We start from the raw sequence: 57,671 nt of genomic DNA, 5'->3' as shown, positions 1-57,671 counted from the left end.
GAGTTGGAGATTGAACCGACTGACGATCAATGGGAAAGACTCCGTTATTATGTGTATGATCAAGAAGATCAGATGAGTTTCTATTGCGGAGGTTGGGATGTGATCAAGTGTGACAAGAAGTCACACTGATTTTCCCCTTTTTTTGCTTGAGACCCCCTTTTTAAATATGGCACATCAATTTTATTTTTCAACGCAATTTTTTTCTCCCTTCAGTCATCATAAAGAAACAATCATCGAGTATGCATTAATGTATGCGTTTTCATAGAGGGGGAGTCTTGATGAAAAAATGGATGGCAGCGGTTTTTGTGATGATGCTGATGCTGTGTTTTGGCGGGAATGAGAGTGTGAAGGCAGCGGAGCCGAAGGTGTATCAGTTTGACTTTGGAAGCGGTTCGGTGGAGCCTGATTATATTGGTGTCAGGGCGTCTGATCGGTATGACCGATCAAAGGGCTACGGTTTTCAAACACCGGAGAATATGAGGGATGTGGCGGCATCCGGGACTGGTGTGAAGAGTGATGCGGTTCAGTTTTTAGCGTATGGGACGAAAAGCAATAACACGTTTAATGTGGATCTCCCGAATGGGCTTTATGAGGTGAAGGTGACGCTTGGCAATACGGCAAGGGCCAGTGTGGCGGCGGAGGGCGTGTTTCAGGTCATCAATATGACAGGGGATGGCGCGGAGGATACGTTCCAAATTCCTGTCACCGACGGGCAGCTGAATCTACTGGTGACAGAGGGGAAAGCCGGCACCGCTTTTACGCTTAGCGCCTTGAAAATAAAGAAATTGTCTGATCAGCCGGTGACGAACCGAACCATTTATGTCGGCGGCGACTCGACGGTGTGCAATTATTATCCGCTCAACAGCAGCAAGCAGGCGGGCTGGGGGCAGATGCTGCCTCACTATATCGATAAACACACCTTTCAAGTGAGAAACATGGCGTCCGGCGGGCAGATCGCGAGAGGGTTCAGAAATGATGGACAGCTTGAGGCGATCCTGAAGTATATTAAACCGGGAGATTATTTTATATTGCAGCTTGGCATTAATGACACAAATCCGAAGCATAATGAATCTGAAGCGGAGTTTAAAGAGATGATGCGTGATATGATTCGTCAGGTAAAAGCGAAAGGAGCGGACGTCATCCTATCAACGCCTCAGGGCCGGGCAACCGATTTTACTTCTGAAGGCATCCATTCGTCTGTAAACAGATGGTACAGGGCCTCTATTTTAGCTTTGGCCGAAGAGGAAAAAACATATCTCATTGACTTAAATGTCCTCAGCTCGGCATACTTTACATCGATCGGTCCGGAAAGAACACTCGGGCTTTATATGGATGGAGATACGCTGCACCCGAATCGCGCGGGGGCCGACGCACTGGCGCGATTGGCTGTTCAGGAGCTAAAACGCCAGGGAATCGCTGGCTTTTAATACATCATTTTTCGACAAAACACATATGCCTTGGTCAATTAGAGTATAATGAGAACATCTGCAAGAGACAGGAGTTTATACATGAGTCATTTTAAAAACTATCAAATCAGTCATGACATTTTACGAGCATTGGAAGGACTGGGATATACAGAACCGACCAAGGTGCAGCAGAGTGTGATCCCCGCTGCCCTTGAACGAAAGGATCTTGTCGTCAAATCACAGACAGGAAGCGGGAAAACGGCTTCGTTCGGGATTCCTCTCTGTGAGCTGGCGAATTGGGATGAAAACAAGCCGCAGGCGCTTATTTTAACACCGACCCGTGAGCTTGCGGTGCAAGTAAAGGAAGATATCACGAACATCGGACGATTTAAACGGATCAAAGCGACAGCCGTATTTGGAAAATCCTCCTTTGATAAACAAAAAGCTGAGCTTAAGCAAAAAAGCCACATTGTTGTCGGCACGCCGGGACGTGTTCTGGATCATATCGAAAAAGGCACGCTGCCGTTGGATCGTCTCTCTTATTTGGTCATTGATGAAGCGGATGAGATGCTGAATATGGGCTTCATTGAGCAGGTGGAGGCGATTATCAAGCATCTGCCGACTGAGCGTACGACGATGCTGTTTTCGGCGACGCTTCCGCAGGATATCGAGAAGCTGAGCCGTCAATATATGCAAAACCCCGAGCATATCGAAATCAAAGCGGCCGGGCTTACCACAAGAAATATTGAACATGCGGTGATTCAAGTAAGAGAAGAGCATAAATTTTCATTGCTGAAAGATGTGCTGATGACGGAGAATCCCGACAGCTGCATCATTTTCTGCCGAACGAAGGAGCACGTCAATCAGCTGACCGATGAATTGGATGACTTAGGATATCCATGCGATAAAATTCACGGCGGAATGATTCAGGAAGACCGATTCGACGTCATGAATGAATTTAAACGTGGCGAGTACCGTTACTTAGTGGCGACGGATGTCGCCGCGCGCGGGATTGATATTGAAAATATCTCCCTTGTTATCAACTATGATCTGCCGGTTGAAAAGGAAAGCTATGTCCACCGCACGGGCCGAACGGGACGCGCAGGGAACAAAGGAAAGGCCATTTCGTTTGTCACGGCCTTCGAAAAACGGTTTTTAGCCGACATTGAAGAATATATCGGATTTGAAATCCAAAAAATAGAAGCACCTTCTCAAGAGGAAGTGGCAAGGAAGAAACCAGAATTTCTAGCTAAACTGAATGACCGTCCGGAAAGCAAAAAGGACAAAAGTGAAGAGCTGAATAAAGACATTATGAAGCTGTATTTTAACGGCGGAAAGAAAAAGAAAATCAGAGCCGTTGATTTTGTAGGAACGATTGCCAAAATTGACGGTGTGTCAGCTGACGACATCGGCATCATTACGATCATGGATAACGCCTCATACGTTGAGATTTTAAATGGTAAAGGCCCTCATGTTCTCAAAGTGATGAAGAACACAACCGTCAAAGGGAAACAGCTGAAGGTGAATAAAGCGAATAAATGATGAATGACCTGCTCCCAGTTAAAGGGGCAGGTCATTTTGCTGCTGGCTGACATCGGCGCTGGTCTCCTCCGGAACAAAGGCCAGAATCACAATACCAATTACAAACAAAATGATCAGACTGAACACCGCAGTTGAGGATTTCCCGGTCAGCTGGGCGGTCACGGCAATGAGCAGCGGCCCCATAATTGAGGCGAATTTTCCAAAAATGTTGTAGAAGCCAAAGAATTCATTGGCGTAGCGCTTTGGCACAAGCTTGGCGAAATAGGAACGGCTGAGGGCTTGAATGCCGCCCTGCGAGGTGGCGACAAGCATAGCCAGTATCCAGAAATCAAGTGTTGTCTTCATAAAATAGGCATACACGCAAACGATCATATAAATGACGATCCCGACGTACAGCATGGTCTTCCCCGTGAAGCGTTCTGCCAGTTTTCCGTATATAATCGAAAACGGTGCAGCGACCACCTGAGTGACAAATAGGATGATCAGAAGGCTTGAGGAACCGATCCCTAAATCTGATCCATAGGATGTCGACATCGTAATAATCGTGCCGACTCCGTCGATATAAAAGAAATAAGCGAGCAAAAAGAGGAAAAGTGCCCGGTATTGCCTGATCCGTTTCATCGTCTGGCCGAGCCGCTTAAAGCTGTTGATGACAATATGAGGTTCTCTCTTGATGTAATAGCGTTGATGAACATGTTTAATCATTGGGATGGTGAACAGCCCCCACCAGGCAGCCGTTATGAAGAAGGACAGCTGGCTTGCGGCCGATACAGACACTGGAATCGTCTCTGCTTGTGCGAGCAGGATGACAGCAATACTGATGATAAATGGAATCGTGCTGCCAATGTATCCTAAGCCAAAACCCCGTGCCGAGACGAGATTCATCCGCTTCTCAGGCGTGACGTCCACGAGAAAGGCATCATAAAACACATTGGCGCCGGAAAAACCGATAGCCGATATCGTATAAAACAGCAGCAGTAGCAGCCAATGCTCACTTGGGATAAAGGCGAGCATCGCGGTGCTGGCGACACCGGCTGACACAAAGAAACCGAAGAACTTTTTCTTGCACCCTTCATAGTCGGCGATTGTGCCTAAAATAGGACCGAGCATCGCAAGAATAAACGTTGAAATCGCAATGGTATAGCCCAGATAGGCAGTCGATTGAGCGGCGCTGACACCGCTTTCCGCAGCAGCTGATTTATAAAATAACGGAAATACCGCGGTGGTCACGACAATTGAGTAAGCAGAATTTGCCCAGTCATATAATACCCAGCTGTTTTCTTGTTTCGTAAAACGTTTCATCATCAGAGCCCCCTCTCCGGTAACGATACTTCTATTGTACGAGAATTGGGCCTGAAAAGAATGGAATGCACGTCAATTTTTACAAAATATTTATGCTTTTGCGCTTCAAATCATACTTTTGATTTATTGCTGGGGTTAGGTGAATCTGGTACCATTTAACTATATTTTATGGTATTTTCCAGAAGGGATTCAGCAGAGAGGAGACAGAGCATGAGGCGAATAGGCTTGTGTATAAGCCTGCTGGTCACAGTTCTTGTGATGAGCGCATGCGAAAGTGAAGGTGAGGCTCAGATGTTCGCAGACTGTGATCAAAAGACAGTAAAACAAACCGAAGCCAAACCGATGAGCAGTAAGAAAAAGCAGGATTTCCAAGCCCTCGCAAGCGACAGGCAGCTGGCCATTGTGTTCAGTTCCATGATACAAGTGAGCGAAGCATTTGATTATGGAATCGGCAATCCAGAATACTTCGTGCGAAGCAGCATGACTGAAGAAGAAGCAGACATTGCGAAGGAGAATCTCGAATCGATTAAGCTTGAGAACAAATCGCTCAAAAAACAAAACAGCGAGGCGGTCGCCTTGCTACAAAAAACGCGTAATCAAGACATGAGCCGGATCGAAATTCAGCAGCTGACAGAAAATAGAGCCGCTTTTTTTGAGACCGCAGACAGTATGATCAAACTCATCGGCCAAGTCACACCGAAAAACGCGAAGAAGACAAGACAGCAGCTGGATCAGCTGAAAAAACAATATACACAATACAGCGCCGAAAGCGTCAAAATCATGAACAGCATTGTCAGAAAGCAGAAAGCTGACAAGGCATCATTTGAACGCCATCTGGAGGCGCTGCTTCAAAAACAGCCCGGACAGCAGGTACGGAGTGAATTGTACTGATCAGCTTCCGTCTTTCCCTGATGATATTGACCTAGTACAAAAAGAATGTACAATCAAGATATAGTCTGTTCTTAGTTGATTGGAGGGACATGTCATGAAAATTGCGAAGGTGATCAACAATAATGTGATCAGCGTGGTCAATGAACAGGGAAAAGAATTGGTCGTCATGGGCAGGGGGCTCGCGTTTCAGAAAAAGTCCGGCGATGATGTCGATGAAGCCCGCATTGAGAAAGTGTTCACGCTCGATAACAAGGATGTATCAGAAAAGTTCAAAACCCTTTTGTATGATATACCGATCGAGTGTATGGAAGTATCCGAAGAGATTATCAGCTACGCAAAATTACAGCTCGGCAAAAAGCTCAACGACAGCATCTATGTGTCGCTGACCGACCATATTAACTTTGCCATCCAGCGCAACCAGAAAGGGCTTGATATCAAAAACGCCTTGCTGTGGGAAACAAAACGGCTGTACAAAGACGAATTTGCGATCGGCAAAGAAGCGTTGGTTATGGTAAAAAACAAGACAGGTGTTTCTCTGCCAGAGGATGAAGCAGGCTTTATTGCTCTGCATATTGTAAATGCCGAGCTGAATGAAGAGATGCCCAATATTATCAACATTACAAAAGTCATGCAAGAGATTTTGAGTATTGTAAAATACCATTTTAAGATTGAATTCAACGAAGAATCGCTTCACTATTATCGGTTCGTCACCCACTTAAAATTTTTCGCGCAGCGTCTTTTTAACGGCACTCACATGGAAAGCCAGGACGATTTTTTGCTGGATACAGTGAAAGAAAAGTATCATCGCGCGTATGAATGCACGAAGAAAATCCAAACCTACATTGAGCGGGAGTATGAGCACAAGCTCACAAGTGACGAGCTGCTGTATTTAACCATTCACATAGAAAGGGTAGTTAAACAAGCATAATGAGAGCGCTGACATTTTTATTTTCGTGTGTTCGTTTTTTCTTACATTCACATATGAAAATGGCAGGATTGTTACTGATAAAGCAGGCAAAACCTAAATTACAATGAGTGCGGATCATCTCTGTCTGTGCTGATGGTAATTTAGGTTTTTATTTTTTTCAGGGGGAAGATGAAGATAGTTACAGGATTCAAGTAAGTAAGATTCGGTATTATCATTATTTTGACCGATGTTCCCTTTTAAAAGAATCATGTAAGATCAACATAGAAAACGCTTTCAATGAAAGGGGAATGCCAATATGCCTTATCTGAAACGAGTGTTGCTGCTTCTTGTCACTGGATTGTTTATGAGTTTGTTTGCAGTCACTTCTACTGCCTCAGCTCAAACAGGTGGATCGTTTTTTGACCCTTTTAACGGCTATAACTCCGGTTTTTGGCAAAAAGCAGATGGTTATTCGAATGGAAATATGTTCAACTGCACGTGGCGGGCTAATAACGTATCAGTGACGTCATTGGGTGAAATGCGTTTAGCGCTAACAAGCCCATCTTATAACAAGTTTGACTGCGGGGAAAACCGTTCTGTTCAAACATATGGCTATGGACTTTATGAAGTCAGAATGAAACCAGCTAAAAACACAGGGATCGTTTCATCGTTCTTCACTTACACAGGTCCAACAGATGGAACTCCTTGGGATGAGATTGATATCGAATTTTTAGGAAAAGACACAACGAAGGTTCAATTTAACTATTATACAAATGGTGCAGGAAACCATGAGAAGATTGTTGATCTCGGGTTTGATGCAGCCAATGCCTATCATACGTATGCATTCGATTGGCAGCCAAACTCTATTAAATGGTATGTCGACGGGCAATTAAAACATACTGCAACAAACCAAATTCCGACAACACCTGGAAAGATCATGATGAACTTGTGGAATGGCACGGGTGTCGATGAATGGCTTGGCTCCTACAATGGTGTAAATCCGCTATACGCTCATTATGACTGGGTGCGCTATACAAAAAAATAATGCCAAATGTGAAAGAGCCTGCTGCAATATAGCAGGCTCTTATGATTGTAATGAGAAGTTGTTGGCATGAATCTTCTATTCACTCATAATATCCTATTTGATCTTCTCCCCTCTGTACTCAATGCTACGATCAAGCTCATACATTTAGAAAGAAATAATCCCAATCAAAAGTGCGGCAATCGTCATCACAATCGTTGTTCCCACGGCCCATTTAATAGTGAATTTTTGATGGTCGCCAAAGCTGACGCCTGCCATTCCAACCAATAGATAGGTGGAAGGCACAAGCGGGCTGAGCAGATGCACAGGCTGCCCCAGCAAGGAGGCCCTTCCGATTTCAGCGGCGTCTATTCCGTAAGCGGAAGCGGCTTCGGCGATGATGGGAAGGACACCGAAGTAAAAGGCGTCATTCGACATGAAAAAGGTGAATGGCATGCTGACGATCGCAGTGATCAACGGCAGGTGCGGGCCCATGGCATCAGGGATGAGTGAAACGAGAGAATGCGCCATGGCATCGACCATTTTTGTGCCGGAGAGAATGCCTGTGAATATGCCCGCAGCAAACACCATTGAGACAACGTTTAACGCATTACCCGCATGCGCCGAGATTCGTTTCTGCTGCTCTTTGACATTTGGATAGTTGACCATCAAGGCGACGGCGAACGCAGTCATAAAAAGAACAGGGAGCGGCAGCAGGCTGGTGATCAGTGCGGCCATCAGAGCGACAGTCAGCAGCAGGTTAAACCATTGAAGAGCGGGACGCTTGAGCGGTGCGGCCTCCGGATCGGAAGACGGTGCGTGATCAATCGAAATGACGCCGAGCCGCTTCCGCTCTTTCTTTCCGAGGATATAAGCAACGGCGATCACCCAGAGAATGCCGGCGATCATAGCGGGAATCAGCGGTGTAAAGACCTCTGACGTGTCCAATTTTAAGGAAGCCAAAACCCTCGCAGTCGGCCCACCCCACGGGATAATATTCATAACCCCCGAACCAAGCATCGCTATTCCCGCTAACACCAAACGGTTCATGCCGAGCCGTTTGTAGAGAGGCAGCATCGCTGCAATGGTAATCATATAGGTTGTTGTCCCATCTCCGTCCAGCGAAATGGTCATGGTCAGAACCGCTGTGCCTACGGCGATTTTTAACGGATCTCCTTTGACAAACGATAAGATTTTGGCAATGAGAGGATCAAACAGGCCTGAGTCAATCATAATGCCGAAATACAGGATGGCGAATAACAGCATGATACCGGTAGGGGCGAGGTCTGTAACGCCCTGAATCATCATCTCGCCGAGATCTTTGCCAAATCCGCTGATCAGGGCAAACACAATAGGAACGACAATCAAAGCAATAAGAGCGGAAAGCCGGTTAGACATAATAAGGTACATAAAGACAATCATCATCACAAAACCGAGTATGGCAAGCATGATATGACCTCCCCTATTCAACAGCTTTTTTGGTAAGCGCTTCCATCCTTTCTTTCTGTGAAGAAGGCTTATTTCAAATGTGTATGACCGCATATTTATATGTAGACCAAAAATCCTAATGAGCGGATTAGCAGTTTATATGAAGAACGCCACGGGTAAATGTGCTGTAGAATGTTTCGTTTTAAAAAGGGGGAGCAGACATGAGTGATGACCAAAACAAACGTGTAAATGAACACTCAAAGGACGAGCAGCTTGAGCAGTACAGGACCGATAACAGCGGGAAGAAAATGACGACAAACCAAGGTTTGCGAGTATCAGAGGATGAGCATTCGTTAAAAGCCGGGGTTCGCGGCCCGACGCTGATGGAGGATTTTCACTTTCGGGAGAAAATGACGCACTTTGACCATGAGAGGATTCCGGAGCGCGTTGTGCATGCACGCGGGTATGGCGTGCATGGCTTTTTTCAGGTTTACGAACCAATGACGGAATATACACGGGCCAAATTTCTTCAGGACCCTTCGGTGAAGACACCGGTATTTGTCCGTTTCTCTACGGTTGCGGGTTCTAAAGGCTCCGCAGACACGGTGCGGGATGCCAGAGGCTTTGCGACAAAATTTTATACTGAAGAAGGAAACTATGACCTTGTGGGAAATAACATTCCGGTGTTTTTCATTCAAGACGCAATCAAATTTCCGGATTTGGTTCATGCGTTTAAGCCTGAACCTCACAATGAAATGCCTCAGGCAGCGACTGCTCACGATACGTTTTGGGATTTTGTCGCCAATAACCCTGAGTCGGCTCACATGGTGATGTGGACGATGTCAGACAGAGGCATCCCGCGCAGCTACAGAATGATGGAAGGCTTCGGCGTTCACACGTTCCGTTTTGTCAATGAACAAGGAAAGGCACGTTTCGTGAAATTTCACTGGAAGCCGGTGCTCGGCGTGCATTCTCTCGTATGGGATGAAGCGCAGAAAATTGCCGGGAAAGATCCGGATTTCCATCGCCGTGACCTGTGGGAAACAATTGAAAACGGCGGCAAGGTTGAATACGAGCTCGGCGTGCAGATGATTGATGAGGAAGATGAATTCAAGTTTGATTTTGATATTCTTGATCCGACTAAGTTGTGGCCGGAAGAGCTTGTGCCGGTGAAGATCATTGGGAAAATGACGCTGAACCGCAACCAGGATAATGTGTTTGCGGAAACAGAACAAGTCGCATTCCACCCGGGAAATGTCGTGCCGGGCATCGATTTTACAAATGACCCGCTATTGCAGGGGCGACTTTTCTCTTATACGGATACACAGCTGATTCGTCTTGGCGGTCCGAACTTCCATGAGCTTCCGATTAACCGGCCGGTATGTCCATTCCATAACAATCAATACGACGGTTATCACCGGATGACGATCAATAAGGGACCTGTCGCTTATCATAAAAACTCTCTGCAAAACAATGATCCGTCGCCAGCGACAGCTGAAGAAGGCGGCTACGTCCACTATCAGGAAAAAGTCGAGGGCAAAAAAATCCGCCAGCGAAGCGACAGCTTCAACGATTATTACTCACAGGCGAAGCTTTTCTGGAACAGCATGTCTCCTGTGGAGAAACAGCATATCATTTCTGCTTTCTGCTTCGAGGTCGGGAAGGTCAAAAGCAAAGACGTACAGCGGCAGGTCGTTGATGTCTTCAGCAATGTCGATGCAGATTTAGCAGAAGAAATCGCCAAAGGAGTAGGCGTGGCGGCGCCCGCGAAGAGTAAAGCATCTAAAGAAATTCTTACTTCGCCTGCGTTAAGCCAAGCCCGTACAGTGAAAACCGCGTCAACAAGAAAAGTCGCTGTACTCGCCGGAAACGGATTTCATGAAAAAGAGCTGCAAACAGTGCTGGAAGCCTTAAAGCAAGAAGGAATCACAGTAGATATCATCAGTCAAAATCTGGGGTATATGACAAGCGGCAGCGGACAGCAGCTTGAGGCCAACGGCACGTTCCTGACGGTTGATTCTGTTCTGTATGATGCCGTCTATGCCGCAGGAGGACTGGAGTTAAAAGACAACAAACAAGCGATGGCGTTTATCAGAGAAGCTTACAATCACTACAAGGCAATCGGTGCGGCAAATGAAGGAATTGACCTTCTTCAATCCTCTGTCGGGACAACAGAGGGGCCAGGCATCGTAACGGCTAAAGATGAACCTGACTACACCGCTTTCAGCAAGGCATTTATCGATGCGGTTGCTGCTCATCGCCATTGGGATAGACAGATATAATTTATTAAAAAGAGTATCTTTTATAAGGTACTCTTTTTGTTTTTTCTAAAATCATATTAAGTAGAATATTTATAATGAATATGATAGTCTAAATATGTAAAGTTTTGAATGTTTTCTTTTTAATTCCATAGTTATTATATAAATAGATTGTTGAGGTGGGCAAAAAGGATGATAATTGGAACTTTTATTAATGGGTATAAATCTTATGCAAAATCAATTTTTGCTCCTATTGCAAATAATAATGATCAAAAATACGCTGTCTATATTGGAGCAAACGGAGTTGGGAAAAGTGGTATTTTAGAAGCATTAGATGTTTTTTTCAATGGGCGTGAGTGGAATGCTACAAGAGGTTCTACTCGCGAAGATCGATATATCACCCCGATCTTTTTTATTGAGAAGAAAAGATTTCTAACGTTTTTATTTAACAGTCATCGTTACAGTAAGTCAGATATTGATGTTAATAGGAAACTTTTAAATGATTTAAATAATATAAGTTCTCAATTTTGGAATGGCATACAAGATTCGCTTAAAGGAGCTGCAAGAAGAGAGTATATTAACACATTTTATACATTTCTGTCCACTTTAACTAAGGATACCGACCAAGAAGAATATCTAATATTACCTTCAGGTACAAAATTTAATGGAAAACCTACTTTGGCTCCCTTCGATAGTCATTTTAAAAATTTATTAGGTGACAAAGAGTATGAAAAGAAAATTGACAGGTTAAGAAAATTGCTTAGAGATTATTATGCATATGTCTACATTCCTGTTGAACAAAGTGCTGATGAAATTCTAAAGATAGAGGATAGGCAAATGCAAACTTTAATGAATAAAGACGTCCTAAATGAAATTGATAATGTATTAACTACTAAGTATGAAATAGAAGGGAGAAATAAAAGTTTTTTGTCGTTTATAAATGATTATTTAAATACGTTTATGGAAAATATAAATGAATCCATACAACTGATTGATAAACAATATAATTATAGTCCTGAAGCGAATAGTAAAAGAAACTTAACTGTAACAGATATAAGAGAAAAAGTTTTAGAAGCCTATTTTTCTAAAAGACCTTTAAGGTATAAAAATCGTGAAGTAAATAAACTAAGTTCTGGTGAACAAAGAAAGGCGTTAATTGATATATCATATGCATTCTTATCAAATGTAAAAGAAATGGATAGGGAAATTATATTAGCTATTGATGAACCTGAAGTTTCTATGAATGTAATTAACTGTTTTCCACAGTTTGAAAGACTTGAACAGTTATCAAAGGTTTATAATAGACAAGTGCTTATTACTACTCATTGGTACGGGTCTTTACCTATAACGAATAGCGGTCACCTATTTCATCTACATAAAGAAATTGAAGGCGATGTATGTATTTCTAATTTTAGTTTTTTTGATTATTTAGACGAACAAAGAAGATTTCCTAATGATATTGGACTTAAAAGCATGTTTGATTTGGCAACTAGTATAATAAGTTATTCAAAATCTGCTAATAATACTAACTGGATTATTTGTGAAGGGAGTACAGATAAATTATATCTTGAAGAGATCCTTAGGGATAATGGAAACTTCAAGGTATTACCGGTAGGGGGTTGTGCAAATGTTATAAAATTATATGGTCTCCTAAGTTATCCATTAGCAGATAAAACTACGGCTAATGCTATGAATGGAAAAATACTATGTTTAATTGATACGGATTCAAAAAGAATGGAAATAACAAAAGCACCGGAGGGTAATGGAAGAATTGATATAAGAAGATTACAAACGTTAACAAGTAATAATATTCAATCAGTTAGACTGTTAGAGCCTTGGAAACAAGGACAATATTATGAGAAGACTGTTATAGAAGACTGCTTAAATCCGAAAGTTTACTACAATGTCATTAAAGAAATAATTAATTCCGATGCAAATATGACTATTCAACAACTTTTTAGCATGTATCGGTTTAATGAAAATACAAGATTTTCGAGAGTTTTAGACGAATCCTCATCTTTTTTAATTCCTATGAATATAGAGGCAGCTCAGAATAAAATAAAAATAGCAGAATTTTTAGCTGATAAAAAAATCAAAACAAAAGTTGCTTTATTATACAATGAAAAGTGCAAAGAAATGCAATCATCAGATAATCTATTATCCGATGCGATTTGCAAGTATTTCAATATTACTGATAGAATTAATGAAGAAGTATTAACTTAATATTTATTTAACTATATTGCAGGAGTATATAACTATGAACGAAAAACAGCTCGCTGAAGCTTACGAACGCGATGAAAATATGATGATTTTGGTGTTTGCCCAGTGGTGCGTGAACCATGATCTTGATCCGATGGAGCTGTACGCCAAAGCGTATCCGCAGCAAAAGCTGAATGAAAGCTTGAAAAAAACCATGGACGATCTGGTCGTGCCAAAACACGAAGCAGAGCACATTCCGGACCAGACTGTCATTGCGGTATTAGAGATGTTCGGAAATACAGATTTGGCACAGGCCGTTCATGAAGCGATTTCTGGGCGCAAACAGTAAAAAAAGAGACATCCTGTGTCTCTTTTTTTATTGGAAAAATCATGCTGTTAGACCTAGAAACTTCTTTCAATTTAATCAGTCTATAAAAGTGTGTATTGCTTAAATAAGGGAATGTTAAACAACGACATCAAAGGAGGAGATCGTATGAAATGGAATAACATGCTGAAAGCAGCGGGGATTGCAGTCTTGCTTTTTTCCATAGTTGCATATGCGGCCCCATCTCTAAAAGCAGTTCAAACGAAAACACCGACTGTCAGCACCCATACGTACAAAAAGATCAAGGAGTTAACGTATCCACAAGTGCATCACGTCGGGAATGCCGCGTTTGAAAAGAAAATCAATCAAGAGTTGAAAGCCTACATTGAACAATCGTATCAGGAATACCTGAAAAACAAAAAAGCAGGCGAACAGCAGGGCTTTAAAACGGAATATCAAACATCCTTCAGCGTCAAATACAATGCGGCAGGCAAGCTCAGCATTCAAACACTCAATTATATCTATTCAGGGGGCGCCCACGGTCTAACGTCTGTCCAGTCCTTCAACTATGACTTGAAAGCACAAAAGCGGGTGACGCTGGATCAGATTCTGAACACCAAAACAAAAGTCAGCAAAACGAGAGATTATCTATATAGCTATATCAAAAAACACGATGAGCTGTTTTTCCCTGATGTTAAGAAAGAGGATATAACCCTAAACAAAGACACAATGTTTTACTTTACGGCAAACGGGATCGCCATCGTCTTTGGCCAGTATGACTTGGGGCCTTATGCAGCGGGAATCCGGAATGTGCAGGTGCCAGCCTCTATTTATCAATAATGAAAAGAGCCATATCCGAAAAGGGATATGGCTCAATGTTTCTACCACACAAACAGGCCGACAATCGCAGCACTTAATAAAGATACCGCAATTCCGCTGACGAGCAGCTTCCACACGTTTCTCCCGATGACCGTTGATTTTTCTCCGTCAAGGATCGAATTGTACGTGCCGTAAATCATGCCGACAGTACTGAAGTTTGCAAAGGACGTCAGGAATGTCGTCGCCACCGCAACGGTGTGAGGCGGAAGGGATTTGAGATTGTTTTTCAAGTCAAGCATCGCAACAAACTCGTTTGTTGCTAATTTCATGCCCATCAGCTGAGCAACATACATCGCATCGTGCACTGGCAGTCCAAGCAGGAATGCGAACGGACTGAACAGATAAGCAAAAATCGTCTGGATGGTCAGGCCGTGTACGAAAACGCCAAGAATGCCATTAACTGCTGACGTTAATGCGACATATCCGATCACCATTGCCAAAATAACGATAACCATGTTCATGCCGACAAGCATACTGTTAGAAATCGTAGAGAAAAAGTCTTTCTTCTCTTCTTTAGGCGGTGTATAGATGATATCTTCATCCTCCGGCACGTGAACAGGATTCAGCAGGTTTGCGATAATCAGCGCGTTTAAGCAGTTCAAAGGAATGGCTGTAAACACGTATGTCGCAGGCACCATTGAAAGATAAGATCCGATAATGGAGCCGCTGATGCTGCTCATGCTCATTAAGCCGAATGTGAGCAGGCGGTTGTTGCTTAAAACCGTTAGCTGCTGGCGGATAACCGCAAGTGCTTCGGTATTTCCAAGAAACATCATTTGAATAGAGAAAAAGCTTTCTAATTTCGGCAAGCGGGAAGCCTTTGAAATCACCCATCCGATTTTATCAATCAGCCAAGGCAAAATGCCGAAATACGTTAAAATATCAAAGAATGTGACGATAAAGATAATTGGAAGAAGCGCACTAAAGAAAAAGTCTACTGTTTCATTCGCCATCACTGACGGAAAGGCAAACGCGATACCGTCACTGGCGCAAGCAATCAGCCAAGTGAAGAAATCACCGATTTTACCGATGGCCCAGCTTCCGACTTTTGTTCCCAGCATAAACCAAGTAATCAGCAATTCCAGAACAATTAACGTAATGATCGGGCGCCACTTGATTTTCTTTTTCTGCGGAGAACATAGGAATACAACTGCCATAATCACAATGAGACCGACAAGGTTTAGTAAAAAGTACATGATAGCAACTCCTATGAGGGTTATTATGGAAACAAAAAAAGCTCTTATCCTTCACAAATTCTGGAAGTGCAGAAAGTGTGAAAAATAAGAGCAAACAGAAAAGAACTTGTCCTTTTCAACTCGTTCAAATTTATTCAAACTTTCTTGTAGTCTAGTTTTTTACGGTTACTAGGTAGAAACAATCAGACCATATTACTGATCATATACAAGAATGTCTTTTTCTAAGATGATAGCAGTATTTTATCCTTTCACTTTTTGAAAATCAACCTTTTTAACTATTTTCACAATAATAAAATTTATATTCTAAAATGAGAAAATAAAGGAAAAACATGCTGGATTGCTATGCTGATATGATGTTGGCGGGATACCAGCATGTCAGTACTGATTTTTCTTCACTATTAGGTTCCAGCTCCTGGATATTTGTTGTATGATGGAAACGGGGAAACCCATACAGCAGAAAGGGAGTTTTTTTCATGATTATCCAATTCATTCGTTATAGATAATGACAGGTGTAGACAAACTGCCAGACCTGGCCAATTTTTGAGATAGGCCTAGGTTTATTTGTCTATGCCTTTTTCATTTATCCAAAAATGAATGAATGAGGTGTTTTTATCATGAAGCGAACAGTTGATTTCAGCATGTTTCGATGCCCGCTCTGCGTTTCTTCTATGGATGCGGCATCAGGGAAAAGCTTGATTTGTACAGAACGAGGACATACATTTGATCTATCTCGGCACGGCTACGTGAACTTTCTGACGAAGCCGGTCAAAACCAGTTACGGTGCTGAGCTTTTTGAAGCGAGGAGCAGGCTGATTGGAGAATGTGGTTTTTTTGACCCGCTCCATGATGCGATTGCAGAACTCATCAGTCATCCCACATCTGGTCATGAGGCATTCACCATCCTGGACAGCGGTTGCGGTGAGGGTTCTCATTTGAATGCGCTTTGCGGGTTTGATTATGCAGGGAAAGCAGCGATAGGAACCGGCATAGATCTTTCGAAAGATGGGATCTTAAAAGCTTCTAAGGCATTCAAAGATCAGATGTGGGCGGTTGCCGATGTGGCGCGTGCTCCTTTTCATGATCGCCAATTTGATGTTGTTCTGTCTATTTTTTCGCCGTCCAATTATGCAGAGTTTCATAGACTGCTGAAGAATGATGGCATGCTCGTAAAAGTAGTGCCGCGAAGCGACTATTTAATAGAATTAAGGCAATTTTTATATACTGATTCACCAAGGCGCACGTATTCCAATGTGGCAGCTGTTGAGCGTTTTGCAGCAAATGCAGCACACAGCCGTCCTGTCAGGCTGCGCTATGTTAAAACGCTTGACCAGCAGGCGATCCACTGGCTTCTCAAGATGACGCCGCTTGCCTGGTCGGCGCCGAAAGATCGAGTCAGCCTCCTGAAAGAGATGAAATCAGCCGATATTACGGTTGATGTTGATATCCTAATAGGAATGAAATGAATGGCAGAGGAAAGCTCCGAAAAAAGGAGCTTTCCTTTTTTAATCGGAATAGTTGGCCCACGCTTCTCGTACATATGGAAAGGGGACGGAAACAGCCGATGCGGACAGGTTTATGTAAACGCTTTCTAGTTCGCGGAAACGGGGGATGTGTGTGTGGAACTGATCATCATTCTATTGGCGTTAGGTTTGCTGATGTTTACGGCGTATCGGGGATTTTCTGTCATATTGTTTGCGCCGATTTGCGCGTTATTCGCGGTGCTGCTGACAGATCCAAGCCATGTGCTTCCTTTTTTTTCATCAATTTTTATGGAGAAGATGGCGGGTTTTATTAAGCTGTATTTCCCAGTGTTTTTGCTCGGTGCCATTTTTGGAAAGGTCGTTGAAATGGCCGGGCTTGCGGCATCAATCGCGAAAACAATTGTCCGGCTTGTCGGGGCAAAAAGAGCGATACTTGCCATTGTGCTGATGGGTGCTGTCTTGACGTACAGCGGTGTCAGCCTGTTTGTTGTCGTATTTGCCGTATATCCTTTTGCGAAAAACATGTTCCAAGAAGCAAATATACCGAAACGCCTCATCCCGGGAACGATTGCTTTAGGGGCTTTTACGTTTACGATGGACGCACTTCCGGGAACGCCGCAAATCCAAAATGTCATTCCGACGTCGTTTTTCAAAACAGACATTTATGCCGCCCCTTGGCTGGGCTTGATGGGCGCAGTGATTGTGCTGGCAGCTGGGATGCTCTATTTGGAATCAAGGCGGAAAAAAGCGCAGGCATCTGGCGAAGGCTATGGCGGTTTTGATTCGCAGAATGCTCCTGCTCCTGAATCGATTGAGTCCGCGGCTGAACCGGACAAAAGCCCGATTCGGCACGCGCTTGCCTTTGTCCCGCTTATTCTCGTCGGTGCAGTGAATAAATATTTCACCATTTACCTGCCAAAGTGGTATCCGAATGGATTTGATTTTTCTTCCATAGGATTAAAGGAGTTCGGCAGGCTTGATATTTCTTCAGCGGCTGCTATTTGGTCGGTGGAGATTGCTTTAGTGATTGGCATCATCACAACGATTTTATTTGATTGGAGAAGTGTGTTTGCCCAAATGAAGGAAGGGCTGAATGAAGGGATCGGCGGCGCCTTGCTGGCATCTATGAATACGGGTGCCGAGTACGGGTTCGGCGGCATTATCGCCGCGCTGCCGGGGTTTCATAAGCTGAGCAGCGGAATTTCACATACTTTTACCGATCCGCTTGTCAATGGCGCCGTTACAACAACTGCGCTGGCGGGAATCACCGGCTCGGCTTCAGGAGGAATGGGCATTGCGTTAAGCGCGATGTCAGAACAATACTTACATGCGATTCAGGCTTACAATATTCCGCCAGAGGTGATGCATCGGGTCATTTCAATGGCATCAGGCGGGATGGATACACTGCCGCATAATGGCGCCGTTATCACGCTTCTGGCCGTGACGGGTTTGACCCACCGGCAATCCTATCGCGATATTTTTGCGATCACGCTCATTAAAACGGCTGCCGTATTTGCTGTGATCGCGATTTACAGCCTGACTGGTCTAGTGTAGAAGAAAACGAAAGGGGCATCAATATGGGAAAAGTGCTGTCATCAAGCAAGGAAGCTGCGAAACTGATTCATGATGGGGATACGCTGATCGCGGGAGGGTTTGGGCTGTGCGGCATCCCTGAACAGCTCATTTTGTCTATAAGAGATCGGGGAGTAAAGGATTTGACCGTTGTCAGCAATAACTGCGGAGTCGATGACTGGGGGCTTGGTTTGCTTCTGGCTAACAAGCAAATCAAGAAAATGATCGCTTCCTATGTTGGTGAAAATAAAATTTTTGAGCGGCAGTTTTTAAGCGGAGAGCTTGAGGTCGAGCTTGTTCCCCAAGGAACGCTCGCTGAGAGAATTCGTGCAGGCGGTGCAGGCATACCGGGATTTTATACGGCGACAGGCGTCGGCACCTCCATAGCCGAGGGAAAGGAACATAAAACATTCGGCGGCCGGACTTATGTGCTGGAGCGAGGCATTACCGGCGATGTGGCGATCGTCAAAGCGTGGAAAGCGGACACCATGGGCAATTTGGTTTTTAGGAAAACGGCGAGAAATTTCAATCCCATTGCCGCCATGGCAGGCAAGATCACGATTGCCGAGGCGGAAGAAATCGTGGAAGCAGGAGAGCTCGATCCAGATCACATCCATACGCCGGGAATTTACGTACAGCATGTCGTGCTTGGCGCGAGCCAAGAAAAACGGATAGAAAAACGAACAGTTCAGCAAGCATCGGGAAAGGGTGAGGCCAAGTGAAGAAAGCGAGAAAACGAATGGTCAAACGGGCTGTACAAGAAATCAAGGACGGCATGAATGTGAATCTCGGGATTGGCATGCCGACGCTTGTCGCAAATGAGATACCCGACGGCGTTCACGTCATGCTTCAGTCGGAAAACGGCTTGCTCGGAATTGGCCCCTATCCTCTGGAAGGAACGGAAGACGCGGATTTGATCAATGCGGGAAAGGAAACGATCACTGAAGTGACCGGCGCCTCTTATTTTGACAGCGCTGAGTCATTCGCGATGATAAGAGGCGGGCATATCGATTTGGCTATTCTTGGTGGAATGGAGGTTTCGGAGCAGGGTGATTTGGCCAATTGGATGATCCCGGGCAAAATGGTAAAAGGGATGGGCGGCGCTATGGATCTCGTCAACGGGGCGAAACGGATCGTTGTCATCATGGAGCACGTCAATAAGCATGGTGAATCAAAGGTGAAAAAAACATGCTCCCTTCCGCTGACAGGCCAGAAAGTCGTACACAGGCTGATTACGGATTTGGCTGTATTTGATTTTGTGAACGGTCGCATGACACTGACGGAGCTTCAGGATGGTGTCACAATTGAAGAGGTTTATGAAAAAACAGAAGCTGATTTCGCTGTAAGCCAGTCTGTACTCAATTCTTAATGGGAAGGTGTTTGACATGAGAAAACAAGTCGCCTTGGTGACAGGGGCTGCCGGCGGAATCGGATTCGAAATGGCAAGAGAATTCGCCCGTGAAGGCGCCAGCGTCATCGTTTCAGACCTCCGTCCGGAAGCATGTGAAAAAGCAGTCTCCAAGCTTGCAGAAGAAGGCTTTGACGCGGCGGCCATTCCGTATGATGTGACAAAGGAAGCGCAAGTTGCTGATACGGTGAACGTCATTCAAAAACGATACGGCCGCTTGGATATTCTGGTGAACAATGCCGGTATTCAGCACGTCGCTCCGATTGAAGAGTTTCCGACAGACACCTTTGAACAGCTGATCAAGGTCATGCTGACGGCCCCCTTTATTGCAATGAAGCATGTTTTTCCGATCATGAAAAAACAGCAGTTTGGCAGAATCATTAATATTGCGTCTGTTAATGGATTAGTGGGCTTTGCAGGGAAATCCGCTTATAATAGCGCCAAGCACGGCGTCATTGGACTCACAAAAGTAGGGGCGCTGGAAGGCGCGCCCCACGACATAACAGTCAATGCGCTCTGTCCGGGTTATGTCGATACCCAGCTTGTACGCAATCAGCTTAGCGATCTATCGAAAACTAGAAATGTCCCTTACGACTCTGTACTTGAACAAGTCATTTTTCCGCTTGTGCCGCAAAAGCGACTGCTTTCCGTCAAGGAAATTGCGGATTATGCCGTGTTTTTGGCAAGCGAGAAGGCGAAGGGCGTCACTGGGCAGGCTGTCGTCCTTGATGGGGGCTACACCGCACAGTGACATAAAAAAACACACTTGCTCCGCTAGGGATCAAGTGTGTTTTTTCTTTGCTTATTTCCAAACATCATTAGCGATCTTAACCACATGGCGGAGCTTCGCCCATTGCTGTTCTTCAGTCAGCTTGTTGCCTTCCTCAGTTGAAGCAAATCCGCATTGAGGGCTGAGGCAAAGCTGGTCTAAGCTTACATAACGGGACGCTTCTTCGATACGGCGTTTCACGTCATCCGGATTTTCAAGCTCACCGAATTTAGATGTCACTAAGCCAAGAACAAGCTGAAGATCAGACCGTTTTACGTAACGGAGCGGCTCAAATCCGCCTGAGCGTGAATCATCATACTCTAAGAAAAGTCCGTCAAGATTCAAGCCGTCAAAAATGGTTTCGGCTGCTGCGTCATAGCCGCCTTCCGCTGTCCAAGTGGACTGGAAGTTGCCGCGGCAAATATGCATGGTTACCGTCAAGTCATCCGGGCGGTCTGCAATCGCGTCGTTAATGGATTTCGCAAACAGCTGGCGAAGCTCGTCAGGCGTTGTTCCGAACGCTTCGATTTGTTTTAAGCCTTTTTCAGATAAGAAAACGGCCCACGCTGTATCATCAAGCTGAAGGTAGCGGCAGCCTCTGTCATAAAACGCTTGAATCGCTTTTTTATATGCTTTGGATACATCATGCTGGAAAAGGTGATAATCTTTTTTATACGCATCCTTTTCCAGTTTTCCGCGGAAAAACAGCATATTCGGGCTTGGAATCGTCATCTTTGGCGTCGCGTCACCGGCAATGCTATGGAGAAATGAGTAATCTTCAAGCATTGGGTGAGTTGAAAAGTCGATATCACCTGTGACTTTAATGCCGCGTGCTTTTGTCTGTACGTTATGGAATTGAATGCCTTGCTCAGGAGTAAACGGCTCAACGCCATCTAAGTTTTCCAGGAAATCAAAGTGCCACCATGCTCTGCGGAATTCACCGTCTGTCACGACGTTCAGGCCGGTTTCCTTCTGTTTTTCCACAATGCGGATGATTTCATCGTTTTCAATTTGGCGAAGCTGCTCAGCGGTCATTTCGCCGGCCGCTTTTTGCAGCCGCGCTTTTTTGACGGGCTCAGATCTTAGCAGGCTTCCGACTTGATCCGCGCGAAACGGCGGTTTTTTTCTTTGAAGTGATTTTTGTTCTGCGGGTGTTGTTTGTTGTGACATGTTGTCCATTCCTTCTTTCCATTCAAATATAAAAAAGCTCTTCCTTTGGATAAGGAAGAGCTTGCGTGACAATCTCAACCTTATCTTCAAGAGCAATCATTGCTCTAAAGGATTTAGCACCATTCTGTTAAACAGCGGTTGCCGGGTATCGCAGGGCCAGTCCCTCCACCTCTCTTGATAAGGAAAACCTTTTTATGAAATTTTCTGATAGTATCTATTATTCACACATTTTCTATTTCTGTCAATGATAGATTATCTCCACACATCGTTGGCGATGTCGATGACATGGCGAAGCTTGGCCCATTGCTGTTCCTCTGTCAAAAGGTTGCCTTCTTCTGTAGAGGCGAAACCGCACTGCGGGCTGAGGCACAGCTGGTCCAAGCTGACAAAACGCGCCGCTTCATTGATACGGCGTTTCACATCCTCAGGATTTTCAAGCTCGCCGTATTTCGATGTGATCAAGCCAAGCACGATTTGCAGATCCTTGCGTTTCACAAAACGGAGCGGATCGAAGTTTCCGGAGCGGTCATCATCGTATTCCAAGAAAAGGCCGTCAAGGTTTAAGCCGTCCAAAATCGTTTCCGCTACAGCGTCGTACCCTCCCGATGCCGCCCAGGTTGAGCGGAAGTTGCCGCGGCAAATGTGCATTGTGATCGTTAAATCGTCAGGCCGGTCTGCGACGGCATCGTTAATTGTTTTGGCAAATATGGCTGGCAATGTTTCTGGATCACCGCCGAGCGCCCGGACAACCTCTCTGCCTTTTTCCTCAAAGAAGAGAGACCATGACGTATCATCGAGCTGGAGATAACGACAGCCAGCATCATAGAAGGCTTTGATTGCTTTTTTGTATGCTTGTGCCAGATCATGAAAATATTCCTCTTGATCGTCATAAATCCCTTTATCCGCCTTTTCGCCAAAAAACAGCATATTTGGGCTGGGAATGGTCAATTTTGGCGTCGCGTTACCGGCAATCTCATGTAAAAATTGATAATCAGCGAGCGCTGGGTGGCTCGTAAAATCGAGTTTTCCCGTCACTTTGATGCTGCGCGCTTTCGTTTTTGTGTTATGGAACTGAATCCCCTCAGCCGGGATGAACGGTTCCACACCGTCAAGCCCTTCCAGGAAGTCATAATGCCACCAGGAACGCCGGAATTCCCCGTCTGTTACCACATCGAGACCGATTTCTTTTTGTTTTTCCACGATGCGGGTGATCTCTTGATTTTCGATATCACGAAGCTGTTCCGCTGTCATCTCACCAGCCGCTTTTTTTTGCCGGGCTTCCTTTACCGGAACGGAACGAAGCAAACTGCCGACATGATCGGCGCGGAAAGGTGCTTTGCGTTGTTTTTCTGTTTTTTGTCCTGCAACATTCGTTTGTTGAGCCATGTTATTCGCCTCTTTTCTGAAATATTGAGCATGTAAAAAGCTCTTCCTTTGTGTAAGGAAGAGCTTGAACGATCAAATCTCCGCCTCATCTGCAAGAACACAATGTTCTTAAGGATTTAGCACCATTCTGTTTGAAACAGCGGTTGCCGGGTATCATAGGGCCAGTCCCTCCACCTCTCTTGATAAGGTATAACTTCATATTCAGATTTCAATTATCTTAATATTATTACTTTTGGATCAATTGTCAATACTTTTTAGAAAATACTTTCATTTTCATCGTTATATAAAACCATATCAAGTACGATAGCGATGGCAGTGCAAATCAGAACATCTTCCTCGTTTGCAATCTGCAAGTGATAGGAATCACCCCAGCTGAGCCACTTTTTGCTCACTGACATCCGGACATTTTCCCCGTCCGTCAGTTGGAATTCATCCCTCCATAAATCACCATCGATTTCCCAGTTAAGCCCGGAAATCACAAATTTCTGTTTGAAAAACGTTACTTTCTTCGTTACCTCACAAACTGTTTTCCCGCCAATTGAAATCTCATAGCGCGGCAATAAAGACATTAGTTTTTGTTCTATGGAAACGAGCGTTTTCCCAGATGAGTCTGTCATTTGTAATGAGTCTCCTAACGAGAAAAAACGCCCCTCCACCTTGAATGTTTCTTGTTCATCCCGGTCATAAATGTGAAATGCATCTTTAAATGAGAACATTTTTTGTTTCATAAATAACTCGATCATTGCTGAAGTCTCCTTTGGGTTTGCCTTGTATGAAATTACGGATAGGTGGCGAAAAGGTTTCAGGCTCTAAATCAAACCAATTTTAAAAGGCTGCGTGATTCAGCAGCCTTTTCGTTTGAAATATAGAATTAGGAAAGATGCATCCGGCGTTTTTGGCGGATGGCGTCAAGGTCGATTAGGTTGTTGTGATGAGGTGCGGCTGCTGGCAGAGGGCTTGTCTTTTGCGGTTTGCGGCGATTGTCCTTGCTGAAAGAAAAAAGAAGATAGCCGCATAATGCGATGATAATAAATAGGATCATATTACATACCTCCCAAAAAAAGTTTTGGTACTCTCTATTGTACGGATAAAATGCCAAAAAGTATTCAAAAAATTCTAAATCAATAAATAACAAGAAACTGTCCCTCTAAAACAGTATTACCTGATGACCTGAAAATAGTCTTGAATTACGCTGTTTGCTCTTGTTGATGATTGGTTCTATAGTTACTATCGACGATAAAATAAATTCCTTTATACAACTTTTAACCTAAGTTTACGTAATTCGAATTACCTGTTTTTGGGTGCTGTTTTCTTGCTTGTTTGGTTTATACCCTATTTTGCGGAATTGAACACAAAAAACCCAAATTACGGAGCATTTGGGCGGTACGGGTGAATTGAATTTTGGGGATTTGAATGTTTTATTTGAAGAAGCGTTTGAACATTTTTCTGATTTTTTGAAATGGGCTGGATTTCTTTTGCATGTTAAGCGGCCTGGAAATGATCCATTTTTTCAAGAGACTCTTTGCAGCGATTGCATGTTTTGTCATTGTTTTTCCTCCTCATTTGTTGATACTTGTTTTACGGAGGACGTGTTTAAAATGTTTCATTTTCACACAAAAAAGCCAGTCCTTTTTTGGACTGGCTTTTGGCATTATGCTTGCGCTTCAAACTGCTTTGCAATCTCAACGATGACATTTACGGCTTTGACCATGTTATCAACTGAGATGTATTCAAATTTGCCGTGGAAGTTTTCCCCGCCTGTAAAGATGTTTGGCGTCGGAAGCCCCATGTAGGATAGCTGTGATCCGTCGGTGCCGCCGCGGATGGGGGAAATCTTCGGTTCGATGCCGAGGTTTTCCATCGCTTGCTTGGCAATGTTGACGATTTCGATGACAGGTTCAATTTTCTCTCTCATGTTGTAGTATTGGTCGTTCATATCCAGCAGAATCCGGTCTTGCCCGTATTCGTTTTGAAGTTCTTCAACGGCACGCTTCATTGTTTCTTTTCTGTTTTGGAAATTCTCTTTGTCAAAGTCTCTGATAATGTAGTGGAGCTTTGTTTCCTCTACGTCTCCTTGAATCGACAGCAGGTGGTAGAATCCTTCATAACCTTCCGTATATTCAGGCGCTTCGTCTGCCGGCAGCAGGCTGTTCAGCTTCATCGCGATTTTCGCAGAGTTGATCATTTTTCCTTTAGCTGTTCCGGGATGTACGTTGTTGCCTTTAATCGTAATTTTTGCGGCAGCGGCATTGAAGCTTTCATATTCAAGCTCGCCGAGCGGCCCGCCGTCAACCGTGTAGGCAAAGGAAGCATTGAACCGTTTCACATCAAATTTGTGCGGCCCTCTTCCGATTTCTTCATCAGGCGTAAAGGCGACTCTGATTGTGCCGTGCTTGATTTCAGGGTGTTTGATGAGGTAATCCATGGCTGTCATGATTTCAGCGATACCGGCCTTATTGTCTGCGCCGAGAAGGGTGGTGCCGTCTGTGGTGATGAGTGTATGGCCCTTATAGCCAGACAGCTCAGGGAATTGATCAGGTGACAGGGTGACCTGCAGCTGTTCGTTAAGAACAATGTCTTTTCCATCATAGCTTTCGATGATTTGCGGATTCACGTTTTTGCCGGTAAAGTCTGTAGCGGTGTCGACGTGAGCGAGAAAGCCGATTGTCGGCACGTCTTTTTCAGTATTGGAGGGAAGAGTTGCCATGACATAGCCGTTTTCATCAATGGCTGCATCCTGCATGCCGATGGACTTCAATTCATCAACGAGCATGTTTCCTAATGTCAATTGGCCGGGTGTGGAAGGACACGTGTCAACGGATTCATCGGACTGTGTGTCGACTTTTACATATGTAGTAAACCGTTCAATGATTTCTTCTTTCATTTCCAATCATCTCCTTTGTCTTATTTTAGCATGACGGGATGAGAGATTTCTATTGCACAATACCGTTTCGAATGGCAAATACGACTGCCTGTGTCCGGTCTTGGGCATTGCATTTTTGCAGGATGCGGTGCACGTGGGTTTTCACAGTGCTTTCACTGACGAAAAGCTTTTCAGCAATATCCTCATTTCTCAGTCCGTAGGCCATTTGCTGAAGAACCTCAAGCTCTCTTTTGGTGAACGGCTCTGCCAGTTCTTCGGCATGAGTTTGCTGTTTCGCCCGAAATGTCTCACTGATGATTTTAGCAGCTGTGACTGTACGGAAAATCGCCTCGCCTCTCGCCGCAGCGCGAATCGCATCTATCAGCTCTTCAGGAAGTGTATCCTTCAGCAGATAGCCGACTGCGCCCGCACGGATGCCTTCAAATACGAATTCTTCCGTGTCAAAGGTGGTTAAAATGACTATCTTTGTATCTGGAAGTGCGGACATAATGTCTTTCGCCGCTTCGATGCCTGAGCAATGCGGCATCTGGACATCCATGAGGATGACATCGGGTTTTGTTTGTTTTGCGAGTGCTATAATATCCTGACCGTCGCCGGCCTCGCCAGAAACCGTCATATCCGGCTGTGCGTTGATGATGTAGCGGAAGCCTTCACGCACAAGCGGCTGATCATCGGCAAGCGCGACGCGTATGTTATCTTTGTTCATCTTTTTGCTCCTTATGCGTTGTCATGAGCGGCAATGACAGCTCAATTTTCAGGCCGCTCGGCTGTACGGCACTGAAAGTAAGGGAACCGCCTGCTTTTTCTGCGCGCTCTTTCATTCCTGTCAGGCCAAATCCATAAGTAAGGCTGCCGGTGAATTGTCCGTCGTCGGTGATTGTGACATAGAGATGGGACTTGTCATTAGAAATGACGGCCGCCGCATGAGAAGCGTCAGCGTGACGAATGATATTGGTCAGCGCTTCCTGCAAGATGCGGTAGATCGTTTCGCTCACGTTTGGAGGCCAAGACTCTTCTGACAGTCCGGCAGTATCTAAAGAAACGTGCAAGCCGCTCCGTTCCTCCACTTGATGAATGAGCCCCCGCAAAGCGGTAAGCCCCACCATCGATTCACTACGGCCCATTTGGTGAACGACAGACCGCACTTCTTGAAGACATTCCCTGGCGACACTCAGTACATTTTGAATGACTTTTTCTGAATCCTCCTTGCTGCTTTTAAGGATATAGGGAAGGGATTGAAGCTGAACAATCACAGAAGTCAGCTCGTGACCGATGCTGTCATGAATGTCGCGGGCAATTCTTGTACGTTCCTCAAGGACCGCGTACCTTAATGAAAGAACAGAAGCCTCCTGCAGCTCTGCATGCGCTTTCTGGAGTTCTTTATGAGCATGTTCCAGCTGCACATGCATTTTTGCCAATTCAGCATGATTCCGTTCAGCCTCCCTTCTCGCTTCTCGTCTGAAACGCATGGAGGAGAAGAGGACGTACAGCCCGAGCATGATCGAGATGTTGCTAATGATGGTATTCAAGCTTCCCCCTTGTGAGGATAGGAGTAATATGTTGCCTCCAATTAAACATGCTGTGAAGATCAAGGATAGCCGTGAAGGGAGTCTAAAGGCGGCATATATCATTAAAAATACAATCAAAAAATAGGCGGCACTCTGCTCTTGGCCGGAAACAGCCCAAAAGAAATCGGTCAGGAGCCAAAGTCCGATGAATATGCTCAAACTAACAGCAGCGGATGCCACATAGGGAATGATCCAAATGAATGCTAAGTATACCGCAAATACAAATGCTAACAAAATGGGATCAGCCTTAGTTGGATGAGATAAAAATTGTATGCAATTCAAAATGAGAATAAGGCTCGGCACAAGCTTCTTGTAGTAATGCCGAGCCGGAGATTGTCCGTTCATGCTGGTCCTTCTTTCGGTTATTGAATGGATACTTTGCCGGCGGTCAGCCGTCTGTATGCTTTGTAAAGCATGATGTTACGGGCTGTAATGGTGCCTAGGGGAACGAAGAACATAGAATGAATAATGGCAATAAACATCTCGTTGCTCTCAGGCAGCCATGTTCTCGCGGCTATGCGCAAAGAAAGTATCACTAGAATGAGGATAACACTCCCAAGTGAGCCGCGTGAAGTGACCTTTCCTGTTTCCGGGTGAATCCGCACATTTACCATCTTCCCAATGCCAAACCCGCAGGCCAGCCCGATCAGTAATAAAATGCCGCTGATCGCCACATGTAATACGGAATGAAAATACGCCGGCTGAAACGATGCTGATACGCCCCATAAGAGCAGCAGCGGAATGATCAGCAACTTCCCGGGCTTTACCGTTCTTTCTCGATACATCGATAAAATAATAAGAATCAATACAATAAAAATATAAGGGCTCATCGCCATGTCATCAAATCCTTTCTGCATTAAGCATAGCGAAAATAGGAAAGAAAAACGTCAACCGGCAGATTGATTTTTCAGCTGCTATACTTGTTCACGCTGCATAAAGGTATGAAAATGCTGATAATATATGAAAAAACTATTAATAAACGATTAAACTTCTTAAAAATGGATGTGGACCGGTTTTAAACACTATATAATGAAAACAGGTCATTTTTTAGGAGGGTTACATCATGGCAATACTTGTTACTGGCGGGGCCGGGTACATTGGCAGCCACACATGTGTTGAATTATTGAACAGCGGATACGAGATTGTTGTTCTTGATAATCTGTCCAACAGTTCGGCTGAGGCGCTGAACCGTGTCAAGGAGATTACGGGAAAAGATTTAACGTTCTACGAAGCAGATTTATTGGACCGGGAAGCGGTAGATGCGGTTTTTGCTGAAAATGAAATCGAAGCTGTGATTCATTTTGCAGGGTTAAAAGCAGTCGGTGAATCTGTGGCGATTCCGCTCAAATATTATCATAACAATCTGACAGGAACGTTTATTTTATGCGAGGCCATGGAGAAATTCGGCGTCAAGAAAATCGTATTCAGTTCATCTGCGACAGTGTACGGCGTTCCGGAAACATCGCCGATTACGGAAGACTTTCCATTAGGCGCGACAAATCCTTATGGGCAGACGAAGCTCATGCTTGAACAAATATTGCGTGATTTGCATACAGCCGACAATGAGTGGAGCGTTGCGCTGCTTCGTTACTTTAACCCGTTCGGCGCGCATCCAAGCGGACGGATCGGTGAAGACCCGAACGGAATCCCAAATAACCTTATGCCGTATGTGGCACAGGTAGCAGTCGGGAAGCTCGAGCAATTAAGCGTATTCGGAAATGACTATCCGACAAAAGACGGGACAGGCGTACGTGATTATATTCACGTCGTTGATCTCGCAGAAGGCCACGTTAAGGCGTTGGAAAAAGTATTGAACTCTACAGGAGCCGATGCATACAACCTTGGAACAGGCACAGGCTACAGCGTGCTTGAAATGGTCAAAGCCTTTGAAAAAGTGTCAGGGAAAGAGGTTCCGTACCGTTTTGCGGACCGCCGTCCGGGAGACATCGCCACATGCTTTGCAGATCCTGCGAAAGCCAAGCGGGAACTGGGCTGGGAAGCGAAACGCGGCCTTGAGGAAATGTGTGCTGATTCCTGGAGATGGCAGTCTTCTAATGTGAATGGGTATAAGAGTGCGGAATAAGAATGGAGGCCTTCTCAATAGAGAAGGCCTTTAAAGAACAAGGGTGCCTGAACAGGCACCCTTTTTAGCTGTTATTTGATTTTCACAATAACATCATTACTGAATTTTAGTTTCCAAGTGCCTTTTGCATAAGCTTCCTTGTCAACTTCAAATGCTTTTACACCTGTTACTTTAATATTAGGATTTAGATCACTCAAAATTTTAGAGTTATCAACTTTTGTCTCAGTTGCATAGTTTACAGAAGCATCAATATCAGAATCATAAGAAGTACCATCAGCATCAACTAATTTAACAGTTGGAATTGAAAAAGAGCTAATCGGTTTTTTAGATACGTTTTTAATTGTATATTGAACAGCTACAATAGTACCTCCCTCAGATGCTTTCTTTTCAACATATTGAGTACCGACAGTATCTCTGTCCTCTACCTTCGTAACTGTCACTTCAGTTTTTTCAGTTTTTACAGTATCACCGATATTGTATGTTTTTTCAGTTTCTGCTTTGCTGCTGCTTGATGTTTTGGAAGTGGCTTCTGAACCGCCTCCGCCAATCATATTACCGATAATAATGATGACAACAACTGCGAGAATAAACGTAATGATTTTATGTCGCATAAAAAAGTTACGTTGATCCTTACCGCAGTTAGGACATTTTTTTACACCCTTTGCAATTTCTTGACCGCAAGCTTTACAGGGTACTAGTTTTCCTGCCATTATATTTCCTCCTATGTAATAAAATGTACGAAACATATGTACTATAATGCCTATATTATTTCACTTAGTCAATATAAAATTATGAATTTCTCATAATTATTATCATTTATAGTTAAATTTACTTGTAAAATATATGCTTTTTTTCTTATCGGTTATATCTGTTCTTTTTTAATAGATAAATCATTTTTTCTTCCAGCTTATCTGATGAAAACTCCGCAAATACCCCTTGAACCAATTCGAACCGTCCCTTATAATGCTAATATTGGAAAGTGAAAAGGATATGATAAAAACAGTGGTTTTCTAGGGTTCCGCAATGCAAATTGGACTGTGACCGAGAGAAAACACATAGCAGCTTGGCTGTTATGACACGGTGGGATAAAAGCCCAGGAGTTTCTGCTCTTTTTCGAGAGCGTTCTCCTGGGTTTTTTTATTTGCTAGAACAGAACATTGAAAAGGAGTGTTTTCGTGATGAAAAAGAGAATGCTGGATGTACTTATGCTTGTGATTGGCGCTTTTTTCTTCGCGCTTGCGGTTAATTTATTTGCGATTCCCAATGATCTTGGGGAAGGCGGAGTCACTGGGATTACGCTGATATTGTATTATCTGTTTCAATGGTCTCCTGGTGTCACGAACTTTATCTTAAATGCGTTTTTGCTTTTAATCGGCTACAAGTTTCTGGATGGAAAAACAACGGTTTATACGATCATTGCGGTTGCGGCAAATTCGCTTTTTCTTCATCTGACACATGGGTGGAGCATTCCGTCTGATGAATTGATCATTAATACGATTTTCGCAGGTGTATTTGCGGGAGTCGGGATCGGCATGATTATCCGGGTCGGCGGGACGACAGCCGGTTCCGCGATTCTGGCCAGAATTGCTAATAAATATTTAGACTGGAATATCAGCTATGCACTCTTGTTTTTTGATTTAATCGTAGTATTCAGCTCTTATTTTATTATTGGTGCAGAAAAAATGATGTTTACGATCGTGATGCTGTATATCGGTACCAAAGTGATGGACTTCATCATTGAAGGTTTGAATACGAAAAAAGCCATTACGGTCATTTCAGAAAATAAGAGTGAGATTGCAGAGCAGGTAAATACCTTGATGGATCGGGGCGTGACGATTTTATCAGGGAAGGGAAATTATACGGGCCAGTCAAAAGAGATTTTGTATATCGTCATTAACAAACAGGAGCTGTCTATGCTGAAAAAAATCATTAGAAGCTGCGACAAAAAAGCGTTTGTAATCGTTCATGACGTACGCGATGTGTTTGGCGAAGGGTTTGTGGATATATCTAAATAAAGGAAAATCCCTCTGTACTTGAAGCAGAGGGATTTATTCATTTAGAACGGATATTTGCGGTATTGCTTCTGTATCGAAATCCATTTCGTCACGGTAAATTCCTCGACGACCCACGGATTGCCGAAGCGGCCGACACCGCTTGCTTTGTTTCCGCCAAAGGCAATATTCGGCGAATCATTGACGGACTGGTCGTTGACATGGGTCATGCCGCTGTCAATTTGCAGGGCGAACTTTTCGCCTTTTTCTAAATCAGAAGTGAAAACCGCAGAGCTGAGGCCGTATTCAGTATCATTTGCCATGTCAATCGCTTCCTGGTCGCTGCCAGCTTTAATAATGGTTGCGATTGGGGCAAACAGCTCCGTTTGGGCAATTTTGCTGTTGTTGTCCGCACCGACAAAGACGTACGGCGTCAGCACGTTTCCGACGCGTTTTCCTTCAACCGCAAGCTCAATGCCGTCTGCCTTTGCCTGCTCAATGATCTCCAGCGCTTTCTCGATTTGGCGCTCGTTGATCAGCGGGCCGACAACGGTTTTCGGATCGGTTTGATCGCCGTACGGAAGCTGTTTGACACGGGCGGTGAATTTTTCTACAAACTCATCGTATACATCTTGATGAACGATGATCCTGTTGATAATCATACAGATTTGTCCCTGGTGAATAAATTTTCCGAAAATCGCGGCATCCACAGCACGATCGACATCCGCATCTGAAAGAACGGCAAATGGATTGTTGCCGCCGAGCTCAAGTGCCATTCGTTTGAAGGCACGCCCGGCGATTTCACCGATGTGGCGCCCGACTGCTGTTGATCCTGTAAAGCTGATTAATCTCGGGATTGGATTGGTGAGCATGCCGTCCCCGATTTCCTTTACATCCGTCAGCATGACGTTAAGGACACCGGCAGGAAGACCGGCGTGTTCAAACGCTTTCGCAATGATGGTCCCGCCGGAAATAGCAGTTTGGATATCAGGCTTGTGAACAACACTGTTACCCAGCGCAATTGCGGGCGCAATGGATCTCATAGATAAATTCATTGGAAAATTAAATGGAGAAATCGATGAAATGACACCTAGCGGAAGGCGGTAAATCTTATTGGTTTTCCCTTCAATGTCGGATGGCACCTCTTTGACGCCGCCTAATTCACCAGTATACGTCATGGCTTCATCTAAAATCGCAATCGTTTGTTCCAGCTCGATTGTTGATTTAATGATCGTTCCGCCAGTTTCGCGGGCAATCATCAAAATGATGTCATCACGGTTTTCCTGTAAATAGCCGCGCGCTTTTTGCAGGACGGCTTTTCGGTCTTCCGTCGTGCTCTTGGCCCACTCTTTTTGGGCTTTCTTTGCAATGTCAAACGCATCCTCCAGCTGTTTGCCCGTTGCCAAAGATGCTGCTGTGATCACAGACTGGTCATACGGATTCAAAATGTCCTCCGTACGTCCGCTTTCTCCCCCAGTCCATTTTCCGTTGATAAAACTTTTGTTTAACGTTTCGAAACTCATAAGATGGCCCTCCTTTGGTCCTGCATGTCTTCTTCTATTTCCGCTGAAGCCAATATGTAAACGAATGAGGTTTCCCTTTCAGTTTCTCGTCTATCTATACCGGATATACTCTTTTTTAGTGGAGAACATGTGTGTTTCGCCTTATACTGAATATACAGATCCTTACATAAGAGAGGAGACTCTATGAAATCGCTGCTGGCTATTTATCCCGGTTCGATTGTGTCTGAGGAGCTTTGCATAAGGGAAGGCTGTCTATGTTTTTTTGATGAGAGCAATCAGAGATATATCTCCATTCCGAAAACAGAGATCAGTGAAAAAGAAGTATTGGTGCTGCAGGCATTTTTGACGCCTGCGGATGAGGGCAATCAAATGTCTATGAAATCACCTGAGGAAAACAAGTGGTTTTCGTTCCTTTTTTCCAGAGGGGAATTGCCGGCGTACATAAAGAAACGGACGAGATTTGTTCACTTTCATTTGTTCGGCAAAATAGAAAGGACGTCCTTTACGGAAGCGGTTCGCCATTTTTGGCCGGTGTCTTTTGTGATTGTGTGGATCCATGAGGACAGAGGCGTGATTGTCGAGCAGGAAAGTGAAGCGGCGGCGGAGAAGGGCGAACTGGAATCGCTCGCAAAGGTTCTTGAAAGTGATTTCTACTTCAGTGTCCGTTTTTACGCCGGAAGATTTTACGAGCCGGATGAGTGTCTGCGAAAACATTATGCTCGTGAACAGGCGTATTTCCTGTTTGCTGAAAAACGGCTGCCTCAGGTGCAGAGTGTGACCTTTGAGATGATCTTTCCTTTTCTATTATTAGAAACAGAAAAAGAAAAACTGGAAACGCTGCTCTCTGAAGAAGCTGAGCTTTTATTTGGAAGTGAAGCTGAGCTAAGGAAGACCATTAAGCTGTTTATTGAAAACAACTCAAACGTCACATTAACAGCGAAAAAGCTGCATCTGCATCGCAACAGCCTGCAATATCGGATTGATAAATTTATTGAGCGGTCAGGGATAGATATCAAATCGTACAAAGGCGCGCTTCTTGCCTATTTTATCTGCCTGCAAAATGAAAGTTCAGAATAAATTGGAAATATGCACGAAAAATGGCTGGGTGATTTTATGAACGCTGCCCATTTTAGCGAGAGGGAATTGCTGTTACACTTAATATAAGAAAGCGTTTACAATGACAAAGGGGGATGTTAGATGGCTGAATTGCGGATGGAGCATATTTATAAATTTTATGATCAAAAGGAACCGGCGGTTGATGACTTTAACCTTCATATTGCCGATAAGGAATTTATCGTATTCGTCGGCCCGTCCGGCTGCGGGAAATCAACGACGCTGCGAATGGTCGCAGGACTTGAAGAAATTTCGAAAGGCGATTTTTATATTGAAGGAAAACGGGTCAATGATGTAGCGCCAAAGGACAGGGATATCGCGATGGTATTTCAGAACTACGCGCTCTATCCGCATATGACGGTCTACGATAATATCGCGTTCGGGCTCAAGCTTCGGAAAATGCCGAAGCCTGAAATCAAAAAAAGAGTCGAAGAAGCCGCTAAAATTCTCGGGCTGGAGGAATATTTGCACCGTAAACCGAAAGCGCTGTCAGGCGGACAGAGACAGCGGGTTGCGCTGGGCCGGGCAATCGTGCGGGATGCAAAGGTGTTCCTGATGGATGAGCCTTTGTCAAACCTGGACGCGAAGCTGAGGGTGCAAATGCGGGCGGAAATCATTAAGCTCCACCAGAGACTGCAGACTACTACGATTTATGTGACACATGACCAGACAGAAGCGCTAACGATGGCGACACGGATCGTAGTCATGAAAGATGGGAAAATTCAGCAGATCGGGACGCCGAAGGATGTATACGAGTTCCCTGAAAACGTCTTTGTCGGCGGGTTTATCGGATCACCAGCGATGAACTTTTTCAAAGGGAAGCTCACGGATGGCTTAATCAAAATCGGTTCTGCGGCATTAACCGTCCCGGAAGGAAAAATGAAAGTGCTGCGTGAAAAAGGCTACATCGGCAAAGAGGTCATCTTCGGCATCCGTCCTGAGGATATACATGATGAATTGATTGTCGTGGAATCATATAAGAACTCTTCGATTAAGGCCAAAATCAATGTTGCAGAGCTGCTCGGTTCTGAAATCATGATTTATTCGCAGATCGACAACCAAGACTTTATTGCGCGGATCGACGCCCGCCTCGATATTCAATCGGGCGATGAGCTGACGGTCGCATTTGATATGAATAAAGGTCATTTCTTTGACAGTGAGACAGAAGTGAGAATCCGATAAGATCAAAAAACCGGACATGGAGACATGTCCGGTTTTTTGCTATTGAAAATTTCAGAATCAAACCGATGAAAAAGGAGGAAGAAATAGACAGAAAGCAGGAGAACGATGAAACGATTGTTTTTAAGCATCTTTCTTTTGGGCAGCTGTTTGGCTCTTGCGGCTTGCGCTGATCAAGAAGCGAATGCAGAGCAGCCGATGCCAAAAGCGGAACAAAAGAAACCGGAAAAAAAGGCAGTACAAGTTCAGAAAAAAGAAGACGATACATCCGCATGGATCAAAACAGAGAAACCGGCAAAGCTGCCGATTTTGATGTACCACAGCATTTCTTCAGGAAACAGCCTCCGTGTGCCAAAGAAAGAATTCGAGGCGCATATGAAGTGGCTTCATGTTAACGGCTATCAGACATTAACGCCGAAAGAGGCATATCTCATGCTGACGCAGGATAAAAAACCGAGTGAGAAGTGCGTGCTGATCACATTTGATGACGGGTACACCGACAATTATCAAGATGCGTATCCGGTGCTGAAAAAATACGGGATGAAGGCAACGATTTTTATGATCGGCAAATCGATCGGACATAAGCACCATCTGACAGAGGACCAAATGAAGGAAATGGCACAGCACGGCGTATCGATTGAAAGCCATACGATTGACCACCTTGAGCTGAACGGATTAACGCCTCAACAGCAGCAAAGCGAGATGGCGGATTCGAAAAAGCTGTTCGACAACATGTTTCATCAGCAAACCACCATCATCAGCTATCCGGTAGGGCGCTACAATGAGGAGACGCTGAAGGCCGCTGAAAAAACAGGCTATCAAATGGGCGTGACGACAGAACCAGGCGCGGCTTCAAGAGACCAGGGAATGTATGCCCTCCATCGTGTGCGCGTGTCCCCAGGCATGTCAGGCTCGGCTTTTGGTGCGTACATCGAATCAATGAAATAAAAAAAGGCGGCGTTTAATCGCCGCCCCCTCCGCCGCCACAGCCGGAATCGCTGAAACCTCCGTCACTGCTACATCCATCATGGTGTGAGCCGTTGTCTGAATAACCGAAATACCCGCTGTCCGCCTGCTGGCGGCTTTTATTTTCCGATGGCTGCGGCTGAATGACTGAAAGAAAAACAATAATAGATATAAACAATAAGATGATCACAATCACTTCGCGTCACTCCCTTTTTTCACCATATCTGTTATACGGATGAAACGCTGACCGGTTTCATTTCAAAGTGATTGATTCTTTCAGGCGGTCTCTGAGCCAGCGCTTTAGCACCCCATGTCCTTTGTTTGACAATAAAGTGCCGACACGCCAATACATAGGGGGATGAGGAGCGAACTGAAAATCAATCAATCTGAAAAACCAGCTTTTATCACGGGTGAGAGAGTCAATTTGAAGCTCGTCTTCACCGGCTTCAGAGCTGTAGGCACTTTGTTTCTGTATGTCCTCATCCTGCTGAACCGCCAAGATTTTCAAGGCTTCAGCCATTTGTTTGTAACCGCCCTCCAGCAAGGATGCGCCAAGGTTGTCAGCACGCACCTCCATCCATTGTGAACAAAAGGATTGATAGAGCTGGAATAGGATAATGATTGCCATAATGAAAGCCCAAAGCGCAATTTTGTGGGCCTCGGGATGGGTGATATGCTGCTCAAACAAGAGGAAAATCCCAACGACAGCTCCAAGATATAGAAAACGCAAAAGCTGTGATGACAGAACGTCACGTTTTTTGATATGAATTGCCTCATGGGCCAGAATGCCTTCGATGACACGCTGTGGAAGTGTTAGTGTGGCGCTTGTCAGGATGACCATTGACCTCCCGACATTCATGCCTACTGCCATTCCGTTGTAATCATCACTCTCCGTTTCGTATATGCGGACATGGGAAATGCCGGCCGATCGGAAAATCATATCGGCCGCTGCCTGTACATGCGGATGATGACAAGGCTTGGCGTCCATCGCTGCCCGCAACACACGGTCTGACATATACATGTTGAATACCCAATATAGGATTACGGCAACAGCCATGACCCATGGAGAGGCGTGTGATGCGTATAACGCGAGCACCAATAAGGCGTAAGCGGATACCCCTTTTACGCTGGCGGCAAAATAAAGCTTCCCGAGCAGCCGCTTCACATTTTTTCTATGATAAAACGGCAAAACAGAAATCACATTGTCCACATTGTTTTTTGCATCTGTGTATTCCTGAAGAATTGTTTTCCATTTTTGCGGTTTCTTCACCGTCAGAAACAGTGTTTCGCCGGGAAGAGACAGTTTAATGACTTGCTGAAAGCTTGTTGTCAAATCTAAACGTGATGAATACATCGTCAGAAGCGGATGGAGCTTTAAGAGATCAGCTGTTGATTCAAGCTGAATGTCCTTCAAATCGGAAAGCGGGTATGTACGGGTTTCATAGTGTGAGCTGATATGCAATTTTTCTAAGGCTGCTGAATAAAAAACCTTTACGCTGAAAACATTCAGTATACGCTTCACCAGTGCCCCTCCGCCGGAGATCATGCCGAGAAGGATCACATATTTGAGAGGGCTTGGGTCAGGTCCATAGATGAAAAAAATAACAGCCCCTGCAAACACAATGGCGGTCAGCGTAATGTCTGACAGGAGACGTGTTTTGTTTCTGGCCAGCTCGATTTCCTGCCAGTCTCCCGAAGGTTTTTCCACACGCTCTGAAACAATGAGATCCATTGCGGTCCAATAGCAGTAGAACATTGTCGCGAGTGAGACAATGCCGTCCATGAATGAGAGATGAGAGAAGATGTAAACTGCAGCGCCGACCCATAGAACAATATCAATCCAGAAGTCTATGGCCGGAATGAGTTTTGCAGCTAGGGCTGATATCAAATAAAATCCCAGCCCGAGAAGCATAAAGAGAAATAGATGAGTTCCCATAGGCATGCCAGATTCCTTTCTATCTAGTATTTCCAACTATTACTATAGCATGGGATGGGAACTTGCAAAAATATGGACATGCAAAAAAGCAAGCTCTTTCGTTTGACGAAGAACTTGCTTGCGGGGATCAATAAAACTGGTGCAGCAGCAATAAGGTTAAGGATACTGTGATCGCTCCCCCGATGCGGGTAGATACCTGGGCGAACGGCATCAACTCAAGCCTTTCAGCGGCGCTTAAAATGGCAACGTCACCCGTACCGCCTTGTCCAGAATGGCACGCATTGATAATGGCGGTTTCAATCGGATACATGTTCAGCCATTTTCCAGTGAAGAAGCCAACGGCCATCATGGTCACAACGACAGACAGAATCGTAATAATATTACTGAGGTTAAAAGCGGCGACAAGCTTGTCCCACGGCGTCATGGATACCCCAATCGCAAAGAGAAGCGGGTAGGTCACAGCTGTTGAAAAAAAGCGGGACACTCCAAACGCGCCATTTTCAATTGAGGCAGGCACCAATCTGAACAGCTTGATTAGAACAGCCAGTAACAGCATGGCAACGGGTGCCGGAAAACCGAAAAAATCGTGAGCGAGCATGCCGACTAAGTATAAAGAAACAGCAAGGATACCGCCTGACGCAAATAAAGAAAGGTTGAACATTTGTTGTCCGCTTTGTGATTCCTCCAGCGCAGGGGACTCTTCTTCGGAGCGGTCCACTTTGCCGTTGCCTGTCCATTCCGGTTTTTTCTTTCCGATTCGGTTCAGCAATCCCGCTAGAATAATCGCGCACAAGCTGCCCAGCATAATCGATGGCAGAACAAGTGCAAACGCTTCCCCTTGAGAAATGGGCATGATGTCAGAATATCCGATGGACAGCGGTATAGCGCCTTCTCCTACTCCTCCAGCCATGATCGGAATGACAATGTACAGCAGGGTATGCTGAAATCCGAGTCCGAGCAATGTCCCGACAGCCAGTCCGACAATAGCGGCTGTGACAGAACCGACAATAAGCGGAATAAAGATTTTCATAAATGCTTTTACGAGTGTTTCTCTTTTCATGCCGAGGATGCTTCCAACGACAATGCAAGCGATAAACAAATATAGAAAGTTTGAGTTTTCTGTAAATTCTGTGGTGGATTTGACGATATCATTAGGCAGAAGGTGATAGTACACGACAGCGGACGGAATAAAAGTAGCTAGGATGGCCGGGCCGCCGATAGAACGAACAATCGGTATCGATTTGCCGATTTGGGCAAAGGTAAACCCGAAAAACGCCATGACGGCAATGGATGTCAAAATGTCACTTTTTACATCGTGATGCATAACAAAAACAGTGATTAATATAAACAGCAAGGCATACACAGGAAGCGGTATGATGCCTACTTTTATATTCATGGCTTTCGCAAACCAATTCTCTTTTCGAACCCCTTCGTGAATTGTATCCGTTTGCAATTGCATGTGTGTTTGAAGCTCTCCCATTGAAAAACCTCCCCTATTCTTGATGCAGTGAAATTGTTCACTATGTTAAGTATACTAAAAAATTGAAATTATTAATATATTAAAAATTTACTATTCAACTTTTCTCCTCTTACCGGTTCAAATGAAAAGAGGCATTCTGACTAAAATCGGTTTAAGACGGAATGCTGAGACTCGAGTGCTGGGGCGGGGGCAAGCATTTTGTTCGCAAGGAACGATGTGTTGATGTACGATAATAAAGGGTCATTTATCCTAGCAGCCGACATAAATAAGCAACAAAATAGACAAAAATCCGTCACATAGTGCGGGACTTTTTAGGTATTTTAGGCTTTATTTTTGAAATGAATCGTTGTAAAGTACTTAATATGAACCAGTCAGAGATTGTGTCATTTGGTCAGTCTGGCAATCTTGCCTCATATTGGCCGACTTTTTGACACATTTGTGAAATATTGAACAATATTTTTTTCGTCTATTTTGTGAATTACTGATCAAAGTCTCGGTTCTACTTGTGAAGTAGTGAGCAAATTACAGTTTTAACCGGAAATGGAGGAGAAAGCATGAGTGAATTGGTATTAGCCCGCATACAATTTGCATCAACAACGTTGTTTCACTTCTTGTTTGTGCCGATGTCTATCGGGCTTGTGTTTATGGTTGCGTTGATGGAGACTCTTTATCTTGTAAAGAAAAATGAGCTGTATCTCAAAATGGCAAAGTTTTGGGGACACTTATTCTTAATAAATTTCGCAGTCGGTGTTGTAACGGGGATTTTGCAAGAATTCCAGTTTGGACTGAACTGGTCTGATTACTCCCGTTTTGTCGGAGATGTATTTGGCGCTCCCCTTGCGATTGAAGCATTATTGGCGTTTTTCATGGAATCTATTTTTATCGGATTATGGATTTTTGGCTGGGACCGCCTGCCGAAGAAAATTCACGCTCTCTGCATATGGCTCGTATCATTCGGAACGATCATGTCATCTTTCTGGATTTTAACAGCAAACTCCTTTATGCAGGAGCCGGTCGGCTTTACGATCAAAAACGGCCGCGCGGAAATGAATGATTTTGGCGCGTTGATTACAAACCCTCAGCTTTGGGTTGAATTCCCGCACGTTATTTTCGGTGCGCTTGCCACTGGAGCTTTCTTTATTGCCGGAGTGAGTGCTTTTAAACTGCTGAAGAAAAAAGAAGTGCCGTTCTTTAAGCAATCTTTTAAACTCGCAATGATCGTCGGCCTTTGTGCCGGTCTTGGCGTCGGCCTTAGCGGACACATGCAGGCTGAGCACTTGATGGAATCACAGCCGATGAAAATGGCTGCAAGTGAAGGCCTATGGGAAGACAGCGGTGACCCTGCTGCTTGGACCGCTTTTGCGACGATCGATACAAAAAATGAAAAAAGCTCAAATGAAATCAAAGTTCCTTATGCCTTGAGCTACTTGGCTTATCAGAAATTCAGCGGAAGTGTCAAAGGGATGAAAACCCTTCAGGCTGAGTACGAAAAAATATACGGTAAAGGCGACTACATTCCGCCAGTGAAAACGACATTTTGGAGCTTCCGCATCATGGTAGGAGCAGGTGTTGTCATGATTCTTGCTGCGTTAGGCGGCCTTTGGTTAAACCGCCGCAAAAAGCTTGAAAACAGCAAATGGTATTTGCGCATCATGATCGCGTTGATTTCCTTCCCGTTTCTTGCGAACTCCGCGGGCTGGATTATGACAGAAATCGGACGTCAGCCTTGGACGGTTATGGGGTTAATGACAACCGCTCAATCTGTGTCGCCTAACGTAACAGCGGGTTCCTTGTTATTCTCAATCATCGCATTCGGTGTGATGTACATGATTCTGGGCGCACTGCTTGTCTTCTTGTTTATCCGTGAGATTAAAAAAGGCGCGGAGCATGATAATCATCATGATGTGCCTGTATCAACAGATCCATTTAGTCAGGAGGTATACCATGGCATCTCTTCATGATCTTTGGTTTATACTCGTTGCCGTATTGTTTGTAGGTTTCTTCTTTTTGGAAGGCTTTGATTTCGGGGTCGGCATGGCGACCCGTTTTCTTGGCCATAATGAATTAGAACGCAGAGTGCTGATCAACACGATCGGGCCGTTCTGGGACGCGAATGAAGTGTGGCTTTTGACTGGCGCAGGCGCCATTTTCGCGGCATTCCCAAACTGGTATGCAACGATGCTGAGCGGTTATTACATTCCGTTTGTCATAGTGCTGCTTGCGTTAATGGGCCGCGGGGTCGCGTTTGAGTTCCGCGGCAAGGTGGATCATTTAAAATGGGTAAAGGTTTGGGACTGGGTCGTTTTCTTCGGCAGTCTGATTCCTCCGTTTGTGCTTGGTGTGCTGTTCACGACATTATTCCGCGGGATGCCGATTGATGCCGACATGAACATTCACGCACATGTATCTGATTATATCAATGTATATTCTATACTTGGCGGTGTGACGGTAACACTTCTTTGCTTCCAGCATGGATTAATGTTTATCACGCTGCGTACGATTGGTGATTTGCAAAACCGCGCCCGGAAAATGGCGCAAAAGATAATGGGTGTTGTTTTTGTAGCGGTTCTTGCCTTCGCGGCCCTTTCTGCGTATCAGACAGACATGTTTACACGCCGCGGCGAGATTACCATTCCGCTCGCTGTTTTGATTGTCATCTGCTTTATGCTCGCGGCTGTATTTATTCGTAAGAAAAAAGACGGCTGGACATTTGGGATGACAGGCGCTGGTCTGGCGCTGACCGTGGGAATGATCTTTATTTCCCTATTCCCTCGTGTAATGGTCAGCTCGCTTCATAGCGCATACGATTTAACAGTAGCTAACGCTTCTTCCGGAGATTATTCGCTTAAAGTCATGTCAATTGCAGCATTAACGCTATTGCCGTTCGTCATCGGCAGCCAGATCTGGAGCTATTATGTCTTCCGGAAGCGCGTCAGCCATAAGGAGCCTATGACTTATTAATGGGAAAAGACCTGTTTCGATATAAAGGAATGAAGCGGATTCTCACCTTGATTACTTGTTTAACGATGATTCAGACAGCCGCCATTATTATGCAGGCAGAGTGGCTGAGTGAGGCCGTAACCGGACTGTTCAACGGGAAGGGCATTACCTCCCTTTTTCCGATGATCGGCTTTTTCCTCATCGCTTTTATCGCCCGGCACGGGGTGACGGTGGCGCGACAGAAAATCGTCTATCAATACGCCGCCCGGACAGGAGCAGATTTGAGGAAAAGTTTTCTTGATCAGCTGTTCCGATTAGGCCCCCGCTTTGCAAAGAAAGAGGGGACGGGGCAAATGGTGACGCTGGCGATGGAAGGCATCAGCCAGTTCCGCCGCTACCTGGAGCTGTTTCTGCCGAAAATGGTCAGCATGGCGATTGTGCCTGCGGCAGTTGTCATTTATGTGTTTTTTCAGGATCGGACATCAGCGGTCATTTTAGTCGCTGCTATGCCGATTCTGATCATCTTTATGATTCTTCTCGGCCTTGTCGCGCAGAGAAAAGCGGATCGTCAGTGGAAATCCTATCAGAGACTTTCCAATCATTTTGTTGATTCTCTTCGCGGGCTGGAGACATTGCGTTTCCTAGGTTTGAGCAAGTCACACAGCAAAAATATTTTCTATGTGAGTGAGCGGTATCGCAAGGCAACGATGAGCACACTCCGGGTGGCGTTTTTGTCATCATTCGCCCTCGATTTTTTCACGATGCTGTCGGTGGCGACAGTCGCAGTATTTCTGGGCCTGCGCCTCATTGACGGCGATATTTTGCTTGGCCCCGCTTTAACAGCGCTTATTCTGGCGCCTGAGTATTTTTTGCCGGTGCGGGAAGTGGGGAATGATTATCATGCAACGCTGAACGGCCAGGAAGCAGGAAAAACCATTCAAGAGATTTTGTCGCAGCCTGGTTTTAAAGAAGAGACGCCGCTTCAGCTCGAAGCTTGGTCCGATCAGGATGAGCTGAAGCTGTCAGGCGTGTCAGTCGGCCGTTCGGTGTCTGATATTCATCTCTCATTCAAAGGCAAGAAAAAAATCGGCATTATCGGTGCAAGCGGCGCCGGAAAATCAACATTAATTGATATTCTCGGCGGATTTTTAGAGCCGGATGGCGGGATGATTGAGGTTAATGGTACAAGCCGGTCCCATTTGCAGGACGGCAGCTGGCAGAAGAACCTTCTTTACATTCCCCAGCATCCGTACATTTTTGATGATACGCTTGGCAACAACATTCGCTTCTACCATCCAAGCGCTTCGGCAGAGGATACAACACGTGCTGCTGCGGCAGCTGGACTGGAGGAGCTGGTGGATAGCCTTCCTCAAGGATTAGAGGGACGGATCGGGGAAGGCGGCCGGGCGCTCAGCGGCGGCCAGGCACAGCGTGTCGCGCTGGCCCGCGCCTTTTTGGGAAACCGTCTGATCCTGCTGCTGGATGAGCCGACCGCCCATCTTGATATCGAAACAGAATATGAAATAAAAGAAACGATGCTGGATTTATTTGAGGATAAGCTCGTCTTTCTCGCGACTCACCGCCTTCACTGGATGCTCGATATGGACGAAATTATCGTGCTTGACGGGGGCAGGGTTGCGGAAATCGGGACTCACAATGAACTGCTGGAGAAAAACGGTGTGTATACCAAACTCGTGAAGGCACAACTGGGGGAAAGAGCATGAAGAAAGAAGAATGGATTTTGCCGTATATCAAGCAAAATGCCCGCCTGTTCGTTCTGGTTATCTTTTTGGGTGCGGTGACGATTTTTTCTGCTGCTTTTCTCATGTTCACCTCAGGTTTTTTGATTTCTAAAGCGGCGACAAGGCCGGAAAACATTCTGCTCATTTATGTGCCGATTGTCGCTGTGCGCACCTTTGGGATTGCGCGCTCTGTGTCGCGATATGTGGAACGGCTCGTCGGCCATCACATCATTTTGAAAATCGTATCTGACATGCGCGTCCGCCTTTACAATATGCTTGAGCCGGGTGCTTTGATGCCGCGTTCCCGTTTTCGCACGGGGGATATGCTCGGCATTTTGTCTGAGGATATTGAGCATTTGCAGGATGCTTTCTTAAAAACGATTTTTCCTGCGATCTCAGCCTTGCTCCTGTATGCTGTGTCAGTGATAGCGCTCGGCTTCTTCTCTTGGCCGTTTGCCATATTGCTTGCGCTGTATTTGTTTGTTCTTGTTGTATTGTTTCCGGTTGTGTCTTTGCTCGTGACGAGAGCGAAGAATGCGAAGCTGAAAAGCGGACGGAATGTGCTGTACAGCCGTCTGACAGATGCTGTGATGGGTGTCAGCGACTGGATGTTCAGCGGACGCCGGCATGCTTTTATTGATGCTTATGAAAAAGAGGAACGTGATTGGTTTGAGCTTGAACGGAAAAAACAACGCTTTACAAGATGGCGGGACTTTGCTGCGCAATGCCTTGTCGCTGGCCTTATTTTGCTGATGCTGTTTTGGACAGCGGGACAGCAAGCGGACGGCGAGCTCGCTAAAACGATGATTGCCGCTTTTGTGCTAGTGGTGTTTCCGTTGACGGAAGCCTTTTTGCCGCTTTCGGATGCCTTAGGCGAAGTGCCGGGCTATCAGGATTCTATCAGACGCATGAACAATGTGGCTCCTCAGCCGGAGGCGTCACAAACTGAATCAGGGGATCAAATTCTCGATCTTCAAGATGTCACCTTGGCCTTTCGTGATGTGACGTTTTCTTATGACAACAGCAGCCAAGTGCTGCACAACTTTTCCTTTACGCTGCGCCAAGGAGAAAAAATGGCGCTGCTCGGCCGAAGCGGCTCTGGGAAATCAACATCGCTTGCATTAATCGAAGGCGCCTTGAAACCGGACTCCGGTTCTGTGACGTTAAACGGAGTGGAGACAGCGCTGTTAAAGGATCAGATTGCGGATGCGGTGGCCGTGTTAAATCAAAAACCGCACCTGTTTGATACAAGCATTTTGAACAACATCAGGCTCGGAAACGGAGAAGCAAGCGACGAGGATGTGCGCCGCGCCGCAAAGCAGGTCAAGCTGCATGACTACATTGAGTCATTGCCTGACGGATATCATACCTCTGTACAAGAAACCGGCATCCGTTTTTCCGGTGGAGAGCGCCAGCGGATCGCACTTGCGAGGATTTTGCTGCAGGATACACCGATCATCATCCTCGATGAGCCAACAGTCGGCCTCGATCCTATTACCGAACGTGAATTGATGGAAACGGTGTTTGAGGTGCTGAAAGGAAAAACGATTTTATGGATTACACACCATCTCGCGGGAGTGGAAGCAGCCGATAAAATCGTATTTCTCGAAAACGGCAAAACAGAAATGGAAGGAACCCATGAGGAGCTGCTGGCGGCAAACGAACGATATCGCCGCCTGTATCACCTTGATGTTCCTGTAAAATAAAAGACAGCCCTAAAAGGCTGTCTTTTTTGTTTGAAAAAGAAAAGGGACAGGAAAAATAGGAAAAGAAAGCAGAGGAGGGATAGAGATGAATGTTCCATTTTGGACGGAAGAGCATGTAAGGGCCACGCTTCCTGAAAGAGATGCGGAGAGCCATAAAGGCACGTACGGTACGGCTTTGCTGCTGGCTGGAAGTGACGACATGCCGGGAGCAGCGCTGCTTGCAGGGCTTGGGGCCATGCGGAGCGGTCTCGGCAAGCTTGTCATCGGTACATCAGAAAGCGTAATCCCGCTAATTGTTCCTGTTTTGCCCGAGGCGACCTATTGGCGTGACGGCTGGAAAAAGGCGGCGGATGCTCAGCTTGAAGAGACGTACCGAGCCATTGCCATCGGATCGGGCCTTCCGCAAACGGAAAGCGTACAGCAGGCAGTCGATCATGTGCTTACGGCTGATTGTCCTGTTATTTTGGATGCCGGAGCGCTGGCGAAGCGCACATATCCGAAACGGGAGGCCCCCGTCATCCTCACGCCGCACCCGGGCGAGTTTTCCCGAATGACAGGGGTGCCCGTGAACGAATTGCAGAAAAAAAGAGCGGAATATGCAAAGGAATGGGCGGCTCAGCTACAGACTGTCATTGTGTTAAAAGGAAACCAAACCGTCATCGCGTTTCCTGATGGAGACTGCTGGCTCAATCCAACCGGAAACGGGGCGCTCGCCAAGGGCGGAACCGGTGACACGCTGACGGGCATGATATTGGGGATGCTCTGCTGCCATGAAGATCCAAAGCACGCCATATTAAACGCGGTCTATTTGCATGGTGCGTGCGCCGAGCTCTGGACGGACGAGCACTCCGCTCATACGTTGCTCGCTCATGAGCTATCTGACATCCTGCCCCGCGTGTGGAAACGATTTGAATGATAAAAAAGCTGTCTTCAGAGAGAAGACAGCTTTTCTTGATACCCCGCCCGTTTTTTCAGACGCGGTTTCATTAATACATAGTAAAGCACAGAAGGCACGGCCAAGCCGATAATCCATGCGATGTCTCCGCCGCCAAACATTTTGGCAAGCGGTCCGATGTAAAAGCTTGTGTTGATAAACGGAATTTCCAGCAAGATAGACAGAACGAACGCAATTGTGGTGATCCAATTGACCTTTCCATAAGGCCCGTTTACGTCGAACATGGCTTTGACTTGATACTTTCCGTGGCGAACGAAGTAGTAATCGACTAAATTGATTGCCGTCCACGGAATTAAGAAATAACTGATGAAAAAGATAAAATTCAAAAACAGCTCCATAAAATTGCTCTGTCCCAGTAGGCTTAAGACTGTGCCGACAAGCGTGACACCCAGGATCATGATGATTCTGACTTTGGGCGTGACTTTTAATTTCAGAAACGGCTCCAGCGTTGTTGTCGTGGACATGAAGGCCCCATACAGGTTAAAAACATTGATTGCCATTTGCCCAAATAACACAATGATCAGCATAATAAACGAGAAGGGACCGAACAATTGGACAATCTGGCTGCCTGAGTTTGCCGTAAAGTCAGGAAGTGAGGTTGTCAGCAATGCGCCGAGCAGCATCATCCAGATGGAGCTGACAGATGTACCTGCATAGCTGTACCAAAATGTTTTTGAAGCCGGTGTTTTAACTGGCAGATATCTTGAATAATCGGCAACATACGGCGCGTAGGCAAGCTGCCACGTCGCAACTGCGCTGACTGCCACCAAGAAAATTGGCAGATCAATCGCTCCGGGAATCCAACTGCCTGCTGGAATCGGCAATTGAAAAATGAGAATCGTTGCAGCAAAAAATACAGCAAAAGAGGTCCAAGAAAGGATTTTTTGCATTTTGTGAATCAAATCATGGCCGAAAATGGTGAGTAAAAAACATACGGCGCTTAAGCCTATAATGCTCCATGATCCCGGGATGGGAACAAAGCTGCTTAAGGTTCCGGCCGCCAGAATCGTACTGCTTGCGAAGAAACCAAGGTAGATAAACATGACTAAGAAGAGGGGAAGAATCGCTCCGATTACGCCGAATTGGGCACGGCTTTGAATCATTTGCGGGATGCCTAGCTGAGGGCCTTGCGCGGAATGAGACGCCATAAATATGGCACCGATTAAGGTTCCGCAAATAATAGCGGCAACACTCCAAAACAGATTAAGTCCCATTGCAACGGGAATCGTGCCGGTCACTAACGTGGTGATATGCATATTAGCCCCGAACCATACGGGAAATAAATCTTTCGCTTTACCATGTCTTTCTTCATTCGGAATATATTCAATCGTTCGCCTTTCTACTTTCAATGCATCGTCCTCCATATTGGATGTTTTTTTGAAATCGACATAAAGTCATAGCTTAACAGACTATAAGAGGGTTTACAAATAAGGATATGCAGCCAAACGGCCGGGAAGCCTGATCTGTCAATGGCTGAAAAGAATTGTAAAAAAGATGAACGCTTTTGAATCCGGTGTCGTCTCATAAGGCAGAAAAACAAAAAAGGGGGGATCACGGTCATTGGATACACATGAAGAACAGCGGCTGATCCAGCAGGCGAAAGAGGGAAACGACGAGGCGTTTACAGCCCTTTTCCACTATCACTATTCTTTCTTATATAAATACTTGTTAAAGCTTTCCCTTCACCCCGATCTCAGCGAGGAACTTGTTCAGGAAACCTTTCTGAAAGGGTACATCCATTTAAGAAGCTTTCAGGGCCGTTCAAAATTCTCCACATGGCTGATCTCCATTGCATCGCGGCTCTATCTCGATCACCAGAAAAAGAGAAAGAGAGAATGGAAACGGAATCAGACAGTTACGGAGGAAACAATCCGCAAGATCAAGTGGGACGTGTCGGCGAAAGGGGCAGAGTGGAGCGAAACGCTCGATCTGTTTTCAAAGCTGGACCCTAAACTGCGCACACCGGTTTTATTAAGGCATTACTACGGCTATACCTACGCTGAAATCGGGGTGATGCTTCAAATCAAAGAAGGCACTGTAAAGTCCAGAGTTCATAAAGGGCTCCAGCAAATCAGAAAGGAGTGGGATGATGAATAAAGAAAAGCTTTCTGATCATTTAAAGTCAGAATGGAAAAAAATTGATCAAACAGCCAATCCCTCTATACCGAATCAAAAAGAACTGCTTCACCAGCTGTCACAAATGAAAGCTGAATACAGAAAAAAACTTCTTCAAGAGATCATTTTATTTGTATTCTGCGCGCTGATGGTTGTGAGTGCTGCAATCTTAGCTTTCACTCAAGCTCCTGCTGTGTTTATTGTGCTTCAGGTTTGTGTGCTTGCGGTGCTGCCGATTTTGATTGCGGCTGAGAAAAAAAGGCATCTCGGCGAATGCGAGGTGAAACGCGGATGACACAAACAGAAATTATCATAACGGTTGCGGCTTGTCTCATCGTATTGGCGCAGGGAATCTTTTTATTTATTGATGCGAAAAAACGTAATCACATGGCATGGGTTTGGGGGATTGTCGGATTGATTCAAGCACCGATGCCTCTGATTTGTTATTACTTTTTTGTCATTAGGCCGGATCGGAAGAAAAGGGGGATCAAGCAATGAATATTTCTTGGGAAATGATTTTGCCGCTGATTGTATTACAGCTGGCTTTGGCGGTGTTTGCCCTTATCAGCTGTATAAAAGAAGAGCGGACGAACGGGCCAAAGTGGATGTGGGCTGCAATCATCGTATGTATCAATATTATCGGGCCGATTTTATTTTTCACCGTCGGCAGAAAGCAAAGGTAAGCCGATATGCTGTCTATTGAATCATTATGCAAATCGTACAGGCATCATGAAGCTGTAAAGAATATCAGTTTTCACGTGAATGAAAACGAGTGTGTCGCGCTATTAGGTCCCAATGGAGCCGGCAAAACCACGACTCTGCAAATGCTGGCCGGTCTGCTTTCGCCAACCTCCGGAAACATTAAGCTGTTAGGAGAAAAAAAGCCGGATCGGCGTTTGATTGGGTACCTCCCGCAGTATCCAGCTTTTTATTCCTGGATGACCGCAAATGAATTTTTGACATTTGCGGGGAGACTGTCCGGCCTTTCGAAGAGAAAATGCCAAGAGGAAATCGGCGAGATGCTGGAATTTGTGGGTTTGCATGAAGCGGCGCACAAAAAGATCGGGGGCTATTCAGGAGGCATGAAACAAAGACTCGGTCTGGCACAGGCACTGCTCCATAAACCGAAGTTTTTGATATTGGATGAACCGGTGTCTGCGCTTGATCCGACAGGACGGTTCGAGGTGCTGGACATGATGCGGGAGCTGAAAAAGCATATGGCCGTTCTGTTTTCTACACATGTTTTGCACGATGCAGAACAGGTGTGTGATCAAGTGGTGATTATGAAAAACGGTGAGATTTCATGGAAAGGCGAGTTACAGGAGCTGAAACAACAGCAGCAAACGAACGTTTTTACCCTTTCAGTGAAAGAGAAGCTGGAAGGTTGGCTTGAAGAGAAGCCTTACGTCTCAGCTATTGTCTATAAGAATCCGTCCCAAGCGGTTTTCGAGCTGCCTGATATACACGCTGGCCGGTCATTATTAAGTGACTGTATCCGAAAGGGATTGACCGTCACCCGCTTTGAACAGAAAACGGAGTCTCTAGAAGACGTCTATCTAAAGGTGGTGCACGCATGAAGGTGATGATGGCGCTATTGCAGAAGGAGTGGCTGGAAGGATGGAAAAGCGGCAAGCTGATTTGGCTGCCGATTGCGATGATGATCGTCGGGCTGACACAGCCGCTGACCATTTATTATATGCCGGAAATCATCGCACATGGAGGGAACCTTCCTGACGGCATGAAAATCAGTTTTACGATGCCCTCCGGGTCTGAAGTGATGGTCAGCACGCTTTCTCAATTCAACACGCTTGGCATGGCTCTGGTCATCTTTAGCGTGATGGGCAGTGTAGCCAATGAAAGAAATCAAGGGGTAACAGCGCTGATTATGTCGCGGCCTGTGACGGCAGCCCATTATATCGTGAGTAAATGGCTCATCCAAAGCGTGATCGGCATTATGTCGTTTGCAGCTGGATACGGGCTTGCTTACTATTACGTCCGGCTGCTGTTTGAGGACGCATCATTCAGCCGCTTTGCCGCAAGCCTTGGCCTTTACGCGCTTTGGGTGATATTTATTGTGACCGCCGGCCTTGCCGGAAGTACGATATTCCGGTCTGTCGGAGCAGCTGCGGCTTGCGGGATCGGGCTCACAGCAGCCGTTTCCTTTGCTGTTTCATTATTTCCAGATGGTGCGAAGTGGCTTCCGGCTGAGATTTGCAAGCAGGCGGAGCATATCCTTCTTCATGGAGAGCGGGCAGATTTTTTCGGATGGTCACTCACTTTCTCCATTCTGTGCATCATGCTTCTGGCCGTGTTTTCTGTGTGGCGCTTCCGGCGGTATGAAAGCTATTAATTGATCATGTTACGTTTTTGCGCGAGCATCACAAAAAAGGCGGCAAATGCCAGAGACCCGGCTCCATAAAAAACTCCCGCAAGCCCGACAAGCTGTGCGATTTTTCCGGCAAGAAGGGGCCCGAGGAAGATGCCTAGCGCATAAAATGATTGATAAAACCCCATCACTGACATTTTTAAACGGGCAGAACTGATTTCGACGACATGGCTTAGCAGCAGAGGAAAAACGAAGCCGAGCGCCAGTCCGATACAGGCGTGTGTGATGCAAACCGTGAACAATGCAGCTGAAAAAGGAACGTATAGCAAACAGACCCCGGTGACAGCGAAACTAATGAGCATCACGAAGTAAGCGATACGGCTTGTAAAGCGCAGAAGCACAAAGCTTAATGTGGCGGCTGCGTGTGGGAGGAAAAAGGCGCTCATCACCCAAAGAAGCTCCGCGTCGCCCATTCCGAGCTGATTCATGTAAAGCGGCGTAAAACCAAACACTGTGATAAATAATACGGCATGGGCCGTCATAGACAGGATGGTGAAAAGCTTCAGCTTTGGCAGCCGCAATGTATCTTTGATGTACTGATTGACACGAATGGTGCCACGGTTTGCGGGAGGAGCAGACGGATCCTGAATAAAGCAGCAGATCACCAGACCTGCGGCAGAAGCTGCCAGCGCCATCCAAAAAGGAACCTGCCTCCCTAAATGGGCTGCGGCGAGCCCGCAGAACACAATGCTGGCAAACTGAGGCATGACGGTAAAAAACTGCATGATGCCCATTGCTTTTGATGCATTGCCATTGTTGAAATAATGTGCGTATAAAATGGTCGCCATCACCCACGTAGAAGCAGTGATTCCCGCGAAAAGCCGGGCGGCCAGCACGAAGAAGAAAGAATCAAACATCAGAAAAAGCAGGCTGCTGAGGACGGAAAAGCCGAACCCGGCAATTAACAATTGCTTGCGCAAGGAAAACAGGATGTCTGACAAAAGGCCGAGCGGGAATCGCAGAAGGATTTGCGTGACCCCGTAGCTGCCGAGAATGATGCCGATTGCGCCATATGAAAAGTGCAGATCCTCCAAATACAGACTGAATACAGGAACGTAAATATAGCCTGAAAACCAGAAACAAAATACCATGCATAAAAAAACGGCGTGATCTAAGGCGCCGATTGTTTTTTTCTGAGGAATCAAGTCCTGCTGTAATTCCATCGTATCTCTCCACCCCTTTCCTTCCAGTACAACACAATTGTTGAAAGCGTTTCTATAGAAAAATAAAAAAACAGGGCTTCAAAAAAAGCCCTGTTCGCTGTTGTTAATACGGATCAGATGGATGGCTCTCCTGTTCAGCCTGCTTTGCAGCCTGTTCCGTTTCAGTTGTGCCGATCGGCCCGTTGCTGTTGTTTTCGGAAACCTTTTTTAGCCCTTCTGCTACACGTTTTCCGTAGTCAGGATCAGCTTTTGTGAAATTCTCAATCATTTGATCCTGAATTTCTTTTCGGCACGTAGAAAGCGTATTCACCAAATTCGTAATCAATTCGTTCCGCTCAAATTCAGTAAATCTCCGGTACGTTTCTCCAGCCTGTCCGAAGTTGTTTGTTCTGTCAATCGCTTCACGCTTTACATCACCTTCGACATGCGGCGTATGGTCTTTTCCGTCCTGCTTCGCTTCCTTCAGCCCGCCCATAATGGATGGCTCATAGTTGACGTGCGGGTTTTGTCCTTCTGCTCTATCGACCCGATATTGCATCTGCCCGCCTTCCTGGTTGGTGGCGACATGCTTTTTCGGCGAGTTGATCGGAAGCTGCAGGTAATTTGCGCCTACACGGTAGCGCTGCGTATCAGAGTAGGCAAACGTACGCCCCTGGAGCAATTTGTCGTCTGAAAAATCAAGCCCGTCGACAAGCACCCCCGTTCCAAATGAAGCTTGCTCCACTTCCGCATGGTAGTTTTCCGGATTTTTGTTCAGAACCAATTTGCCGATCGGTTTCCATGGAAAATCGTCTTTATACCACAGTTTTGTCGGATCAAGAGGATCAAAGTCCAGTTCAGGATGCTCATCATCGCTCATGATTTGTGCATACACTTCCCACTCTGGATAATCGCCATTTTCAATCGCGTCATATAAATCCTGTGTGGCATGGTTAAAGTTTTTCCCTTGAATCTCTTCTGCTTCCTTCTGTGTCAGGTTGCGGATGCCCTGCTTCGGTTCAAAATGGTATTTCACGAGAACGGCCTTGCCCTCCTCATTCACCCATTTATAGGCATGTACGCCTGAACCCTGCATTTGCCGGTAGTTGGCCGGAATGCCCCAAGGCGAAAACAAGAAGGTGATCATGTGTGTCGCTTCAGGAGATTGAGAAATGAAATCGAAGATACGTTCACCATCCTGGATGTTTGTCACTGGATCAGGCTGAAATGCGTGTACAAGATCCGGAAATTTCAGCGGGTCGCGGATAAAAAAGATTTTCAGGTTGTTTCCGACCAAATCCCAGTTTCCGTCTTCTGTATATAGCTTTACAGCAAAACCGCGCGGGTCTCTCAATGTTTCAGGCGAGTGTTTTCCATGATTCACAGTTGAAAAACGGACAAATGCCGGTGTTTTCTTGCCTTTTTCCTGAAAGAGCTTGGCCCGTGTGTATGTTGAAATCGGTTCGTCTCCGAAGCTTCCGTACGCTTCAAAATATCCATGTGCACCTGCTCCCCTGGCATGAACAACCCGCTCTGGGATGCGTTCCCGGTCGAAGTGGCTGATCTTTTCGAGAAAATCATAGTTCTCAAGTGTTGTAGGCCCTCTATTCCCGACGGTTCTCACATTCTGGTTGTCAGTAACAGGATGCCCCTGCCTATTCGTTAAGGTATCCTCTGACTCGTTTTTCCCGGATGTCTTATGAGAAAGCGCTTCCTCGCTCCCTTGGGCATTTGATTGGTGCTGCTTGTTTGGATGATCATCTTTCAATGGTTGGCCCTCCTTTTTTGAACGGTAACAATATTCCCTGAATGGAAAGATTTTAAAACAGCCGTTTTTTTTGATCTGCTTCGGGAATGGTACAATGTACAAAAATCGGTAAAAGGAGAGGTCGATTCGTGACGAGAGAAAAAAATCCGCTTCCCATCACGTTTTATCAAAAAACCGCTCTTGAGCTTGCCCCATCGCTTCTGGGCTGCCTTCTTGTAAAAGAAACAGACGAAGGCACAGCGTCAGGCTATATTGTGGAAACAGAGGCCTATATGGGGGCTGGAGACAGAGCGGCCCACAGCTTTAACAACCGCCGGACGAAGCGGACTGAGATCATGTTTGCAGAAGCTGGGCGGGTATATACATACGTGATGCACACCCATACATTGCTGAATGTCGTTGCCGCGGAAGAGGATGTTCCGCAAGCGGTATTAATCAGGGCGATTGAGCCGCATGAAGGCCAGCTGTTAATGGAGGAGAGAAGGCCGGGCAGGAGTCCGAGGGAATGGACAAACGGACCCGGAAAGCTGACGAAAGCGCTTGGCGTCACGATGAATGACTACGGACGCTGGATCACGGAACAGCCGCTTTACATCGAAAGCGGGTACACACCGGAAGCAATTTCAACCGGCCCGCGCATCGGCATTGACAACAGCGGGGAGGCACGCGATTATCCATGGCGTTTCTGGGTGACGGGAAACAGGTACGTGTCGCGTTAGCATGTTTAAGGAAGAGGCAATCAGGGGAATGGTTGAGAAAAAAGAAGGGAGAATCGGAGCTTTGAAAAAGATGATCAAAACCGTTATCAAATGGGCGCCGGTCATTTACCCGATTGTTCGAAGAATCATGAAGGACCGCAAGGCGTCTAAACAAAAGAATATGTCCGCATCTAGAACAGCCGGCTGATCCCGGCTGTTTTTTTATAGGTCAGTTTTCCCTCTAGTCCTCCGGATGTTCATTGACTTGCCATTCTCTCCATTATAGAATTTATATACATTTCGCATCCCTTCATCATCCTTTCTGCCTATTCACTGAATCCCTGCATCTACTAGTTAGGAGGTTTTTCTCATGCTTCATGGGCGACTACGTGATATTCTGCGCTTGCTGATGGCGGCTGAAGCCCCGGTGACAAGTTCGTTTTTTGCTGCGCAATTAAACGTAACGACGCGGACAGTCCGCAATGATATAAAGGAACTTCAAGGTGTGCTAAGCGGCCACGGTGCCTTTGTACAATCTGTAAGAGGCTCCGGCTACAAGCTCCGCATTGATGACGAGCAAGTATTCAGAACACTGCTGCAAGATGAATTTCAGCAAAAAAAGGGCCTGCCGGTATTGCCGGAGGAGAGAATGGCCTATCTTATGAAACGTCTGCTGCTGGCGGACAATTATCTCAAGCTCGATGAACTTGTTGAAGAACTATTTATCTCAAAATCTACACTCCAAACGGATTTAAAGGAAGTAAAGAAACGTCTGCTGCCTTACCGCATCGTCATGGAAACACGTCCGAATTACGGCTTCAAGCTGCGCGGGGACGAGGTGCAGATGAGGTACTGCATGGCGGAGTACATTGTTGATGAAAGAGAAACGGAGATAGATGTTTTAAATGAAAAGGCTGATATTTTGCCAAAAGAAGAAATTGAGATCATCCGTTCCGCCATCTTGAAAAAAATGAAAAACGACCGCATCCCTCTGTCCAACATGGGACTGAATAACCTCATTATCCATATCGCTATCGCCTGTAAACGGATCAGAACGGAAAACTATGTTTCTCTTTTCCCGAAAGATATGGATCATATCCTGCATCAAAAGGAGTACCAGGCTGCAGAAGCCATCGTAAAAGAGCTGGAATCAAAGCTTTCCGTTACGTTTCCGAAAGACGAGACGGCCTACATCACCATGCATCTCCTTGGCACAAAACGAATGACACAATCACAATGCGGAGAGGACACATTTTCAATAGAAGAGGAAACCGATCAGCTGACACTTGCCATGATCAAAGCTGTTGATCGTGAACTGAAGCTTGGCATCCTGCATGACAAAGAGCTGAAAATCGGCTTGGCACTGCATATGAAGCCGGCGATCAGCCGCAACCGATACGGCATGAATCTTCGAAATCCGATGCTGGCAGCGATCAAGGAACATTATCCACTCGCTTTTGAAGCCGGGATCATTGCCGGAATCGTGATAAAGGAACAAACGGGTATTGAGATTCATGAAAACGAAATTGGATATTTGGCTCTCCACTTTGGCGCCGCGATTGAACGAAAAAAAACAGAAAGCCCGCCGAAACGCTGTATCATTGTATGCGCATCGGGAGCCGGAAGCGCCCAGCTTCTGCGCGAAAAACTGCGTTCCCATTTCGGCAAGCGGCTCGATATTCTTGGAACGGCTGAGTATTATAGTCTTGATCAAATGTCCTACGAATCAATTGATTTTGTCATCAGCACTATTCCGATTAAAAAAGAGCTCCCTGTACCAGTACTGAAGGTTAACACCATCTTAGGCGGAACTGACTTTACAAAAATAGAATCTATTCTGAGTGATGAAAAGGAAAAAGCCAATCGCTACCTAAAAAAAGAACTCGTTTTTTTTCAGGAGGATCTGCGCTCAAAAGAAGAAGTGATTCAATTTTTAGGGCAGAAAGCGGTCGAATGCGGCTTTGCCGATGAAGAAATCATAGATTCCATTTTTGAAAGAGAAGACATGTCGCCAACGTGTTTTGGCAATCTTGTTGCCATCCCGCACCCGCTTGTTCCGCAGACGAAAACAACGTTTTGGGCCGTTTGTACGCTCAAAAAACCGATCGATTGGGAGAGTCAGCGAGTTCAATTTGTCTGTCTGCTTTGTGTCGAAAAGGAGAACAAAGCGGATTTGCAAAGCATGTATAAACTGCTTGGCAGCATTTTGGATGACCCGGCGGCGGTGAACCAGCTGATCAAATGCCGTTCATATCAAGAGCTTTCGGATGTGTTTGACCAAAAAATGCTGAGCTGACAGCCTGTATATACCTTTTTTCCGTTGCCTGCGGAAAAACCCTGAGTGTTTATGAAAGCG

The 57,671-nt window shown here is 45.6% G+C and carries 54 protein-coding genes and 4 riboswitches (1 of these 58 cut by a window edge); of the genes, 34 read left to right on the top strand and 20 right to left on the bottom strand.

The window, feature by feature from the left end; genetic code table 11:
* From MKX71_RS20215 to dbpA, 3 genes are all read left to right on the top strand, one after another.
* A protein-coding gene (locus MKX71_RS20215) for a hypothetical protein (RefSeq protein WP_044052424.1) crosses the window boundary here: on the top strand, nt 1-129 show its 3' portion. The gene continues 60 nt to the left of window position 1, outside the view; 129 of the gene's 189 nt are visible here — the last part of the coding sequence; its start codon lies off the left edge, out of view; the stop codon is at nt 127-129.
* Between the two features lie 149 nt (nt 130-278).
* A complete protein-coding gene (locus MKX71_RS20210) occupies nt 279-1,427 on the top strand; it encodes a GDSL-type esterase/lipase family protein (RefSeq protein WP_161476588.1) in 1,149 nt (382 codons plus the stop codon).
* Between the two features lie 81 nt (nt 1,428-1,508).
* The gene (gene dbpA, locus MKX71_RS20205; protein WP_277736817.1) at nt 1,509-2,948 is read left to right on the top strand and encodes an ATP-dependent RNA helicase DbpA; all 1,440 of its coding nucleotides are present in this window, start codon (nt 1,509-1,511) and stop codon (nt 2,946-2,948) included.
* A gap of 18 nt (nt 2,949-2,966) precedes the next feature.
* On the opposite strand, the gene MKX71_RS20200 is transcribed toward dbpA, so the two are convergent.
* Nucleotides 2,967-4,253: an MFS transporter gene (locus tag MKX71_RS20200; protein ID WP_339231555.1), complete on the bottom strand. Its 1,287-nt coding sequence runs from the start codon at nt 4,251-4,253 to the stop codon at nt 2,967-2,969.
* A gap of 207 nt (nt 4,254-4,460) precedes the next feature.
* Between MKX71_RS20200 and MKX71_RS20195 the strand changes: the two genes are divergently transcribed.
* The 3 genes from MKX71_RS20195 (at nt 4,461) to bglS (ending at nt 7,093) form a co-directional block, all read left to right on the top strand.
* Nucleotides 4,461-5,141 carry a hypothetical protein gene (locus MKX71_RS20195; protein ID WP_029318618.1) on the top strand — a complete coding sequence of 227 codons (681 nt, stop codon included), beginning with the start codon at nt 4,461-4,463 and terminating at the stop codon, nt 5,139-5,141.
* A gap of 94 nt (nt 5,142-5,235) precedes the next feature.
* Entirely contained in the window at nt 5,236-6,069 is an 834-nt protein-coding gene (gene licT / locus MKX71_RS20190) for a transcriptional antiterminator LicT (RefSeq protein ID WP_003242598.1), read from the top strand.
* 295 nt (nt 6,070-6,364) lie between these two features.
* Entirely contained in the window at nt 6,365-7,093 is a 729-nt protein-coding gene (bglS, locus tag MKX71_RS20185; RefSeq protein ID WP_021480986.1) for a beta-glucanase, read from the top strand.
* Between the two features lie 144 nt (nt 7,094-7,237).
* Here bglS and citH read toward each other — a convergent pair whose 3' ends face one another.
* Complete coding sequence (gene citH, locus MKX71_RS20180) at nt 7,238-8,518, bottom strand: citrate transporter CitH (protein ID WP_003227205.1); 1,281 nt, start codon at nt 8,516-8,518, stop codon at nt 7,238-7,240.
* Nucleotides 8,519-8,718: 200 nt separating this feature from the next.
* Between citH and MKX71_RS20175 the strand changes: the two genes are divergently transcribed.
* The 4 genes from MKX71_RS20175 to MKX71_RS20160 all read left to right on the top strand — a co-directional run bounded on the left by MKX71_RS20175 (nt 8,719) and on the right by MKX71_RS20160 (nt 14,119).
* Entirely contained in the window at nt 8,719-10,779 is a 2,061-nt protein-coding gene (locus MKX71_RS20175; RefSeq protein ID WP_326248548.1) for a catalase, read from the top strand.
* 168 nt (nt 10,780-10,947) lie between these two features.
* A complete protein-coding gene (locus tag MKX71_RS20170) occupies nt 10,948-12,978 on the top strand; it encodes an AAA family ATPase (RefSeq protein ID WP_217017303.1) in 2,031 nt (676 codons plus the stop codon).
* Nucleotides 12,979-13,012: 34 nt separating this feature from the next.
* A complete protein-coding gene (locus MKX71_RS20165; RefSeq protein WP_014478421.1) occupies nt 13,013-13,303 on the top strand; it encodes a hypothetical protein in 291 nt (96 codons plus the stop codon).
* A 144-nt stretch (nt 13,304-13,447) separates the two neighbouring features.
* Complete coding sequence (locus MKX71_RS20160) at nt 13,448-14,119, top strand: DUF3298 and DUF4163 domain-containing protein (protein WP_029318620.1); 672 nt, start codon at nt 13,448-13,450, stop codon at nt 14,117-14,119.
* Nucleotides 14,120-14,160: 41 nt separating this feature from the next.
* Here the strand turns inward: MKX71_RS20160 and MKX71_RS20155 are convergent, their stop codons facing one another.
* Nucleotides 14,161-15,354, bottom strand: coding sequence for a NupC/NupG family nucleoside CNT transporter (locus MKX71_RS20155; RefSeq protein WP_003227216.1), 1,194 nt, complete (start codon nt 15,352-15,354; stop codon nt 14,161-14,163).
* Nucleotides 15,355-15,481: 127 nt separating this feature from the next.
* Nucleotides 15,482-15,583: riboswitch (purine riboswitch) on the bottom strand.
* Nucleotides 15,584-15,968: 385 nt separating this feature from the next.
* Between MKX71_RS20155 and MKX71_RS20150 the strand changes: the two genes are divergently transcribed.
* The 5 genes from MKX71_RS20150 to MKX71_RS20130 all read left to right on the top strand — a co-directional run bounded on the left by MKX71_RS20150 (nt 15,969) and on the right by MKX71_RS20130 (nt 20,566).
* Nucleotides 15,969-16,817, top strand: coding sequence for a methyltransferase domain-containing protein (locus MKX71_RS20150; protein WP_326248549.1), 849 nt, complete (start codon nt 15,969-15,971; stop codon nt 16,815-16,817).
* Between the two features lie 153 nt (nt 16,818-16,970).
* Nucleotides 16,971-18,389 carry a GntP family permease gene (locus MKX71_RS20145; protein ID WP_339231554.1) on the top strand — a complete coding sequence of 473 codons (1,419 nt, stop codon included), beginning with the start codon at nt 16,971-16,973 and terminating at the stop codon, nt 18,387-18,389.
* A gap of 23 nt (nt 18,390-18,412) precedes the next feature.
* Nucleotides 18,413-19,129, top strand: a complete 717-nt coding sequence (locus MKX71_RS20140) for a CoA transferase subunit A (protein ID WP_251187459.1) — start codon at nt 18,413-18,415, stop codon at nt 19,127-19,129.
* Nucleotides 19,126-19,776 carry a CoA transferase subunit B gene (locus tag MKX71_RS20135; RefSeq protein ID WP_339231552.1) on the top strand — a complete coding sequence of 217 codons (651 nt, stop codon included), beginning with the start codon at nt 19,126-19,128 and terminating at the stop codon, nt 19,774-19,776. The genes MKX71_RS20140 and MKX71_RS20135 overlap by 4 nt, the downstream gene beginning before the upstream one ends.
* A gap of 16 nt (nt 19,777-19,792) precedes the next feature.
* Nucleotides 19,793-20,566, top strand: coding sequence for a 3-hydroxybutyrate dehydrogenase (locus MKX71_RS20130; RefSeq protein ID WP_339231551.1), 774 nt, complete (start codon nt 19,793-19,795; stop codon nt 20,564-20,566).
* Between the two features lie 51 nt (nt 20,567-20,617).
* On the opposite strand, the gene MKX71_RS20125 is transcribed toward MKX71_RS20130, so the two are convergent.
* The 9 genes from MKX71_RS20125 to MKX71_RS20085 all read right to left on the bottom strand — a co-directional run bounded on the left by MKX71_RS20125 (nt 20,618) and on the right by MKX71_RS20085 (nt 28,428).
* Entirely contained in the window at nt 20,618-21,754 is a 1,137-nt protein-coding gene (locus MKX71_RS20125) for a 5-methyltetrahydropteroyltriglutamate--homocysteine S-methyltransferase (RefSeq protein ID WP_339231550.1), read from the bottom strand.
* Nucleotides 21,755-21,831: 77 nt separating this feature from the next.
* A riboswitch (SAM riboswitch) is annotated at nt 21,832-21,938 on the bottom strand.
* A 68-nt stretch (nt 21,939-22,006) separates the two neighbouring features.
* Complete coding sequence (locus MKX71_RS20120; protein ID WP_015714961.1) at nt 22,007-23,140, bottom strand: 5-methyltetrahydropteroyltriglutamate--homocysteine S-methyltransferase; 1,134 nt, start codon at nt 23,138-23,140, stop codon at nt 22,007-22,009.
* Nucleotides 23,141-23,222: 82 nt separating this feature from the next.
* Nucleotides 23,223-23,329, bottom strand: a riboswitch (SAM riboswitch).
* 65 nt (nt 23,330-23,394) lie between these two features.
* Entirely contained in the window at nt 23,395-23,883 is a 489-nt protein-coding gene (locus MKX71_RS20115; RefSeq protein ID WP_144482955.1) for an LURP-one-related/scramblase family protein, read from the bottom strand.
* 128 nt (nt 23,884-24,011) lie between these two features.
* Entirely contained in the window at nt 24,012-24,275 is a 264-nt protein-coding gene (locus tag MKX71_RS20110; protein ID WP_010886640.1) for a hypothetical protein, read from the bottom strand.
* A gap of 283 nt (nt 24,276-24,558) precedes the next feature.
* The gene (locus MKX71_RS20105) at nt 24,559-24,687 is read right to left on the bottom strand and encodes a hypothetical protein (protein WP_003227241.1); all 129 of its coding nucleotides are present in this window, start codon (nt 24,685-24,687) and stop codon (nt 24,559-24,561) included.
* Nucleotides 24,688-24,791: 104 nt separating this feature from the next.
* Entirely contained in the window at nt 24,792-26,024 is a 1,233-nt protein-coding gene (pepT, locus tag MKX71_RS20100; protein ID WP_003244314.1) for a peptidase T, read from the bottom strand.
* A gap of 49 nt (nt 26,025-26,073) precedes the next feature.
* A complete protein-coding gene (gene yxjL, locus MKX71_RS20095; RefSeq protein ID WP_339231549.1) occupies nt 26,074-26,730 on the bottom strand; it encodes a two-component system response regulator YxJL in 657 nt (218 codons plus the stop codon).
* Nucleotides 26,717-27,937, bottom strand: coding sequence for a two-component system sensor histidine kinase YxjM (gene yxjM, locus MKX71_RS20090; protein WP_167408554.1), 1,221 nt, complete (start codon nt 27,935-27,937; stop codon nt 26,717-26,719). The genes yxjL and yxjM overlap by 14 nt, the downstream gene beginning before the upstream one ends.
* A 17-nt stretch (nt 27,938-27,954) precedes the next feature.
* Complete coding sequence (locus MKX71_RS20085) at nt 27,955-28,428, bottom strand: DUF1453 family protein (protein ID WP_032722731.1); 474 nt, start codon at nt 28,426-28,428, stop codon at nt 27,955-27,957.
* A gap of 227 nt (nt 28,429-28,655) precedes the next feature.
* Here MKX71_RS20085 and galE point away from each other — a divergent pair, with 227 nt between their 5' ends.
* Entirely contained in the window at nt 28,656-29,675 is a 1,020-nt protein-coding gene (galE, locus tag MKX71_RS20080; RefSeq protein WP_069322994.1) for a UDP-glucose 4-epimerase GalE, read from the top strand.
* A gap of 71 nt (nt 29,676-29,746) precedes the next feature.
* Here galE and MKX71_RS20075 read toward each other — a convergent pair whose 3' ends face one another.
* Entirely contained in the window at nt 29,747-30,286 is a 540-nt protein-coding gene (locus tag MKX71_RS20075) for a DUF4352 domain-containing protein (RefSeq protein ID WP_121549361.1), read from the bottom strand.
* Nucleotides 30,287-30,674: 388 nt separating this feature from the next.
* Nucleotides 30,675-30,777, top strand: a riboswitch (guanidine-I (ykkC/yxkD leader).
* A 76-nt stretch (nt 30,778-30,853) separates the two neighbouring features.
* Between MKX71_RS20075 and MKX71_RS20070 the strand changes: the two genes are divergently transcribed.
* Nucleotides 30,854-31,690, top strand: coding sequence for a YitT family protein (locus MKX71_RS20070; RefSeq protein WP_003242615.1), 837 nt, complete (start codon nt 30,854-30,856; stop codon nt 31,688-31,690).
* A gap of 41 nt (nt 31,691-31,731) precedes the next feature.
* On the opposite strand, the gene MKX71_RS20065 is transcribed toward MKX71_RS20070, so the two are convergent.
* A complete protein-coding gene (locus tag MKX71_RS20065; RefSeq protein ID WP_339231547.1) occupies nt 31,732-33,189 on the bottom strand; it encodes an aldehyde dehydrogenase family protein in 1,458 nt (485 codons plus the stop codon).
* Between the two features lie 183 nt (nt 33,190-33,372).
* Between MKX71_RS20065 and MKX71_RS20060 the strand changes: the two genes are divergently transcribed.
* The 3 genes from MKX71_RS20060 to MKX71_RS20050 all read left to right on the top strand — a co-directional run bounded on the left by MKX71_RS20060 (nt 33,373) and on the right by MKX71_RS20050 (nt 36,429).
* Entirely contained in the window at nt 33,373-34,266 is an 894-nt protein-coding gene (locus MKX71_RS20060; protein ID WP_019712848.1) for a PucR family transcriptional regulator, read from the top strand.
* Nucleotides 34,267-34,386: 120 nt separating this feature from the next.
* Entirely contained in the window at nt 34,387-35,484 is a 1,098-nt protein-coding gene (msmX, locus tag MKX71_RS20055) for a maltodextrin ABC transporter ATP-binding protein MsmX (RefSeq protein WP_003242648.1), read from the top strand.
* Nucleotides 35,485-35,589: 105 nt separating this feature from the next.
* On the top strand, nt 35,590-36,429 hold the full coding sequence (locus MKX71_RS20050) for a polysaccharide deacetylase family protein (RefSeq protein WP_339231546.1): 840 nt from the start codon (nt 35,590-35,592) through the stop codon (nt 36,427-36,429).
* 13 nt (nt 36,430-36,442) lie between these two features.
* Here the strand turns inward: MKX71_RS20050 and MKX71_RS20045 are convergent, their stop codons facing one another.
* The 3 genes from MKX71_RS20045 to cimH all read right to left on the bottom strand — a co-directional run bounded on the left by MKX71_RS20045 (nt 36,443) and on the right by cimH (nt 39,863).
* Entirely contained in the window at nt 36,443-36,643 is a 201-nt protein-coding gene (locus tag MKX71_RS20045; protein ID WP_024571471.1) for a hypothetical protein, read from the bottom strand.
* Between the two features lie 57 nt (nt 36,644-36,700).
* Entirely contained in the window at nt 36,701-38,389 is a 1,689-nt protein-coding gene (locus tag MKX71_RS20040; RefSeq protein ID WP_327847126.1) for a M56 family metallopeptidase, read from the bottom strand.
* Nucleotides 38,390-38,510: 121 nt separating this feature from the next.
* Nucleotides 38,511-39,863, bottom strand: coding sequence for a citrate/malate transporter CimH (gene cimH / locus MKX71_RS20035; protein ID WP_339231544.1), 1,353 nt, complete (start codon nt 39,861-39,863; stop codon nt 38,511-38,513).
* Between the two features lie 554 nt (nt 39,864-40,417).
* Between cimH and cydA the strand changes: the two genes are divergently transcribed.
* The 5 genes from cydA to MKX71_RS20010 all read left to right on the top strand — a co-directional run bounded on the left by cydA (nt 40,418) and on the right by MKX71_RS20010 (nt 47,167).
* Entirely contained in the window at nt 40,418-41,824 is a 1,407-nt protein-coding gene (gene cydA, locus MKX71_RS20030) for a cytochrome ubiquinol oxidase subunit I (protein WP_003243795.1), read from the top strand.
* Nucleotides 41,808-42,824: a cytochrome d ubiquinol oxidase subunit II gene (gene cydB, locus MKX71_RS20025; RefSeq protein WP_003244559.1), complete on the top strand. Its 1,017-nt coding sequence runs from the start codon at nt 41,808-41,810 to the stop codon at nt 42,822-42,824. Before cydA ends, cydB begins: the two co-directional genes overlap by 17 nt.
* Nucleotides 42,824-44,527, top strand: a complete 1,704-nt coding sequence (gene cydD / locus MKX71_RS20020; protein WP_339231543.1) for a thiol reductant ABC exporter subunit CydD — start codon at nt 42,824-42,826, stop codon at nt 44,525-44,527. The genes cydB and cydD overlap by 1 nt, the downstream gene beginning before the upstream one ends.
* A complete protein-coding gene (gene cydC, locus MKX71_RS20015; RefSeq protein WP_339231541.1) occupies nt 44,524-46,251 on the top strand; it encodes a thiol reductant ABC exporter subunit CydC in 1,728 nt (575 codons plus the stop codon). Before cydD ends, cydC begins: the two co-directional genes overlap by 4 nt.
* An 85-nt stretch (nt 46,252-46,336) precedes the next feature.
* On the top strand, nt 46,337-47,167 hold the full coding sequence (locus MKX71_RS20010) for an NAD(P)H-hydrate dehydratase (protein WP_029318638.1): 831 nt from the start codon (nt 46,337-46,339) through the stop codon (nt 47,165-47,167).
* A gap of 14 nt (nt 47,168-47,181) precedes the next feature.
* On the opposite strand, the gene MKX71_RS20005 is transcribed toward MKX71_RS20010, so the two are convergent.
* Nucleotides 47,182-48,555: a cytosine permease gene (locus MKX71_RS20005; protein ID WP_003244111.1), complete on the bottom strand. Its 1,374-nt coding sequence runs from the start codon at nt 48,553-48,555 to the stop codon at nt 47,182-47,184.
* A gap of 211 nt (nt 48,556-48,766) precedes the next feature.
* On the opposite strand from MKX71_RS20005, the gene sigY reads away from it, so the two are divergent.
* From sigY to MKX71_RS19975, 6 genes are read left to right on the top strand one after another with little or no spacing between them, the layout of a single operon-like run.
* Entirely contained in the window at nt 48,767-49,303 is a 537-nt protein-coding gene (sigY, locus tag MKX71_RS20000; protein ID WP_015250905.1) for an RNA polymerase sigma factor SigY, read from the top strand.
* A complete protein-coding gene (locus MKX71_RS19995) occupies nt 49,296-49,616 on the top strand; it encodes a YxlC family protein (protein ID WP_003227289.1) in 321 nt (106 codons plus the stop codon). Before sigY ends, MKX71_RS19995 begins: the two co-directional genes overlap by 8 nt.
* Nucleotides 49,613-49,819 (top strand): sigma Y negative regulator YxlD, encoded by a 207-nt coding sequence (yxlD, locus tag MKX71_RS19990; RefSeq protein ID WP_003242917.1) that lies wholly within the window; start codon nt 49,613-49,615, stop codon nt 49,817-49,819. The genes MKX71_RS19995 and yxlD overlap by 4 nt, the downstream gene beginning before the upstream one ends.
* Nucleotides 49,816-50,004: a sigma Y negative regulator YxlE gene (yxlE, locus tag MKX71_RS19985; RefSeq protein ID WP_003227293.1), complete on the top strand. Its 189-nt coding sequence runs from the start codon at nt 49,816-49,818 to the stop codon at nt 50,002-50,004. The genes yxlD and yxlE overlap by 4 nt, the downstream gene beginning before the upstream one ends.
* Nucleotides 50,005-50,010: 6 nt before the next feature.
* Nucleotides 50,011-50,898 carry an ABC transporter ATP-binding protein gene (locus MKX71_RS19980; RefSeq protein ID WP_024573403.1) on the top strand — a complete coding sequence of 296 codons (888 nt, stop codon included), beginning with the start codon at nt 50,011-50,013 and terminating at the stop codon, nt 50,896-50,898.
* Nucleotides 50,895-51,671: an ABC transporter permease subunit gene (locus MKX71_RS19975; protein WP_003243335.1), complete on the top strand. Its 777-nt coding sequence runs from the start codon at nt 50,895-50,897 to the stop codon at nt 51,669-51,671. The genes MKX71_RS19980 and MKX71_RS19975 overlap by 4 nt, the downstream gene beginning before the upstream one ends.
* On the opposite strand, the gene MKX71_RS19970 is transcribed toward MKX71_RS19975, so the two are convergent.
* Entirely contained in the window at nt 51,668-52,870 is a 1,203-nt protein-coding gene (locus MKX71_RS19970; protein ID WP_014481307.1) for an MFS transporter, read from the bottom strand. The two genes, MKX71_RS19975 and MKX71_RS19970, sit on opposite strands and share 4 nt — an antisense overlap.
* Nucleotides 52,871-52,973: 103 nt before the next feature.
* Complete coding sequence (katX, locus tag MKX71_RS19965; protein ID WP_339231540.1) at nt 52,974-54,617, bottom strand: catalase KatX; 1,644 nt, start codon at nt 54,615-54,617, stop codon at nt 52,974-52,976.
* A 128-nt stretch (nt 54,618-54,745) separates the two neighbouring features.
* On the opposite strand from katX, the gene MKX71_RS19960 reads away from it, so the two are divergent.
* The 3 genes from MKX71_RS19960 to licR all read left to right on the top strand — a co-directional run bounded on the left by MKX71_RS19960 (nt 54,746) and on the right by licR (nt 57,611).
* A complete protein-coding gene (locus tag MKX71_RS19960; RefSeq protein WP_003227303.1) occupies nt 54,746-55,336 on the top strand; it encodes a DNA-3-methyladenine glycosylase in 591 nt (196 codons plus the stop codon).
* A 28-nt stretch (nt 55,337-55,364) separates the two neighbouring features.
* Entirely contained in the window at nt 55,365-55,523 is a 159-nt protein-coding gene (locus MKX71_RS19955) for a hypothetical protein (RefSeq protein ID WP_277736798.1), read from the top strand.
* A gap of 162 nt (nt 55,524-55,685) precedes the next feature.
* Nucleotides 55,686-57,611, top strand: a complete 1,926-nt coding sequence (gene licR / locus MKX71_RS19950; protein WP_213419901.1) for a transcriptional regulator LicR — start codon at nt 55,686-55,688, stop codon at nt 57,609-57,611.
* The last annotated feature ends 60 nt before the right edge of the window (nt 57,612-57,671 follow it).

The organism is Bacillus sp. FSL M8-0071 (assembly GCF_037975455.1).
Lineage (GTDB): Bacteria > Bacillota > Bacilli > Bacillales > Bacillaceae > Bacillus > Bacillus subtilis.
Note: the sequence above shows the minus strand (reverse complement) of the source record. Positions and strands in the feature narration are given on the sequence as shown.

Coding starts and splice junctions, on each gene's coding strand:
- MKX71_RS20010 (WP_029318638.1), top strand. CDS start 46,337: ATGAATGTTCCATTTTGGACGGAAGAGCATGTAAGGGCCACGCTTCCT.
- bglS (WP_021480986.1), top strand. CDS start 6,365: ATGCCTTATCTGAAACGAGTGTTGCTGCTTCTTGTCACTGGATTGTTT.
- licR (WP_213419901.1), top strand. CDS start 55,686: ATGCTTCATGGGCGACTACGTGATATTCTGCGCTTGCTGATGGCGGCT.
- MKX71_RS20075 (WP_121549361.1), bottom strand. CDS start 30,286: ATGCGACATAAAATCATTACGTTTATTCTCGCAGTTGTTGTCATCATT.
- galE (WP_069322994.1), top strand. CDS start 28,656: ATGGCAATACTTGTTACTGGCGGGGCCGGGTACATTGGCAGCCACACA.
- pepT (WP_003244314.1), bottom strand. CDS start 26,024: ATGAAAGAAGAAATCATTGAACGGTTTACTACATATGTAAAAGTCGAC.
- MKX71_RS20175 (WP_326248548.1), top strand. CDS start 8,719: ATGAGTGATGACCAAAACAAACGTGTAAATGAACACTCAAAGGACGAG.
- MKX71_RS20155 (WP_003227216.1), bottom strand. CDS start 15,354: ATGTACTTTTTACTAAACCTTGTCGGTCTCATTGTGATTATGGCAGTT.
- MKX71_RS20065 (WP_339231547.1), bottom strand. CDS start 33,189: ATGAGTTTCGAAACGTTAAACAAAAGTTTTATCAACGGAAAATGGACT.
- MKX71_RS20160 (WP_029318620.1), top strand. CDS start 13,448: ATGAAATGGAATAACATGCTGAAAGCAGCGGGGATTGCAGTCTTGCTT.
- MKX71_RS20200 (WP_339231555.1), bottom strand. CDS start 4,253: ATGATGAAACGTTTTACGAAACAAGAAAACAGCTGGGTATTATATGAC.
- MKX71_RS20085 (WP_032722731.1), bottom strand. CDS start 28,428: ATGGCGATGAGCCCTTATATTTTTATTGTATTGATTCTTATTATTTTA.
- MKX71_RS19970 (WP_014481307.1), bottom strand. CDS start 52,870: ATGGAATTACAGCAGGACTTGATTCCTCAGAAAAAAACAATCGGCGCC.
- MKX71_RS20150 (WP_326248549.1), top strand. CDS start 15,969: ATGAAGCGAACAGTTGATTTCAGCATGTTTCGATGCCCGCTCTGCGTT.
- MKX71_RS19975 (WP_003243335.1), top strand. CDS start 50,895: ATGAAGGTGATGATGGCGCTATTGCAGAAGGAGTGGCTGGAAGGATGG.
- MKX71_RS20170 (WP_217017303.1), top strand. CDS start 10,948: ATGATAATTGGAACTTTTATTAATGGGTATAAATCTTATGCAAAATCA.
- MKX71_RS20195 (WP_029318618.1), top strand. CDS start 4,461: ATGAGGCGAATAGGCTTGTGTATAAGCCTGCTGGTCACAGTTCTTGTG.
- MKX71_RS20210 (WP_161476588.1), top strand. CDS start 279: ATGAAAAAATGGATGGCAGCGGTTTTTGTGATGATGCTGATGCTGTGT.
- MKX71_RS20140 (WP_251187459.1), top strand. CDS start 18,413: ATGGGAAAAGTGCTGTCATCAAGCAAGGAAGCTGCGAAACTGATTCAT.
- MKX71_RS20115 (WP_144482955.1), bottom strand. CDS start 23,883: ATGATCGAGTTATTTATGAAACAAAAAATGTTCTCATTTAAAGATGCA.
- cydA (WP_003243795.1), top strand. CDS start 40,418: ATGAGTGAATTGGTATTAGCCCGCATACAATTTGCATCAACAACGTTG.
- MKX71_RS20125 (WP_339231550.1), bottom strand. CDS start 21,754: ATGTCACAACAAACAACACCCGCAGAACAAAAATCACTTCAAAGAAAA.
- MKX71_RS20040 (WP_327847126.1), bottom strand. CDS start 38,389: ATGCCTATGGGAACTCATCTATTTCTCTTTATGCTTCTCGGGCTGGGA.
- MKX71_RS19980 (WP_024573403.1), top strand. CDS start 50,011: ATGCTGTCTATTGAATCATTATGCAAATCGTACAGGCATCATGAAGCT.
- licT (WP_003242598.1), top strand. CDS start 5,236: ATGAAAATTGCGAAGGTGATCAACAATAATGTGATCAGCGTGGTCAAT.
- cimH (WP_339231544.1), bottom strand. CDS start 39,863: ATGGGAGAGCTTCAAACACACATGCAATTGCAAACGGATACAATTCAC.
- MKX71_RS20070 (WP_003242615.1), top strand. CDS start 30,854: ATGAAAAAGAGAATGCTGGATGTACTTATGCTTGTGATTGGCGCTTTT.
- dbpA (WP_277736817.1), top strand. CDS start 1,509: ATGAGTCATTTTAAAAACTATCAAATCAGTCATGACATTTTACGAGCA.
- cydC (WP_339231541.1), top strand. CDS start 44,524: ATGAAGAAAGAAGAATGGATTTTGCCGTATATCAAGCAAAATGCCCGC.
- MKX71_RS20105 (WP_003227241.1), bottom strand. CDS start 24,687: ATGACAAAACATGCAATCGCTGCAAAGAGTCTCTTGAAAAAATGGATC.
- cydD (WP_339231543.1), top strand. CDS start 42,824: ATGGGAAAAGACCTGTTTCGATATAAAGGAATGAAGCGGATTCTCACC.
- MKX71_RS20120 (WP_015714961.1), bottom strand. CDS start 23,140: ATGGCTCAACAAACGAATGTTGCAGGACAAAAAACAGAAAAACAACGC.
- yxlE (WP_003227293.1), top strand. CDS start 49,816: ATGAATATTTCTTGGGAAATGATTTTGCCGCTGATTGTATTACAGCTG.
- MKX71_RS19995 (WP_003227289.1), top strand. CDS start 49,296: ATGAATAAAGAAAAGCTTTCTGATCATTTAAAGTCAGAATGGAAAAAA.
- citH (WP_003227205.1), bottom strand. CDS start 8,518: ATGCTTGCCATACTCGGTTTTGTGATGATGATTGTCTTTATGTACCTT.
- MKX71_RS20130 (WP_339231551.1), top strand. CDS start 19,793: ATGAGAAAACAAGTCGCCTTGGTGACAGGGGCTGCCGGCGGAATCGGA.
- MKX71_RS20060 (WP_019712848.1), top strand. CDS start 33,373: ATGAAATCGCTGCTGGCTATTTATCCCGGTTCGATTGTGTCTGAGGAG.
- yxlD (WP_003242917.1), top strand. CDS start 49,613: ATGACACAAACAGAAATTATCATAACGGTTGCGGCTTGTCTCATCGTA.
- msmX (WP_003242648.1), top strand. CDS start 34,387: ATGGCTGAATTGCGGATGGAGCATATTTATAAATTTTATGATCAAAAG.
- yxjL (WP_339231549.1), bottom strand. CDS start 26,730: ATGAACAAAGATAACATACGCGTCGCGCTTGCCGATGATCAGCCGCTT.
- MKX71_RS20165 (WP_014478421.1), top strand. CDS start 13,013: ATGAACGAAAAACAGCTCGCTGAAGCTTACGAACGCGATGAAAATATG.
- MKX71_RS20050 (WP_339231546.1), top strand. CDS start 35,590: ATGAAACGATTGTTTTTAAGCATCTTTCTTTTGGGCAGCTGTTTGGCT.
- MKX71_RS19955 (WP_277736798.1), top strand. CDS start 55,365: ATGGTTGAGAAAAAAGAAGGGAGAATCGGAGCTTTGAAAAAGATGATC.
- cydB (WP_003244559.1), top strand. CDS start 41,808: ATGGCATCTCTTCATGATCTTTGGTTTATACTCGTTGCCGTATTGTTT.
- yxjM (WP_167408554.1), bottom strand. CDS start 27,937: ATGAACGGACAATCTCCGGCTCGGCATTACTACAAGAAGCTTGTGCCG.